The sequence below is a fragment of the Pseudomonas sp. Tn43 genome (genome assembly GCF_014192635.1).
Classification (GTDB): Bacteria; Pseudomonadota; Gammaproteobacteria; order Pseudomonadales; family Pseudomonadaceae; genus Aquipseudomonas.
On sequence record NZ_JACHYG010000015.1, the window covers coordinates 1 to 56,356 of the forward strand.

General features: G+C 58.5%; 56 protein-coding genes and 2 pseudogenes (1 of these 58 cut by a window edge). 24 read left to right on the forward strand and 34 right to left on the reverse strand.

Annotated features, from left to right (window positions below; translation table 11 throughout):
* Positions 1-103: 103 nt before the first annotated feature.
* Together FHW68_RS24565 and FHW68_RS24570 are read right to left on the reverse strand one after the other, a co-directional pair.
* Entirely contained in the window at positions 104-565 is a 462-nt protein-coding gene (locus tag FHW68_RS24565; RefSeq protein ID WP_095634730.1) for a MarR family winged helix-turn-helix transcriptional regulator, read from the reverse strand.
* Positions 566-634: 69 nt separating this feature from the next.
* Positions 635-1,591: a LysR family transcriptional regulator gene (locus FHW68_RS24570; protein WP_183683532.1), complete on the reverse strand. Its 957-nt coding sequence runs from the start codon at positions 1,589-1,591 to the stop codon at positions 635-637.
* Between the two features lie 111 nt (positions 1,592-1,702).
* On the opposite strand from FHW68_RS24570, the gene FHW68_RS24575 reads away from it, so the two are divergent.
* Entirely contained in the window at positions 1,703-2,452 is a 750-nt protein-coding gene (locus FHW68_RS24575; RefSeq protein WP_095634695.1) for a sulfite exporter TauE/SafE family protein, read from the forward strand.
* Here FHW68_RS24575 and FHW68_RS24580 read toward each other — a convergent pair.
* Positions 2,442-3,296: a LysR substrate-binding domain-containing protein gene (locus FHW68_RS24580; protein ID WP_183683534.1), complete on the reverse strand. Its 855-nt coding sequence runs from the start codon at positions 3,294-3,296 to the stop codon at positions 2,442-2,444. The genes FHW68_RS24575 and FHW68_RS24580 overlap by 11 nt on opposite strands.
* A 96-nt stretch (positions 3,297-3,392) precedes the next feature.
* Between FHW68_RS24580 and FHW68_RS24585 the strand changes: the two genes are divergently transcribed.
* Positions 3,393-3,608, forward strand: a complete 216-nt coding sequence (locus FHW68_RS24585) for a DUF1127 domain-containing protein (RefSeq protein ID WP_095634693.1) — start codon at positions 3,393-3,395, stop codon at positions 3,606-3,608.
* Positions 3,609-3,672: 64 nt separating this feature from the next.
* Positions 3,673-3,969, forward strand: a pseudogene (locus FHW68_RS24590) (DNA glycosylase AlkZ-like family protein); the annotation flags it as partial.
* 58 nt (positions 3,970-4,027) lie between these two features.
* Here the strand turns inward: FHW68_RS24590 and FHW68_RS24595 are convergent.
* Positions 4,028-5,374 carry a class II 3-deoxy-7-phosphoheptulonate synthase gene (locus FHW68_RS24595; protein WP_007899909.1) on the reverse strand — a complete coding sequence of 449 codons (1,347 nt, stop codon included), beginning with the start codon at positions 5,372-5,374 and terminating at the stop codon, positions 4,028-4,030.
* A 148-nt stretch (positions 5,375-5,522) separates the two neighbouring features.
* Here FHW68_RS24595 and FHW68_RS24600 point away from each other — a divergent pair, with 148 nt between their 5' ends.
* Positions 5,523-6,278, forward strand: a complete 756-nt coding sequence (locus tag FHW68_RS24600; RefSeq protein WP_183683536.1) for a spermidine synthase — start codon at positions 5,523-5,525, stop codon at positions 6,276-6,278.
* A 165-nt stretch (positions 6,279-6,443) separates the two neighbouring features.
* Here the strand turns inward: FHW68_RS24600 and FHW68_RS24605 are convergent, their stop codons facing one another.
* Positions 6,444-7,235: a crotonase/enoyl-CoA hydratase family protein gene (locus tag FHW68_RS24605; protein WP_095634691.1), complete on the reverse strand. Its 792-nt coding sequence runs from the start codon at positions 7,233-7,235 to the stop codon at positions 6,444-6,446.
* A gap of 422 nt (positions 7,236-7,657) precedes the next feature.
* Here FHW68_RS24605 and FHW68_RS24610 point away from each other — a divergent pair, with 422 nt between their 5' ends.
* On the forward strand, positions 7,658-9,331 hold the full coding sequence (locus tag FHW68_RS24610; RefSeq protein WP_007899905.1) for a DEAD/DEAH box helicase: 1,674 nt from the start codon (positions 7,658-7,660) through the stop codon (positions 9,329-9,331).
* Positions 9,332-9,432: 101 nt separating this feature from the next.
* Here the strand turns inward: FHW68_RS24610 and FHW68_RS24615 are convergent, their stop codons facing one another.
* Positions 9,433-10,200, reverse strand: a complete 768-nt coding sequence (locus FHW68_RS24615) for a class III extradiol ring-cleavage dioxygenase (RefSeq protein ID WP_183683538.1) — start codon at positions 10,198-10,200, stop codon at positions 9,433-9,435.
* A 103-nt stretch (positions 10,201-10,303) separates the two neighbouring features.
* Here FHW68_RS24615 and FHW68_RS24620 point away from each other — a divergent pair, with 103 nt between their 5' ends.
* On the forward strand, positions 10,304-10,960 hold the full coding sequence (locus FHW68_RS24620) for a thiopurine S-methyltransferase (RefSeq protein ID WP_095634689.1): 657 nt from the start codon (positions 10,304-10,306) through the stop codon (positions 10,958-10,960).
* A gap of 198 nt (positions 10,961-11,158) precedes the next feature.
* On the opposite strand, the gene htpX is transcribed toward FHW68_RS24620, so the two are convergent.
* Both htpX and FHW68_RS24630 read right to left on the reverse strand, forming a co-directional pair.
* Positions 11,159-12,046 (reverse strand): protease HtpX, encoded by an 888-nt coding sequence (gene htpX / locus FHW68_RS24625; protein ID WP_095634688.1) that lies wholly within the window; start codon positions 12,044-12,046, stop codon positions 11,159-11,161.
* A 317-nt stretch (positions 12,047-12,363) separates the two neighbouring features.
* The gene (locus FHW68_RS24630) at positions 12,364-13,575 is read right to left on the reverse strand and encodes a pyridoxal phosphate-dependent aminotransferase (RefSeq protein WP_038982221.1); all 1,212 of its coding nucleotides are present in this window, start codon (positions 13,573-13,575) and stop codon (positions 12,364-12,366) included.
* Positions 13,576-13,800: 225 nt separating this feature from the next.
* On the opposite strand from FHW68_RS24630, the gene msrB reads away from it, so the two are divergent.
* The 3 genes from msrB (at position 13,801) to FHW68_RS24645 (ending at position 15,325) form a co-directional block, all read left to right on the forward strand.
* Entirely contained in the window at positions 13,801-14,196 is a 396-nt protein-coding gene (msrB, locus tag FHW68_RS24635) for a peptide-methionine (R)-S-oxide reductase MsrB (RefSeq protein WP_007895036.1), read from the forward strand.
* 185 nt (positions 14,197-14,381) lie between these two features.
* Entirely contained in the window at positions 14,382-14,867 is a 486-nt protein-coding gene (locus FHW68_RS24640; protein WP_008075665.1) for a glutathione peroxidase, read from the forward strand.
* On the forward strand, positions 14,864-15,325 hold the full coding sequence (locus FHW68_RS24645; RefSeq protein WP_183683541.1) for a MarR family winged helix-turn-helix transcriptional regulator: 462 nt from the start codon (positions 14,864-14,866) through the stop codon (positions 15,323-15,325). Before FHW68_RS24640 ends, FHW68_RS24645 begins: the two co-directional genes overlap by 4 nt.
* Here FHW68_RS24645 and FHW68_RS24650 read toward each other — a convergent pair.
* The gene (locus tag FHW68_RS24650; RefSeq protein ID WP_095634685.1) at positions 15,309-17,630 is read right to left on the reverse strand and encodes a response regulator; all 2,322 of its coding nucleotides are present in this window, start codon (positions 17,628-17,630) and stop codon (positions 15,309-15,311) included. The genes FHW68_RS24645 and FHW68_RS24650 overlap by 17 nt on opposite strands.
* 153 nt (positions 17,631-17,783) lie before the next feature.
* Here FHW68_RS24650 and FHW68_RS24655 point away from each other — a divergent pair, with 153 nt between their 5' ends.
* Together FHW68_RS24655 and FHW68_RS24660 are read left to right on the forward strand one after the other, a co-directional pair.
* Positions 17,784-18,674, forward strand: coding sequence for an ATP-binding protein (locus FHW68_RS24655; protein WP_183683544.1), 891 nt, complete (start codon positions 17,784-17,786; stop codon positions 18,672-18,674).
* Positions 18,671-19,153 carry a GAF domain-containing protein gene (locus FHW68_RS24660; RefSeq protein ID WP_008075659.1) on the forward strand — a complete coding sequence of 161 codons (483 nt, stop codon included), beginning with the start codon at positions 18,671-18,673 and terminating at the stop codon, positions 19,151-19,153. The genes FHW68_RS24655 and FHW68_RS24660 overlap by 4 nt, the downstream gene beginning before the upstream one ends.
* Positions 19,154-19,174: 21 nt before the next feature.
* Here the strand turns inward: FHW68_RS24660 and FHW68_RS24665 are convergent, their stop codons facing one another.
* From FHW68_RS24665 to FHW68_RS24700, 8 genes are all read right to left on the reverse strand, one after another.
* On the reverse strand, positions 19,175-22,816 hold the full coding sequence (locus FHW68_RS24665; protein ID WP_183683545.1) for a transporter substrate-binding domain-containing protein: 3,642 nt from the start codon (positions 22,814-22,816) through the stop codon (positions 19,175-19,177).
* 8 nt (positions 22,817-22,824) lie between these two features.
* Positions 22,825-23,451, reverse strand: coding sequence for a response regulator transcription factor (locus FHW68_RS24670; RefSeq protein ID WP_095634681.1), 627 nt, complete (start codon positions 23,449-23,451; stop codon positions 22,825-22,827).
* Positions 23,452-23,707: 256 nt separating this feature from the next.
* Positions 23,708-24,112 carry a response regulator gene (locus FHW68_RS24675; protein WP_095634680.1) on the reverse strand — a complete coding sequence of 135 codons (405 nt, stop codon included), beginning with the start codon at positions 24,110-24,112 and terminating at the stop codon, positions 23,708-23,710.
* Positions 24,113-24,281: 169 nt separating this feature from the next.
* On the reverse strand, positions 24,282-25,613 hold the full coding sequence (locus FHW68_RS24680) for a deoxyguanosinetriphosphate triphosphohydrolase (RefSeq protein ID WP_095634679.1): 1,332 nt from the start codon (positions 25,611-25,613) through the stop codon (positions 24,282-24,284).
* Between the two features lie 67 nt (positions 25,614-25,680).
* A complete protein-coding gene (locus FHW68_RS24685) occupies positions 25,681-26,844 on the reverse strand; it encodes an EAL domain-containing protein (RefSeq protein ID WP_183683547.1) in 1,164 nt (387 codons plus the stop codon).
* 123 nt (positions 26,845-26,967) lie between these two features.
* On the reverse strand, positions 26,968-27,306 hold the full coding sequence (locus FHW68_RS24690; protein ID WP_095634677.1) for a hypothetical protein: 339 nt from the start codon (positions 27,304-27,306) through the stop codon (positions 26,968-26,970).
* Positions 27,303-27,692: a phage holin family protein gene (locus FHW68_RS24695; RefSeq protein ID WP_095634676.1), complete on the reverse strand. Its 390-nt coding sequence runs from the start codon at positions 27,690-27,692 to the stop codon at positions 27,303-27,305. The genes FHW68_RS24690 and FHW68_RS24695 overlap by 4 nt, the downstream gene beginning before the upstream one ends.
* Position 27,693: 1 nt before the next feature.
* Entirely contained in the window at positions 27,694-28,008 is a 315-nt protein-coding gene (locus FHW68_RS24700) for a YqjD family protein (RefSeq protein ID WP_007895050.1), read from the reverse strand.
* A gap of 306 nt (positions 28,009-28,314) precedes the next feature.
* On the opposite strand from FHW68_RS24700, the gene FHW68_RS24705 reads away from it, so the two are divergent.
* Entirely contained in the window at positions 28,315-29,523 is a 1,209-nt protein-coding gene (locus FHW68_RS24705; RefSeq protein WP_183683549.1) for an ammonium transporter, read from the forward strand.
* A gap of 1 nt (position 29,524) precedes the next feature.
* Here FHW68_RS24705 and FHW68_RS24710 read toward each other — a convergent pair whose 3' ends face one another.
* Positions 29,525-31,237, reverse strand: coding sequence for a monovalent cation:proton antiporter-2 (CPA2) family protein (locus FHW68_RS24710; protein ID WP_183683551.1), 1,713 nt, complete (start codon positions 31,235-31,237; stop codon positions 29,525-29,527).
* A gap of 210 nt (positions 31,238-31,447) precedes the next feature.
* Between FHW68_RS24710 and FHW68_RS24715 the strand changes: the two genes are divergently transcribed.
* The 3 genes from FHW68_RS24715 (at position 31,448) to FHW68_RS24725 (ending at position 33,134) form a co-directional block, all read left to right on the forward strand.
* Positions 31,448-31,684, forward strand: a complete 237-nt coding sequence (locus tag FHW68_RS24715; RefSeq protein WP_095634673.1) for a glutaredoxin family protein — start codon at positions 31,448-31,450, stop codon at positions 31,682-31,684.
* Between the two features lie 166 nt (positions 31,685-31,850).
* Positions 31,851-32,171: a transcriptional regulator gene (locus FHW68_RS24720; RefSeq protein WP_095634672.1), complete on the forward strand. Its 321-nt coding sequence runs from the start codon at positions 31,851-31,853 to the stop codon at positions 32,169-32,171.
* A gap of 72 nt (positions 32,172-32,243) precedes the next feature.
* The gene (locus FHW68_RS24725) at positions 32,244-33,134 is read left to right on the forward strand and encodes a pseudouridine synthase (RefSeq protein ID WP_095634671.1); all 891 of its coding nucleotides are present in this window, start codon (positions 32,244-32,246) and stop codon (positions 33,132-33,134) included.
* Between the two features lie 89 nt (positions 33,135-33,223).
* Here the strand turns inward: FHW68_RS24725 and FHW68_RS24730 are convergent, their stop codons facing one another.
* Together FHW68_RS24730 and mobA are read right to left on the reverse strand one after the other, a co-directional pair.
* Positions 33,224-33,445 carry a YgdI/YgdR family lipoprotein gene (locus tag FHW68_RS24730; RefSeq protein WP_007895056.1) on the reverse strand — a complete coding sequence of 74 codons (222 nt, stop codon included), beginning with the start codon at positions 33,443-33,445 and terminating at the stop codon, positions 33,224-33,226.
* A gap of 75 nt (positions 33,446-33,520) precedes the next feature.
* Entirely contained in the window at positions 33,521-34,123 is a 603-nt protein-coding gene (gene mobA / locus FHW68_RS24735; protein ID WP_095634670.1) for a molybdenum cofactor guanylyltransferase MobA, read from the reverse strand.
* A gap of 81 nt (positions 34,124-34,204) precedes the next feature.
* Between mobA and moaB the strand changes: the two genes are divergently transcribed.
* A complete protein-coding gene (moaB, locus tag FHW68_RS24740; RefSeq protein WP_008075630.1) occupies positions 34,205-34,744 on the forward strand; it encodes a molybdenum cofactor biosynthesis protein B in 540 nt (179 codons plus the stop codon).
* Entirely contained in the window at positions 34,728-35,954 is a 1,227-nt protein-coding gene (glp, locus tag FHW68_RS24745; RefSeq protein ID WP_183683553.1) for a gephyrin-like molybdotransferase Glp, read from the forward strand. The genes moaB and glp overlap by 17 nt, the downstream gene beginning before the upstream one ends.
* Before the next feature lie 65 nt (positions 35,955-36,019).
* Here the strand turns inward: glp and FHW68_RS24750 are convergent, their stop codons facing one another.
* Positions 36,020-36,328, reverse strand: coding sequence for a hypothetical protein (locus tag FHW68_RS24750; protein ID WP_095634668.1), 309 nt, complete (start codon positions 36,326-36,328; stop codon positions 36,020-36,022).
* A 324-nt stretch (positions 36,329-36,652) separates the two neighbouring features.
* On the opposite strand from FHW68_RS24750, the gene yegS reads away from it, so the two are divergent.
* Positions 36,653-37,570 carry a lipid kinase YegS gene (gene yegS / locus FHW68_RS24755; RefSeq protein WP_095634667.1) on the forward strand — a complete coding sequence of 306 codons (918 nt, stop codon included), beginning with the start codon at positions 36,653-36,655 and terminating at the stop codon, positions 37,568-37,570.
* Here yegS and FHW68_RS24760 read toward each other — a convergent pair.
* From FHW68_RS24760 to FHW68_RS24770, 3 genes are all read right to left on the reverse strand, one after another.
* Complete coding sequence (locus FHW68_RS24760; protein WP_095634666.1) at positions 37,554-38,213, reverse strand: response regulator transcription factor; 660 nt, start codon at positions 38,211-38,213, stop codon at positions 37,554-37,556. The genes yegS and FHW68_RS24760 overlap by 17 nt on opposite strands.
* A complete protein-coding gene (locus FHW68_RS24765) occupies positions 38,210-39,103 on the reverse strand; it encodes a sensor histidine kinase (protein WP_095634665.1) in 894 nt (297 codons plus the stop codon). Before FHW68_RS24765 ends, FHW68_RS24760 begins: the two co-directional genes overlap by 4 nt.
* 399 nt (positions 39,104-39,502) lie before the next feature.
* Positions 39,503-39,973, reverse strand: coding sequence for a hypothetical protein (locus FHW68_RS24770; RefSeq protein WP_095634664.1), 471 nt, complete (start codon positions 39,971-39,973; stop codon positions 39,503-39,505).
* 463 nt (positions 39,974-40,436) lie between these two features.
* Here FHW68_RS24770 and FHW68_RS24775 point away from each other — a divergent pair, with 463 nt between their 5' ends.
* A complete protein-coding gene (locus tag FHW68_RS24775) occupies positions 40,437-41,375 on the forward strand; it encodes a chemotaxis protein CheV (RefSeq protein ID WP_095634663.1) in 939 nt (312 codons plus the stop codon).
* A 263-nt stretch (positions 41,376-41,638) separates the two neighbouring features.
* On the forward strand, positions 41,639-42,442 hold the full coding sequence (locus FHW68_RS24780; protein WP_095634662.1) for an MOSC domain-containing protein: 804 nt from the start codon (positions 41,639-41,641) through the stop codon (positions 42,440-42,442).
* Positions 42,443-42,512: 70 nt separating this feature from the next.
* Here the strand turns inward: FHW68_RS24780 and FHW68_RS24785 are convergent, their stop codons facing one another.
* From FHW68_RS24785 to FHW68_RS24820, 9 genes and pseudogenes are all read right to left on the reverse strand, one after another.
* A complete protein-coding gene (locus tag FHW68_RS24785) occupies positions 42,513-42,797 on the reverse strand; it encodes a pyrimidine/purine nucleoside phosphorylase (RefSeq protein WP_008009347.1) in 285 nt (94 codons plus the stop codon).
* A gap of 74 nt (positions 42,798-42,871) precedes the next feature.
* Positions 42,872-43,420, reverse strand: coding sequence for an exonuclease domain-containing protein (locus tag FHW68_RS24790; protein ID WP_183683555.1), 549 nt, complete (start codon positions 43,418-43,420; stop codon positions 42,872-42,874).
* A gap of 71 nt (positions 43,421-43,491) precedes the next feature.
* A complete protein-coding gene (locus tag FHW68_RS27600) occupies positions 43,492-43,749 on the reverse strand; it encodes an acetyl-CoA carboxylase biotin carboxyl carrier protein subunit (RefSeq protein ID WP_371916228.1) in 258 nt (85 codons plus the stop codon).
* A 236-nt stretch (positions 43,750-43,985) separates the two neighbouring features.
* Positions 43,986-45,453 (reverse strand): annotated as a pseudogene (locus FHW68_RS24795) (acetyl/propionyl/methylcrotonyl-CoA carboxylase subunit alpha); the annotation flags it as partial.
* A 105-nt stretch (positions 45,454-45,558) separates the two neighbouring features.
* Positions 45,559-46,356, reverse strand: a complete 798-nt coding sequence (locus FHW68_RS24800; RefSeq protein ID WP_183683559.1) for an enoyl-CoA hydratase/isomerase family protein — start codon at positions 46,354-46,356, stop codon at positions 45,559-45,561.
* Positions 46,353-47,510, reverse strand: coding sequence for a citronellyl-CoA dehydrogenase (gene atuD, locus FHW68_RS24805; protein WP_183683561.1), 1,158 nt, complete (start codon positions 47,508-47,510; stop codon positions 46,353-46,355). The genes FHW68_RS24800 and atuD overlap by 4 nt, the downstream gene beginning before the upstream one ends.
* A gap of 68 nt (positions 47,511-47,578) precedes the next feature.
* On the reverse strand, positions 47,579-49,195 hold the full coding sequence (gene atuC, locus FHW68_RS24810) for a geranyl-CoA carboxylase subunit beta (protein WP_183683564.1): 1,617 nt from the start codon (positions 49,193-49,195) through the stop codon (positions 47,579-47,581).
* Positions 49,196-49,197: 2 nt separating this feature from the next.
* The gene (locus tag FHW68_RS24815; RefSeq protein WP_183683566.1) at positions 49,198-50,112 is read right to left on the reverse strand and encodes an SDR family oxidoreductase; all 915 of its coding nucleotides are present in this window, start codon (positions 50,110-50,112) and stop codon (positions 49,198-49,200) included.
* A gap of 13 nt (positions 50,113-50,125) precedes the next feature.
* Positions 50,126-51,928: an acyclic terpene utilization AtuA family protein gene (locus FHW68_RS24820; RefSeq protein WP_183683568.1), complete on the reverse strand. Its 1,803-nt coding sequence runs from the start codon at positions 51,926-51,928 to the stop codon at positions 50,126-50,128.
* Positions 51,929-52,105: 177 nt separating this feature from the next.
* Here FHW68_RS24820 and FHW68_RS24825 point away from each other — a divergent pair, with 177 nt between their 5' ends.
* From FHW68_RS24825 to FHW68_RS24835, 3 genes are all read left to right on the forward strand, one after another.
* Entirely contained in the window at positions 52,106-52,732 is a 627-nt protein-coding gene (locus FHW68_RS24825) for a TetR/AcrR family transcriptional regulator (RefSeq protein ID WP_095634654.1), read from the forward strand.
* A gap of 93 nt (positions 52,733-52,825) precedes the next feature.
* Complete coding sequence (locus FHW68_RS24830) at positions 52,826-53,620, forward strand: ABC transporter substrate-binding protein (RefSeq protein WP_095634653.1); 795 nt, start codon at positions 52,826-52,828, stop codon at positions 53,618-53,620.
* A 99-nt stretch (positions 53,621-53,719) separates the two neighbouring features.
* Entirely contained in the window at positions 53,720-54,733 is a 1,014-nt protein-coding gene (locus FHW68_RS24835; RefSeq protein WP_183683570.1) for a GNAT family N-acetyltransferase, read from the forward strand.
* 132 nt (positions 54,734-54,865) lie between these two features.
* On the opposite strand, the gene FHW68_RS24840 is transcribed toward FHW68_RS24835, so the two are convergent.
* Complete coding sequence (locus FHW68_RS24840) at positions 54,866-55,414, reverse strand: RNA polymerase factor sigma-70 (protein WP_095634651.1); 549 nt, start codon at positions 55,412-55,414, stop codon at positions 54,866-54,868.
* Positions 55,415-55,794: 380 nt separating this feature from the next.
* Here FHW68_RS24840 and FHW68_RS24845 point away from each other — a divergent pair, with 380 nt between their 5' ends.
* Positions 55,795-56,356, forward strand: partial view of a non-ribosomal peptide synthetase gene (locus FHW68_RS24845; RefSeq protein ID WP_183683572.1) — the beginning only. It continues 12,422 nt past the right edge of the window; 562 of the gene's 12,984 nt are visible here — the first part of the coding sequence; it begins with the start codon at positions 55,795-55,797; its stop codon lies off the right edge, out of view.

Consider the following 56,356-nt stretch of genomic DNA (forward strand, 5'->3'; position numbering starts at 1 on the left):
ATAGATGAAAGCAAGCCAAACACGCATCAAAAACAGTATTGCAGAAAAGGGGGTAACCATAGATGTAGGAGCGAGGCTTGCCCGCGAAGAACGATTACGCGGTCTAAAGGCTGTCTTGCAGATGACTACGCAGCGCTTGAAGATCCGCTTGCAGCTTCTTCAGCTGCTCCAGCGTTTGTCCGCTGGCGCCGAGGATGCACTGGGGAATGCCCCGCGCCTTGTCGCGCAGGGCACGGCCTTGCTCGGTCAATTCGACGATCACTACTCGCTCGTCTTCACGGCTGCGGGTGCGGCTCAGCAGGCCTTCGGCTTCCAGGCGCTTGAGCAGCGGGGTGAGGGAACCGGGATCGGTCAGCAGGCGGGTGCTGATTTCGCCGACCGTCAACCCATCCTTTTCCCACAACACCATCATTGCCAGATACTGCGGATAGGTCAGGCCCAGCGCTTGCAGCAGCGGCTTGTAGACCTTGGTCATCAGCAGCGAGGTGGAATGCAGGGCGAAGCAGACCTGATTGTCCAGCAGCAGGTCTTCGCAGTTGTCCGGTTTGTTGCGCTCGGTGTTCATTTCAAAGCCTTGATCAGTGATCGTCATGAATCTAGCGGGCGAATCTTTAATGCGCCAGATAATTCTGGACTAGTGGCGATCCAGATTGGTTTGCAGCGCCAGATCCCACGGCGGAATGGGGCTGAAACGGGTCTTCAGGTACTCCAGCAACAAGCGGCTGCGCGAACTGGGTTGTTGCTCCAGGCGCAATGCGTAAATGCCGGTGCTTTCCGGTTTTGGCAGACCGTTTTCGCAGAACAGCGGCAGCAGTTCGCCGCGTAATAAATATTCGCTGGCCAGCCACGTCGGTAAATGCGCGATGCCCAACCCGGCCAATGCACCGCAGACCAGTGCCTCGGCATTGTTGGCGCTCATGCGGATTCGCGCAGGCCGGTGCAAATGCATCTGCCCATTCTGCTCGAAGCGCCAGGCGAAGGGCGGAGCCAGGCCCTCCCAGTCGAGGCCATCATGGTCGCCCAGCTGCGCTGGGTCGGTGGGCACGCCACGGCGTTGCAGGTAATCGGGGCTGGCGCAGGCGATGCGCACCATGCTCGCCAGCGGCGTCGCCACCAGTCGAGTATCGGCCATCTGCCCGGCACGCAGTACCAGATCGACTTTGCCCAGGTTCAAGCCCTGCATGTCGACAAAGCTGTCGATCAGGTGCAATTGCACGTCCAGGCCAGGGTAAAGGGTCAGGAAATCGGCAATCGCCGGCGCCAGATGGCGTCGTCCGAACGCTGCCGGCGCATCCACCCGAATCAAGCCTTCCGGCGCACTGCTAAGAGACACCGCTTCCGCTCGGGCCAGGCGCAGTTCAGCGACGATCCGCCGCGCACGTTCAGCAAAAGCCAGACCGGCCGGGGTCGCGCGCACCGCGTGGGTGCTGCGAATGAACAACTGGCTGCCAACGGCGTTTTCCAAGCTATCAATGCGTCGCGCCACGGCCGAAGGTGTCAAGGGATGGCGGCGGGACGCGGCGGAAAAACTGCCACTTTCCAGCACATCGAGAAACAGGCCAAGTTGTTCGGTCAATTGATTGGGGTTCATGGTTCGTCGGCGCTTATGCGAAATTGGCACAGCCATTGTGCGTTGCTGTGCGTTTCCCCGCCAGAGCCGACTGCGTAGGATGAACAGCCTCACAAAAAGGAAAAACGCCCCGTGATTGAATTCATGTTGTATCTGGTTTTTGGCGCGGCCTTGGGGACCCTTGGCGGCCTGTTCGGCATCGGTGGCGGTTTGGTCGCAATTCCGCTGCTGGGCGTGTGGTTCGGGCTCGATCAGCAGATCGCCCAAGGCACGGCGCTGGTGATGGTGGTGCCGAACGTGATGCTGGCGCTGTGGCGCTATCACCAGCGCAATCGCATCGAATTGCAGCATGCGCTGCCACTGGCCTTGATGGGGTTCTGTTTTGCCTGGATCGGTTCGATCTGGGCGGTGGGTATCGATGCGCAGACCATGCGCTTGGGCTTCGTCGCTTTCCTGATCGCGCTGTCGGCCTACAACCTGATGCGAATGTTCACCACCAACGCACCGGCCTCTACGCAGATGCGTTATTCCTGGCCGTGGCTGGGCGTGCTCGGCGCGGCTTCCGGCACAATGGGTGGACTATTTGGAGTGGGCGGGGCAGTGGTGGCAACACCGGTATTGACCAGCCTGTTCGGTACCACTCAAGTGGTTGCCCAGGGGCTGGCGCTGGCGTTGGCGTTGCCAAGTACCGGCGTCACTCTGGCAACTTATGCGGTGCATCATCAGGTGGACTGGGCGATTGGCGTGCCATTGGCGGTCGGTGGATTGATGAGCATCAGCTGGGGCGTGAGAATTGCCCACGCCTTACCGGAGCGGCTTCTGCGCGGGCTGTTCTGTGGTTTTCTGGTGGTTTGTGCGGTGATGCTCGCGTTTAAAGCTTGAAACCTTCGACGATGTGCTCGGCCAGGCATTCGGTGATCGGCGAAGGGTTGTTCAGGTTGCGGATCAGCATGATGCTGGCTTCCGGCAACAGCGGCAGGTCTTCGTTGGCGCCAAGGATACGCATGTCCGGTGTAATCAGGCTTTCCAGCTGCGCGGTGATCGCCAGACCCGCGCTGACCACGGCCATCAACGCCGACAGGCTGGAGCTGTTGTAGGCAATCCGGTAGTCGCGGCCCATGGCGTCCAGGGCATTGCATGCCCAGAGGCGGCAGAAACAATCACTGTTGAACATCGCCAGCGGCAACGGTGTTTGCTCATGGGCGCTGAAGCACTGGGCTTCGGCCCAGACAAACCGCTCCTTGCGCAACAATTGGCCGATCTCGTTGCCCGGCTCGCGGGTGACGATGGACAAGTCCAGGTCCTGGCGCTGCAACAGTTGCCGGGTCGATTCGCAGTGAACTTCGATCTGGATCAGCGGGTAGAACTGCGCGAAGCGCGACAGGATGCCCGGCAAAAAACGCATGACGTAATCATCGGGCGTGCCGATGCGCACCGTGCCGACCATGTGCGGCTCACGCAGGGTATTGAAGACTTCGCTGTGGAGTTTGAGGATGCGCCGCGCATAGCCCAGCAAAACCTGGCCTTCGGCGGTCAGCTTGACCTGGCGCCCGTCGCGTTCGAACAGCTGGCGCTGCAGCACGTCTTCTTCCAGGCGTTTCATCTGCATGCTCACCGCCGACTGGGTGCGGTTGACCATTTCACCGGCGCGGGTAAAACCGCCCTGATCGGCAATCGCGACAAAGGTGCGCAGTACATCGGTGTCGATACTGGGGTAGGTGGACACTCATCAATCTCCGAGATGTATGCCATCAGAAACATTCGTTGGATTGATCTTAGCGCTGGCGCGAGACTTGGGCCATCCCTAAAGGAGGGCTACACGATGAAAGGTCACAACGAGCATGTAACGGAACAAAAACTTTCAATCCACGCGGTATCCGATCTGCTGCACAAGTTTAGTCGCTGGTACGAACTTCACCGTGAACGTGAAATGTTGGCGGGCTTGAGCGACGAAGCACTGAAGGATATCGGCGTGAGCCGTGCGGATGTGGAGCATGAGACGGTAAGACCGTTCTGGGATGATCCGATGCATAAATGATGATGCCATCGCTACACAAACCACTTTCGGGTGAGGCAGGTTGCGAGCAGACAAGGAGATGCTCATGCCCGCCACGCTGTCCTTTTTCCTCAAACAGGCTCGGTGTCTGGCGCTGGCTGCCCAAGGGTTCAACGGGCGCCAGCCGCCAGCGGCGATCAAAGCGGTTCAGCTCAACCGGCTGATCGAGCGCCTGGGCATTCTGCAGATCGATTCGGTCAATGCGTTGGTGCGATCGCACTACCTTCCCTTGTTTTCCCGTCTTGGCAACTATTCATCCGACTTGCTTGATCAGGCTGCCTGGAGGCATTGGCACAGATTGAGGGTGATTGAGCTGACGCCTTCGCGGGCGAGCCTCGCTCCTGCAAGGGATCGTGAATTCCTGTAGGAGCGAGGCTTGCCCGTGAAGGCGGCGACGCGATTTAGCGCCGAACCTGCTTCAGGGTTTCAGCAATCAAGAACGCCAATTCCAGCGACTGATCGGCATTCATCCGTGGGTCACAGTGGGTGTGGTAACGATCCGACAATCCATCCTCGGTAATCGGCCGCGCGCCGCCGATGCATTCGGTGACGTTCTGCCCGGTCATTTCGATGTGGATGCCGCCGGCATAACTGCCTTCCGCCTCGTGAACCTGGAAGAACTGTTTCACCTCGCCAAGAATCTGCGCGAAGTCGCGGGTCTTGTAGCCACTGCTGGCCTTGATGGTATTGCCGTGCATCGGGTCGGAACTCCAAAGCACCTGCTTGCCCTCGCGCTGCACCGCGCGGATCAGCTGCGGCAGGTGATCGCCGACCTTGTTCGCGCCCATCCGTGCAATCAGGTTCAGGCGACCCGGATCGTTATCCGGGTTGAGTACGTCGATCAGGCGAATCAGGTCTTCGGGGTTCATGCTCGGGCCGACCTTCACGCCGATCGGATTGTGCACCCCGCGCAGGAATTCGACATGCGCGCCGTCCAGTTGACGGGTCCGGTCGCCGATCCACAGCATGTGGGCCGAGCAATCGTAGTAGTCGTTGGTCAGGCTGTCGCGACGCACGAAGGCTTCTTCGTAGTTCAGTAGCAGCGCTTCATGGGCAGTGAAGAAACTGGTTTCGCGCAGTTGCGGCGAACTGTCCATGCCGCAGGCGCGCATGAAGGCCAGGGTTTCATCGATGCGATCGGCCAGGTGGCTGTACTTCTCGGCCAGCGCCGAGTTGGCGATGAAATCCAGGTTCCATTTGTGCACCTGATGCAGGTCGGCAAAGCCGCCCTGGGCAAAGGCACGCAGCAGGTTCAGGGTTGCGGTGGACTGGTGATAAGACTGCAGCAGACGGTCCGGATCCGGCACGCGGCTTTTTTCGTCGAAACCGATGCCGTTGACGATGTCGCCACGGTAGGCCGGCAGCGTCACGCCGTTGATGGTTTCATCGTTGGCCGAACGGGGTTTGGCGAACTGGCCGGCCATGCGTCCGACTTTGACCACCGGGCAACCGGCGGCGAAGGTCATGACGATCGCCATTTGCAGCAGCACTTTAAACGTGTCACGAATTTTCGCCGCGGAGAATTCGGCGAAGCTTTCGGCGCAGTCGCCGCCCTGCAACAGAAACGCCCGGCCCTGGGTCACTTCGGCGAACTGACGACGCAACTCCCGGGCTTCACCGGCAAACACCAGCGGTGGATAGCTCGCCAGGGTTTGCTCGACGTGCAGCAAATGCGCCGCGTCGGGGTATTGAGGTTGTTGCTGGATCGGCAGGGCGCGCCAGCTGTCAGGGCTCCAGGGTTGGCTCATTGCAGTCTCTAGTGTTTTCCGCTCGGACGGTTATGTTATCAGCAATTAGTGCGTGACCTGTTCCCGTCGCTTCGCGGACAATCGCGCTTTTGCCGTTTTATGTTGCGATTTATCGCGTTGCCGGGGCCGGTAACGATCAGGAGACGAAATGACTGAGGAGCGCGTCGAGCATCTGCTCGCCGAGGTACAGGATGAGTTCGGCGTGATTCGCGTGCTGGAAGTGGCCGATTACCGTTTCCTGGAGTTCGGTGATGCCATCGAACAGAGCTGTGTGTTCACCGCTGATCCGAGTTGGCTCGAGTACGATTACACCCGGGCGATGCTGATTGGCGCGCTGTGCCACGAACAGCCGGAAAGCGCGCTGTTTCTAGGGCTCGGCGCCGGCACGCTGACTCAAGCCTGTCTCAAGTTCCTGCCGCTGGAAGACGTCGAAGCCATCGAGCTGCGCCCGGATGTACCGCGCCTGGCCATCGAATACCTCGGGCTGGATGATGATCCGCGACTGTACATTCGCATCGGCGATGCCCTGGAGTTGCTCGAAACGGCTGAACCGGCGGATCTGATTTTCGTCGACCTCTATACCGATGTCGGGCCGGGTGTCGGGCATCTGGCCTGGGGGTTTCTGGAAAACTGTCAGAAGCGGTTGAATCCGGGGGGCTGGCTGGTGATCAACCAGTGGGCCACCGACGATGGTCGGCCGCTGGGCGCCGCGTTGTTGCGCGGCCTCTATCACCGGCATTACTGGGAGTTGCCGGTGAAGGAGGGCAACGTGATTCTGCTCGTGCCGTCTGAGCTGGATCAGGAACTGGACAGGGATGGGCTGATCGCGCGCGCTGAAAGCCTGGCACCGCGATTGGGGTATTCGTTGCAGTCGTTGATCAAGGCGATTCGGCCGGCGACGTGAATGGACGCATGAATTCATTGTGGCGAGGGGGCTTGCCCCCGTTCGGCGGCGAAGCCGTCGTAAAACCAGCAATCGCGGCGTGCCTGACACACCCGTTGAATGGTTTTGGGGTTGCTGCGCAACCCAACGGGGGCAAGCCCCCTCGCCACAAATTGATGTTGAATGTCAGCAGCCTTTGAAAACCCCCGGCCGCTTTTCGATCATCGACCGCACACCCTCTTTGGCATCCTCGCTGTTCAGCAGTTTTTTCACCAGTGCCGGCAAAGCCTGAGCTGCCACCATTTCACCCTCATAGCGCGCCTGCCGGGCCGACATCAACGTCGCCTGAACCCCCAGCGGTGCCTGGCGGGCAATCCGCTCGGCCAATTCAATGGCCCGCGGTAACAAATCCTCACTGGCCATGACCTCTTGCACCAACCCCAGATGCAAGGCGTCATGAGCATCGAATTCATCGCCGGTGAGTAGCCAGCGCATGGCATTGCCCCAGCCGGCAACCTGATGCAGGCGCAAAGTGGCGCCGCCGAACGGGAAAATCCCGCGCTGCACTTCCTTCTGGGCAAAACGGGTATTGCTGGCGCACAGGTTGATGTCGGCGGCCAGCATCAGTTCGATGCCAACGGTCAGGCAGTAGCCTTGCGCCGCGACTATCACCGGTTTGCTGACCCGGGGGCCTGCGAGGACGCCCCATGGGTCGCAGCCACCGGGTGGCGCTTGCCAGCCTTCGGCCAGGGCCGCGCCGGCGCTGACCAGATCGAGCCCGGCCGTAAAATGCTCGCCATGACCGAACACCACCGCTACCCGCGCCTCGCTGTCGGCCTCGAACTCGCCATAGGCCAGGCTGAGTTCGTTGAGCAGGTCAAGGTCGAAGGCATTACGTTTGGCCACCCGATCCAGGCCGATCATCAGGACATGACCGTGTCGTTCACGGGTTACACGACTGGGGCTGGGCTGATTCATGGCGCATTTCCTCGGATGGGGAAGGGGGTGTCAGACCGAAGGTCTGCGTCGCTAGAGTGAACCGTTTTAGCGTCATCGTCAGCAGGGCCGGGCGTTTGCAAAATAGAGCGTCGCACCATTATCCGCAAAGCCCCTGACACAACGGTATGCGCCGGTTTTTTCCGATAAAAAAAGCTCCCTTTTCGGGCGAATTCCGGTATAGTGCGCGCCGGCCTTTAACCGGGCCGCGTTTAGGTAGCGCAATTCCCCGAAGCCAGCTTCGGCTGCACGTCCGCACAGCGGACTCTTCCTTGACGAATCTTTTTCATTCATTCGTTTTCGCAAATCCCCGCCGACAAAGCAGCCAGGGCGACTCTTGAGTCTTACACGGCATGCGCAGCTTTGGAGCATGGGTCTTTGCGGATGCACTTAGAGGCAGACCCATGACCCAGGAAACCGGCGGCTTCGCCGCTTTTAATCTTAATCCGAATATTCTTGCAGCTGTCATTGCGACCGGCTACGAAGAACCTTCGGCTATTCAGCAGCAATCGATCCCGATCATCATGGCCGGTCACGACATGATTGGTCAGGCGCAAACCGGTACGGGTAAAACCGCCGCGTTCGCCCTGCCGATCCTGCACCGCATCGATCCTGCTAAGCGCGAGCCGCAAGCCCTGATCCTGGCGCCAACCCGTGAGTTGGCGCTGCAAGTAGCAACCGCTTTCGAAACCTACGCCAAGCAAATGCCGGGCGTTACCGTTGTGGCCGTTTACGGCGGCGCGCCTATGGGCCCACAACTGAAAGCAATCCGTAATGGCGCGCAGATCGTTGTCGCCACACCGGGCCGTCTGTGCGACCACCTGCGTCGTGACGAAAAAGTTCTGGCAACCGTGAACCACCTGGTTCTCGACGAAGCCGATGAAATGCTCAAACTGGGTTTCATGGACGACCTCGAAGTTATCTTCAAGGCCCTGCCAGCCACCCGTCAGACCGTATTGTTCTCGGCCACCCTGCCGCAGTCGATCCGTGCCATTGCCGAACGCCATCTGCGCGATCCGCAACACGTGAAGATCCAGACCAAGACTCAGACCGTTACCGCGATCGAACAGGCTCACCTGTTGGTTCACGCTGACCAGAAGACCTCGGCTGTATTGAGCCTGCTGGAAGTGGAAGATTTCGACGCCCTGATCATGTTCGTGCGCACCAAGCAAGCGACCCTGGACCTGGCCAGTGCCCTGGAAGCCAAAGGCTACAAAGCCGCTGCGCTGAACGGTGACATTGCTCAGAACCAGCGTGAGCGCGTGATCGAATCCCTCAAGGATGGCCGTCTGGACATCGTTGTGGCAACCGACGTTGCCGCTCGTGGTCTGGACGTTCCGCGCATCACTCACGTGTTCAACGTTGATATGCCGTACGATCCTGAGTCCTACGTTCACCGTATCGGCCGTACCGGCCGTGCCGGTCGCGAAGGTCGTGCACTGCTGCTGGTGACTCCTCGTGAGCGCCGCATGCTGCAAGTGATCGAGCGTGTAACCGGTCAGAAGGTTGCCGAAGTTCGTCTGCCGGACGCCCAGGCCGTTCTCGATGCCCGCATCAAGAAACTGACCAACAGCCTGTCGCCGCTGGTCGCTGATGCCGAATCGACTCACGGTGATCTGCTGGATCGCCTGACCGCCGACATCGGTTGCACCCCGCGTGCACTGGCCGCTGCTCTGCTGCGCAAGGCAACCAACGCTCAGGCGCTGACCCTGGCCGCCATCGAGAAAGAGCGTCCACTGGTGCCGAACAACGCACCGCGTGGCGATCGTCCAGAGCGTTCCGGTGATCGTCCGGACCGTGGTGATCGCGAGCGTCGCGCTCCGGTTCCATTGGCCGAAGGTCGTGCTCGTTGCCGTACCGCGCTGGGTGCGCGTGATGGTATCGCTGCCAAGAACCTGCTGGGCGCCATCCTGAATGAAGGTGGCCTGGCCCGTGAAGCCATCGGTCGCATCCAGGTGCGTGACAGCTTCAGCCTCGTCGAGCTGCCGGAAGATGGTCTGGAGAAACTCCTGACCAAGCTGAAAGACACTCGCGTTGCCGGTAAGCAGTTGAAGCTGCGTCGCTACCGCGAAGATTGATCCGCTCTCGAGCTGATTGATCGCCCATAAAAAATCCCCGACTGGTTCGGGGATTTTTTTTGCCTGATCGTTCCCACGCAGAGCGTGGGAACGATCAAGTGTCAGCCAAAGCGATAAATGTCCATCCCTAATGCCCCCATGGTGAAACCCTGGTGCGTAACGCTGAACTCACCCCCAGCCGCACGGGCGAAGTACAGCGGCAGCAGATGTTCATCGCTCGGATGGTTGCGCACAGCATTCGGCGCTTGCTGACGATAGTCGTGCAATGCGGCTTCGTCGTTCGTTTCGAGTTTCTCGATCATCCAGTCGCGAAATGCCTTGGCCCAGGGTTCGACGCTTTCCGGGCCGGCGTGCCAGTCCAGTTCGCGCAGATTGTGGGTGATGCTGCCGGAGCCGATCAACAGCACGCCATGCTCGCGCAGACTGGCCAAGGCATGGCCGACGCGGGTTTGCAGGGCCGGGCCGCCACGGGTGGGGAGCGAAACCTGCACCACCGGAATATCAGCCTGCGGATACATCAACGACAAGGGTACCCAAACGCCATGGTCGAACGGTCGCTGGGTGTCGATGCGCGCCGGCAGGCCATCGGCCTTCAGCAGCTCGACCACCTCCGCCGCCAGTTGCGGATTGCCAGGGGCCGGGTATTGCACTGCAAACAAGGCTTGAGGAAAGCCACCGAAATCATGCCAGGTTTCAGGCCGGGGGTTGCCGCTCACCAACAGTTCGCTGCTTTCCCAGTGCGCGGAAACTATCACAATGGCTTCAGGTTTCGGCAATTCGGCGGCCAGGCGCGCGAGGGCCGACCCGCTGGCACCCGGTTCCAGGGCTAGCATCGGGGAGCCATGAGAGATATACAGGCTGGGGAACATGAATGAGCTCCTGAGAGTAAGATGTCACCATCTTCAGTCAGATCATTGATCTAAATCTAATATAAGTTTTAGGGTCTTTTGATCGAATTTTTCGGGGTTAATTATGCAGCCGGAGTTTTGGCACAAACGATGGGCGTCGAATCAGATCGGTTTTCATCTGCCGGAAGTGAATCCACATCTGCAACGGTTCTGGCCAGCGTTGGGCCTGGAAGAGGGCGCTCGTGTGCTGGTGCCGCTGTGTGGGAAAAGTCTGGATCTGTTGTGGCTGGCGCACCAAGGTCATGAGGTCTTGGGGATTGAGCTGTCGGAAAAAGCCGTGGAGGACTTCTTCGCTGAACATCAATTTGACCCGGACGTCAGTGAGCAGGGGCCCTTCAAGGTCTACCGTGCCGGTTCAATCGAATTGTGGTGTGGCGATTTCTTCGAGTTGACGGCAGGCGATGTGGCCGACTGCAGTGGTTTGTACGACCGCGCGGCTTTGATTGCACTGCCGCCAGCGATGCGTGAGCGGTACGCGGCTCATCTGATCCGGATTCTGCCGAAGGATTCTCTGGGGCTGTTGATTACCCTGGATTACGACCAGGCGCAGATGGACGGGCCGCCGTTTGCCGTGCTGGATGATGAAGTGCAGCGGTTGTTCGGCGATGTGTGGGCGCTGAAGATTCTGGAAGACCAGGATGTCCTGGGTGAGAGCTGGAAGTTTCTCGAGGCAGGCGTCACGCGGCTGGAGGAGCGAGTCTATCGGGTTGCCAGCCGATAGGTATGTGGCGGTTGTACCGGCCCCTTCGCGGGCAAGCTTGCTCCTACAGGCTTTGTGTTATTCGCCGATTATGTGAACGACACAAGATCTGTAGGAGCGAGGCTTGCCCGCGATGAGGCCCTGATGAACTCCACACCAACCAGAAGACAAAAAAAGGCCCGCATTCACTGCGGGCCTTTTCTTTTGGTGCTGAGCCTGTCAGCCCCGACGACGCAATGCGTCGATACGCTCTTCCAGCGGCGGGTGGCTCATGAACATACGGGCGAACCCTTGTTTGAGGCCACCGTTGATGCCAAAGGCAGTCAGGGTGTCCGGCATGTGCACCGGCAGCCCTTGTTCTGCACGCAGACGCTGCAAGGCACCAATCATTGCACTGGTACCCGCCAGGCGTGCACCGGCATCATCAGCCCGGAATTCACGTTTACGCGAGAACCACATGACGATGGCGCTGGCCAGGATGCCCAGGACCAGTTCAGCGAAGATGGTCGCTACGTAGTAGGCGATACCTTGGCCTTCTTCGTTCTTGAAGATCACCTTGTCGACAAAGTTACCGATGATCCGGGCGAAGAACATCACGAAGGTGTTCACCACGCCCTGGATCAACGCCAGGGTGACCATGTCGCCATTGGCCACGTGGCCGATTTCGTGGGCCAGAACGGCTTTCACTTCATCCGGCGAGAAACGTTCGAGCAAGCCCTGGCTGACCGCGACCAGTGCATCGTTCTTGTTCCAGCCGGTGGCGAAGGCGTTGGCTTCATAAGCCGGGAAAATCCCGACCTCGGGCATCTTGATCCCGGCTTCGCGGGACAATTGCTCGACGGTTTGCAGCAGCCATTGCTCGTGCCGGGTGCGCGGCTGGCTGATGATCTGGGTGCTGGTGCTCATTTTCGCCATCCACTTGGAGATGAACAGCGAGAACAGGGAACCGGCGAAACCAAAGACCGCACAGAAAATCAGCAGCTGATTGAGGTTCAGATCAACCCCATTGGCCGCCATGAACCCGTTGAAGCCGAAAAGGCTCAGGGTGATGCTGGCAATCAGCACGACCGCCAGGTTAGTGGCCAAAAACAGCAAAATGCGCATCATGGTTGTAGAAATCTCCTCGTGCTAAATATGTAGCGTGATGCGGGGTATATAAGGTGCTGCACCGGGCTATTCAACCAAGTGACTATTTCAAACTGTGTCCTACAGCAACAGTCTAGCTGCTTGAAGGGTATTTCCGACGTCGACATGGGAAACGGTTGTCAGCCAATTAGCGTCGCAGGGCCCCGCCGTTGTTAGGCGCGGGCATGAAACGTGTCGTCCGTCAGCGCTTGAAACGACGATGCAGGGCAGGATGCAAAGATATGTTGCTGAATTAATCACCGTGCGACGTTAATTGGCGTCGCACGGTGACTGGCCACTTACTGGCGATAGGATTTGAGGAAGTTGCCGATCCGGCCGATCGCCTGATCCAGGTCGTCGAGTCGTGGCAAGGTGACCACACGGAAATGATCCGGCCATGGCCAGTTGAAGGCCGTGCCTTGTACCACCAGCAGCTTTTCGGAAAGTAGCAGGTCGAGCACGAATTTCTCGTCGTTGTGGATCGGACAGACTTTCGGGTCGATCCGCGGGAATGCATACAGCGCGCCCATCGGCTTGACACAGCTTACGCCCGGAATGTCGTTCAGCAGTTCCCAGGTACGATTGCGCTGTTCCAGCAAACGCCCTTGTGGCAGCACCAGATCGTTGATGCTTTGATAGCCGCCCAGTGCGGTCTGGATGGCGTGCTGGCTCGGCACGTTGGCACACAGACGCATGTTGGCCAGCATGTCGATGCCTTCGATGTAGCTCTGGGCGTGGTGTTTCGGGCCGGAAATGGCGATCCAGCCGGAACGGAAACCGGCCACGCGATAGGACTTGGACAGACCGTTGAAGGTCAGGCACAACAAGTCCGGCGCCAGAGAGGCGGTGCAGATGTGCACGGCGTCGTCGTAAAGGATCTTGTCGTAGATCTCATCGGAGAACACCACCAGATTGTGCTGACGGGCCAGCTCCAGCATGCCCAGCAGCACTTCCTTCGAGTACACCGCACCGGTCGGGTTATTCGGGTTGATGATCACCAGCGCCTTGGTGTTTGGGGTGATCTTGGCCTTGATGTCGGCCAGATCTGGCCACCAGTTGGCCTGCTCGTCGCACAGATAATGCACCGGGTTACCGCCCGACAGGCTGACTGCGGCGGTCCACAGCGGGTAGTCGGGAGCCGGCACCAGCACTTCGTCGCCGTTGTTGAGCAAGGCCTGCATCGACATCACGATCAGCTCGGAAACGCCGTTGCCCAGGTAGATGTCTTCGATGCCGACGCCTTCCACCTGTTTTTGCTGGTAGTACTGCATCACGGCCTTGCGGGCGCTGAACAGGCCCTTGGAGTCGCTGTAGCCCTGGGCGGTCGGCAGGTTGCGGATCACGTCCTGAAGGATTTCATCCGGCGCTTCGAAACCAAAGGGCGCCGGGTTGCCGATGTTCAGCTTGAGGATGCGATGGCCTTCCTCTTCCAGGCGTTTGGCGTGCTTGAGCACTGGGCCGCGAATGTCGTAGCAGACGTTGGCGAGCTTGTTCGATTTGCTGACCTGCATGGCGATGTGTTCCCGAAAATGAACGATCCAGGCGGCGTATGAACGACCGTACTGGGAATCCTGCGTATTCACACAGGCCTGACGCCTTGAGTGGCGGCATTCATAATCCGTTTGAATGCACGTGGTCTGGCTGCCAGACTGGCGTTTGACGAGGCGCAATCATACGTGCCGCCCGATCCGTGGAAAAGGTACAGATCGGGCTTTTTCAGTTGCTGAGGTGTGATCATGGAAAAGTTGGAAAAAACCCTGGAAGAATGGCGTGAAATGCTCGATCCGGAGCAGTACAACGTTTGCCGCCTCAAGGGCACCGAACGGCCATTCTCCGGCAAATACAACGGCACCAAAACCGACGGTGTCTACCACTGCATCTGCTGCAACGCACCGCTGTTCGACTCCAAGACCAAATTCGATTCCGGTTGCGGCTGGCCGAGCTTCTACGCGCCGATCGGCGATAGCGCGATGGTCGAGATCCGCGATGTCAGCCACGGCATGATTCGCACTGAAGTGGTCTGCGCCAAATGCGACGCACACCTTGGGCATGTGTTCCCGGACGGTCCGCCGCCCACTGGCCTGCGTTACTGCATCAACTCGGTGTGCCTGGACCTGGTTCCCCGCGAGTAAGGCGAGCCCGTAGGAGCGAAGCTTGCTCGCGAAGGCGTCTTGGCATTCAACATTGAGGCTGACTGGCCCGTCGCCTTCGCGAGCAAGCTTCGCTCCTACAGATGACGGCGTTCAATATTTTAAATTGCACACAATTCAATTGCTCGCTATGTTTGGTCTTTGTTCTTCCTCTCGGAGTTCGTGCCATGAGCGACAACCTGCTGAGCATCCCGTGCACCACCATCAAGGGCGAGCAAAAGACCCTGGCCGATTTCGCCGGCAAAGCGGTGCTGGTGGTCAACACCGCCAGTAAATGCGGGTTCACCCCGCAGTACAAAGGTCTTGAAGAGTTGTGGCAGACCTACAAGGATCAAGGCCTGGTGGTGCTCGGTTTTCCCTGCAATCAGTTCGGCAAGCAGGAGCCGGGTAACGAGGGGGCGATTTCCGAGTTCTGCGAGTTGAACTACGGGGTGAGCTTCCCGCTGTTCAAGAAGATTGAAGTCAATGGTGCCGGCGCCCATCCATTGTTCGTTCAGCTGAAAAAACGCGCACCGGGCGTGCTGGGATCCCAGGGCATCAAGTGGAACTTCACCAAGTTCCTGATCGGCAAGGATGGCAAGTTGGTCAAGCGTTTTGCTCCGGCGACCAAGCCGCAGGATCTGAGCCGCGAGATCGAAGCCCTGCTCAAATGAACACGTTGTCAGTCGATTCGCTGAAGCTCGACAGCCAGCTCTGCTTCAAACTGTACGCCGCTTCTCGCGCGGTGATCCGCGCCTACAAGCCGATGCTCGATCAGTTGGGACTGACCTACCCGCAATACCTGGCGATGCTGGTGCTGTGGGAATGGCAGGAGGCGGCGCCGGAGCAACCGACGGTCAAGGCCCTGGGTGAGCGCCTGGCGCTGGATTCCGGCACCTTGACGCCATTGCTCAAGCGCCTTGAGCAACTGCAACTGGTGCAGCGTCGGCGTTCGGCGCGCGATGAGCGAGAGGTGCACTTGAGCCTGTCCTCCGCCGGTCAGGCTTTGCGTGATCAGGTCGGGCCGCTCAAGGCCCGGCTGTTGTGCGATAGCGGTGTCGACCTGGATCGCCTGAACGATCTGCGCGATGGCCTCGATCACCTGTTGGGGCAAATCAAAGCGCTGTCGTAGTGGGTATCCACAAGTCGAGCAAGGCAGCCAGTTCTTCCCTGCGAAAAGGTTTGGCCAGGTAGTCACTCATGCCCGCCGCACGGCAGCGTTCGCGTTCTTCGGACATGGCGTTGGCGGTCAGGGCGACGATGGGCAGCTGCGGCCAGCGCCCGCTGCGACGAATCTGCCGACTGGCTTCATAGCCATCCATGACCGGCATGTTGCAGTCCATCAGCACCAGATCGAATTCGCTCTGCTCAAGCTGATCCAGCGCTTCGCCGCCGTGGGCCGCGACGCTCACCTCGCAACCGAGTTTTCCGAGCATGCCCTTGGCCACCAGTTGATTGACCGGGTTGTCTTCCACCAGCAGGATGCGTCCGCGTCGCTGGGGTGAGATGGCTTCGATCCGTGCCCCGTTAATGGTGGTGAGTTCCGGCTGCAAGATCCGCCGCAATGTCTGGTAAAGCGCATTACGCGCCAGAGGCCGCGCCTGTTGCTGCAAGGGCGCGAGGGCGTTGACCTGGTCGCTGGGCAGGAAACTGCCGTAGGCGGTCACCAGCAGAATCGGCGCGGTGAAAGTCGGGCGCAGGCCGAACAGGCATTCGGGGCAGTCGGTGATCAGCACATCCGGCTTCAGCCCGATCAACCGGTCATCGATGGAACGTTGCTGATAGTCGAGCCCCCAACTGGGCAACAGACTGTTCAGTAATTCCGCCAGACCGCTGCTGGCGGCGGTGATTGCAACGATGTTGCCCTGCAGTGCGGCCGGGGAAATGGCCCGGGTATGGCAGGGCAGGGGCAGGTCGGCGCAGAACTGGCTGCCGAAACCCGCTTCCGAACTGATCGTCAGGCGCCCTTGCATGGCTTCGCAGAGGCTATAAGTCAGCGCCAGGCCCAACCCGGTGCCGCCGAATTGCCGGGTAATGCCGGCACCAGCCTGGGTAAACGGCTGGAATATTTTCACTTGTGCATCCTGGGCGATGCCGATGCCAGTGTCGCAGACTTCGATTCGCACACCGTCTTCGAACGTTGAAAGACGCACATCGACCCGGCCGAAACGGGTGAATTTGAGAGCGTTGGATAACAGGTTGCTGACGATCTGCCGGACCCGGGTCGGATCACCGAGCACCAACGCAGGAAATTGCGGATCAATCAGGCAGGCCAGCTCGACACTGGGCGCGGCGTTCTGGGACAGCAGGTTGGCGGTGTCTTCGATGAGCGAACCAAGGTCGAAGGGAATGTGTTCGAGTTCGAGCTGGCCAGCATCAAATTTCGACAGGTCGAGAATATCGTTGAGCAGTTCCACCAGCACTTTGCCCGAGTCATGGGCGATGGACAGCTGTTGCTGCTGCTCGGCATTGAGCGGGCCGTCCAGCGAGAGCGCGATCATCCCCAGCAGACCGTTGAGGGGCGTGCGGATTTCATGACTCATGTTGGCCAGGAACACCGAACGCGCTTCGGCCATGTCCAGGGCCGTGCTGCGGGCAACCTCCAGTTCCTCGTTCGATTGGCTGAGGCGGGTGTTGATTGCCTTGAGTTCTGCGGTGCGGGCCGAGACGATGTTTTCCAGTTGCGACAGGTAGTCGGTCAGGCGGTTTTCGGCGTTGCGCCGTTGCTGGATTTCGGTGGCGATGTTTTCAAACTGCTGATTGGCGACCTTGACCAAGACCCCGATTTCATCGTTTTCATGCCCCGTCGGACACTCCAGCAACGTCGGTTCCGCGCTGCGTGGATCACGGCCACTGAGCTCGCGGATAACCCGCACCAGCGGTTTGGTCAGCATCACATAAAACAGCGCCAGCAGGATGCCCGTGAGAATCAGGCTGCGCGCGAAGCCGTTGAGCAGGGTCACTTCGGCCCGGCGCAGGAAACGACTGCCAAAGGTGTAGGTATCGACTTCCAGTTGCAAGGTCCCGAGGGATTCGTCGGGCAAGTGGTCGAGGTAAAGGCGGTCTGCGAACTGCCGGTTGGCGCCGAACAGGAAGTCGCTGATCATCCGGTCACTGTTTTCCAGGCCCGGACGTTTGACGCTGGCCAGCACGGTATTGTTGTTGTCGGTCAATTGCGCGCCGATGATTGCCGGGGAGCGCAACAGACCCAGGGCCAGTTCCTGAGCAAGTTCGGCATCGATGTTGTAGGCGATGCGAGAGGCGGGGTTATGACTGATTTCCAGCAACGACAGTATTTCGCGGTTGATGGAGGCATCTTCGCTGGCATAATCGATGCCTATTTGCACCAGGCTGAGCAGCGTGCCCAGAATGAATCCAGCCAGCACCGTAAGCCTGGCTTGTTTGTATGACAGCCGGTGGCTGAACTTGATATCCATGGGATGTTGAACCACTTCCGTTTCCCTTCGCTGCTCAAGCATAGTCGATCATCAATGGATACCGATGTTCTGGCAAAACACTTGTAGGGGTGTCGACGCTGTGTTTCGTCGCTGTATTGCCATCATTACCTTGAACGTGCCCGAGGAGAAGACGTGGATTCCCGATTGAATGCTTTTCTTGAACGCGCCGATGCCGTTTTGGCCCGCATCGAGCCCCTGCTTCCAGCGCCTCGGCAAGCCATCGACTGGACGCACTGCCTGGCCGCACGCTGGCAGCGCGAAGGGCGCAGCGGCTTTCTGTTGCCGCTGCAAGTCAGCCTGGACACGCGTTTGTCCGACTTGATCGGCGTTGACCGGCAAGTGGAGCAACTGGGCCGCAACACCCGACAGTTCCTCGATGGCATGCCGGCCAACCATGCTTTGCTCTGGGGCTCGCGTGGTACCGGTAAATCGTCGCTGGTGCGTGCCTTGCTGTCGGAACACGCCAAAAGTGGCTTGCGACTGATCGAGATCGAACGCGATCACCTGGCGGACTTGCCGCGCGTGGTCGAGCAGATCGCCAAGTTGCCTCAGCGCTTTGTGCTGTTCTGCGATGACCTGTCGTTCGAGTCGGGCGAGGGCGATTACCGCGTGCTCAAGAGCGTGCTCGATGGTTCGCTCGAACAGGCACCAGACAACGTTCTGCTGTACGCCACCTCCAACCGTCGCCATCTGGTGCCGGAAAAGGAAAGCGATAACGAAAACTGGAAAAGGGTCGATGGCGAACTCCATCCCAGTGAGGCGGTGGAAGACAAGATCGCGCTGTCGGACCGTTTTGGCCTGTGGCTGTCGTTCTATCCGTTTACCCAGGAGCATTTCCTCAACGTCGTCGAACACTGGATCGGCCAATTGGCCGGCAAGGCCGGGCTTGAGTGGCAGCGTGATGAAGAACTGGACATCCTCGCCGTGCGCTGGGCCACGGGACGGGGCAATCGCAACGGACGTTGCGCGTATCAATTTGCCCGTTATTGGGTTGGGCTGAAGCTGTTGGAGCACAAGGCATGATCGATTTACAAAAGAGCGGCCAGGGCCTGGAGGGCTACGGCATGCTGTGGGCGCAGCTGGAATCACTATTGGCAGACGAGCGTGATTTTATCGCCAACGCTGCACAGTTTTCGGCGTTTCTGTTCAACCAGCTCGATGACCTGAACTGGGCCGGTTTCTACCTTAATCGCAACGAAGAACTGGTGCTTGGCCCGTTTCAGGGGCAGATCGCCTGTGTACGAATTCCATTCGGTCGCGGTGTGTGCGGGGCGGCGGCGGCCACTTTGCAGACGCAACGAGTCGAAGACGTACACGCGTTTCCCGGGCACATCGCGTGCGACAGTGCCTCGAACAGTGAGCTGGTGGTGCCGTTGGTCAAGGACGGTCGACTGATCGGCGTGCTGGACCTCGACAGCCCGAAACTCGCACGTTTTACCGCTGAAGATCAGGCCGGTATCGAGCAGCTGGCGGCGATTTTCCTGCGTCTGACCGACTGTTGATCAGGCCGTCAAGCCGGCCAGTCAATGCTCCTTCGATGTGCTTTTGTCATGGCGTGCCATCTGTTGCTGCAATGATCGCTCCAGTTCGAGCATGGCGCGCTCCATGGCCTTGCTGCAATCGGCCACCTCATCGTCGTTCAATCTGTCATTACAGGCCTGTTCGAGCGCCTCGCAACGGTCGATCAGTCGGCAGGCCTGGACAATTCGGGCCGCACCCTTGATTTTGTGGGCAATGTCGAGGAGTGATTGGCGGTCCTTGGACTCCGATAGCGCCAGCAGCGCTTTGCGGTCCAGACGGGTGCTGTTCAGCAGTTCGGTCAACAATCGCTGGTTCAGTGTCGGGTTGCCACCGGTCAACAGGTGCAGCCCCTCCAGACTGAAGGCCGGCGCGCGGACCATCGTGGTGATGCCTTCGACCCATTGGCTCAAGGCCGTCAGGCTGAGGGGTTTGAACAGGCAATCGTCCATCCCGGCCAGTTTGCAGCGTTGTCTTTCCTCCGGCTGTGCGTTGGCGGTGAAACCCAGAACGATACAGGGAGGTCGTTTCAAGTGCTGTTCATGTTGGCGAATGGCCCGGACCAGCTCATATCCATTCATGATCGGCATGTTGCAATCGGCAATCACCAGGTCGAATGGCTGATTCTTCCAGGCCTTGAACCCCGCCTCGCCATCCGCTGCGACGTTGAACCGATGCCCCAGAAACTCCAGTTGCTGACACATGAGCAAGCGATTGGCCGGATGATCATCGACCACCAGCACGTTCAAAGGGGCAGTACTTGGATGGATTTGCGGCTCGACAGATGCCGGCATCCGTTCCCTCGGCAAGGTGGCCAGGTTCAGCGAAATGCGGACCTGCGTGCCCACTCCAGACTGACTGGTTAATTGCAGGCTGCCACCCATCATTTCGCACAGATTGCGGCTGATCACCAGGCCCAGCCCCGCACCGCACCGGGCTAACTGGTCGGAGTTATCAGCCTGAACGAAAGGCTCGAACAGGCGCTGTTGATCCTGCTCGCTGATTCCTGCGCCGCTGTCTTCCACCAGTAACTGCAACCGGACCCGGTCGGGTTCGTCGGTCGGCTGCAACTCGACGTTGATCCTGACCTGGCCCTGTTGCGTGAACTTGATGGCATTGCTGATCAGATTGGACAGCACTTGCTTGAAACGCATCGGGTCCAATACGACATCGGTCGCTGGTTTGGCAGGGCTGAAGTGCAGTTGCAGTCCAAGATTTTTCTGCCGCGCCAGCCCGTCGAAAATCCGCACCACCGAGGCTACGGTTTCAGTCAGATTGACGCGTTCCGGGCTCAGGCTCAGACGCCCGGATTCGATGCGCGCAATATCAAGAATGTCCCCGATCAGTTCCAGCAGGTCTTTGGCCGACTGGTACGCGACATCGATGGCGGGGCGATCTGGATGACGGTGATCGATGCGTTTGAGCGTCAGTTCGAGCATGCCGATGATTGCATTCATGGGCGTGCGGATCTCATGGCTCATGGTCGCCAGAAAAGTGCTTTTAGCTCGGTTGGCGGCATCGGCTTGTTCTTTCGCGGCCCGCAGTTCATCGAACAATTGCCGGCGTTCGCTGATGTCGATCCAGCCGCCAATGATGCCCTGCACGTCACCGCTCGAGTCGCGATAAGGAAGAATCCAGTGATAGATCGTCAGCTGGCGGTCTTCGATGTGCAACTGACGGTCGAGAATCAGCGGCGTTCCCTCGGCCATGACGCGCTGGTAGTCCGCCTGATATTCCCGTGCTTCGAAGATGTTGCCCAAGGTGCCCTGTATGACACCTTTACCGATGATGTCTTCGCGTTTCGCGCAGAAAGTTTCCAGATAGCTGTCGTTGCAGCTTTGCAGCAATCCCTGGCGATCACGCACGTAAATGGGATGAGGCGTGCCGTTGACCAGTGATCGCATGAATTCCAGTTGATCGTTCAATGCGCGCTCGGCCGCCTGCCGCTGTTTGATCTGGCGCCTCATATAGGCGTTCCAGGCAACGGATATCAGCAGCAACACGCCGGCGCCTGTAACGATTTGATAGAACAGGCGATGATAGTTGCGCCAGGTACTTTGCGAGGCTGCTGAATAGCCGCGCCAGCGGTTGTTGATGATGCCCAGCTCTTCGGGGGCGATGCTCAGCAGTGCCTTGTCGAGGATGGCATTCAGCTCTTTGGCGTCGCGCCCGGTCGCCAGGGAAAACGCTGCCTGTCGGGTGCCGATGGTGGTACTGATCTGAAGTGTCTGTTCGAAGATCCGCGATGAAATAAAGTAGTTGGCGATCACCAGTGAATTCACCGCACCTTCTGCCTGGCCCTCTGCGAGCAATTCAACGGCACTGAACGTGTCCGGGGTTTCAACCAGGTTGATTCGCGGAAACTCGCTGCGCAAGTAATCCACCAGTGGATTGCCTTGGGCGATGGCCAGGCGTTTGTCGTGCAATTGCGTAAGGTTTGTCGGGCTGTCGGCCGCTTTGCGCGTCAGCAGCACAAAGGAGTTTTCCAGATAGGGGCGGCTGAAGCTCAACGTCGTTTCACGCTCGACGCTGGGGAGCAGGGCGGCGATCAGGTCGGCCTGATGGTTGGCGACCTGCTCGATCATCTTGTCATCGCTTCGGCTGCGCTGGATGTCGAAGCGCAAACCGGTGCGCAATCTGATCAGCTCGAGCAGGTCAGCGGTGACGCCCCGAAAGTTGCCGTCGCTGTCGAAAAACGTCAGTGGCGCAAACGCTTCATTGACCACCACGCGCACGACTGGATGTTGTGCCAGCCAGCGCTCTTCACGGTGGCTGAGTTGCAGTTTGTGATCGGTGAGAAGAATGTCGCTGCCGGCACTCCAGCGTTTGGCGATGTTTTCCCGCTCGCTGGTGGGAATGGCCCTGAGTACTGCGTTGATGATTGCGAGCAGATGCGGATTGTCCTTCTGCACGGCAAAGCTGAAACCATGGGCTTCGTGTTTACCGAAGTTGGCCATGCGGATGTTGTTCAGATACCCCTTGTTGATCATGTAGTGGGTTGAAATGGTGTCGCCAAGAAAGACGTCGGCCTGGTCGAAGGCAACCGCATTGATTGCATTCTGGTAGGACGGATAAGAGGTGATGATTGCCTTGGGATACAGCGCCCTGACTTCGTCCAGAGGCAAATAGTGATAGACCATGCTAAGTCGCATGCCGGCCAGTCCATCGGTCAGCGACCTGGTTTCACCTTCTCGAGTCACCAGTACGGGCTGATCCACCGCATAAGGTGTGGAAAGGGCAATGTCGGCATTGTCGGCCTCGAACCCATTGGCGGTGCCAAGCATGTCGACCTGACCTTTTTCCAGCGCCTCGATCGCGGCCCCTCGGGAGGCGAAGCGCTGAACCTTGACCGGCAATCCTATGGCCTTGCCGAGGATACCTGCGTAATCGGCGGTGAAACCTTCATAGTCGTGGCCGCTGAGGGTCAGGTCGAAGGGAGGATAATCCGGAGCCGATGTACCCAGGATCAATTCGCGTTTGTCCTTGACCCATTGTTGTTGTGAGGGATTCAACTGGACTTCCATATGCCCGACCGTCGAACGACTGAGCAGGGTGTAGTGGCTGGCTGGTTGAGCCGCGAGTATTGAAGTGCTCAGGCATAAACCTGCGGCCATGAGTATCAGACAATCCTTGAAGCGGCTGGGCATCCTGGTTCTCACACTAACGCGTTGCGTTTTGCCATATCGATGAGTTCAACCAGGGATTTGGCCTTGAGTTTCTGCATGAGTCGTTTTTTATAAGTGCTGACTGTCTTGTTGCTGAGAAACATGCCCTTGGCAATTTCCTTGTTAGTACGACCCTGGGCGAAAAGTTGTAATACCATCAGTTCTCGATCATTGACGGATTTGAACAGTTCCAGGTCGGCCCAGCGCACATCGTCACGACGAACAGGATTCAATGCTTGACTGGGGAAGTAGTTGTAACCTGATAAAACTGCCTTGATCGCACTCATCAATTCACTGAGGTCTTCCTGTTTGCATACATAGCCCGATGCACCGGATTGCATGCAGCGAATACCGAAAAGTGTCGGGCACTGTGCAGTTAATACCAGTGTTTTTAACGGTGTGCTCATGGCGTTGAAGCGGGAAAGAACTTCCAGTCCATCCAGTTTGGGAATGCTGATGTCGAGGATGATCAGGTCAGGCATGCATTCGCGAACCATCTGCATTGCATCGACCCCATTGTCAGTTTCGCCGACGACTTTGTAACCTTCATGTTCCAGCAACATTCGAACCGCAAGGCGGATGACAGGGTGATCGTCGACAATAAAAACGGAGTTCATAATCAAATCCCATACGTGCACAAATAATGCGCGCACCTTAGCTCAGATAGTTGTGGAGCCGCATGAACTGAGGGTGCTATAGCGACAATATAGGAAAAGTCCTACAACCGAAGAAGAACGGGACTACGTATCAACTAGGTTTTGCATGAGGAAAGGCAAAGTTTGGCAGGGCGGGTCAAGCGATTGAAAGCATTGAGTTAGAGGTCTGAATCCATGCGCTGATCATTGTTTTAGTGTGTTTGGGTTTTTGTGTTTTTTATACGGAGGCCAGGGTCAATAAGTTTCTGAAGTCTGATTGTTTCAATGGTTTGATCAAATAACCGAGCAGCGGCAATCCATGTTCGTAAGCCATGACTTCAAGTTTGTCCAGTTCGACAGCTGTCAGGCTGCTCAGCAGTATTGCCTGCCTGATCATCCCCCGGTGACTGGCGTATTCGATCAAATCAAGGCCAGCAAGGTCGGGCAGGCATTGGTCGCACAAAAGAATGTCGAACGGTTGCACAGCCTTGAGCATTTGTTGCAAGGCGCTTTTGGCGCTGTCAGCGGCGGTCAGTTGGGTGAAGCCAAAACTCTCGAGCAGGTACTGAGTCGCCCGTAGCTGAAAGGGATGATCTTCTACCAGCAAGATGCGCCAATCATGTTTGAGCACAGGAGTTTTCATGGGTTTTCTGTCGAGCAAAGGGAGTGCAATTATTTCGCGAGATGGCAGAACAATCGATCAGTCCGCTCCGCACAAGGTGTAGGGCGATTCTGTCGACGTTGAAATACAGATGAATGTCGAGAATGCGATCAGCCGCTCAGAACCCTCTGACAGGGCTGATCGTACGTTTTTATCGGTGGCTTGAACGCCCGGTCATTTCCAGCGCCATTTCACCGGCATAGCTGTCGGTCATGCCTGCGATGAAATCAATCATGCGCAAAAAGGAGGTGTGTAAAGGGCCGTGAGGATCGGGCGCATTGTTGCCCAACAAGTCGAGTATGCGGCGGTGCTTGAAGGATGGCGTGCGGCCGTTGTGTTGCTCCAGCGCCGCGCCGCAAAAGGCGTTGAGCAAGATTTCCAGGGTGGTGTAGGCGCCGATTTCGTGGAGTGTCTTGCGTTTGTCCTGGAAGATTTTCTTGCGCGCCATGTCCTTGGCATTCAAGACGCAACGCTTGGCGGGGCCGTGCATGTGTTCCACCAGGTCGCCAGCCAGCGTGCCGGCCAGCAGCGCGTCCTGTTGCTCGACGAATGCTCGGGCCGCTGCGTTGGTCAGGTGTTCGATGGCTTTGCCCCGCAGGATCGCCAGTTTGCGCCGACGCGAATCTTGCGGGCCGAGCTGGCGATAGGTTTCCGGAAGATCGTCGCCCACCAGGTCCAGCAACAGAGACTCGACTTCGGCGTACTCCAACAGCTCCATCTCCAGGCCATCCTCCAGATCGATCAGTGCATAGCAGATGTCGTCGGCGGCCTCCATCAGGTACACCAGCGGATGGCGCGCCCAGCGTTGTTCGTCCAGTTGGGGCAGACCGAGCTTGTGAGCGATCTGTTCCAGCAATGGCAGTTCGCTCTGATAACAGCCGAACTTGTGCTTCTTGTAGCCCAGTGAGTCGGCGTGCCGGGCAGTCCACGGATATTTCAGGTAGGTGCCCAGCGTGGCGTAGGTCAGCCGGGTCCCCCCTTCGAACTGGTGGTACTCAAGTTGGGTAAGCACCCGGAAACCTTGGGCATTGCCTTCGAAATTGAGGAAGTCATTGCGTTCCGCTTCGCTCATCGCATCCAGCCAGCCGCGGCCGGCGGCCTGCTGGAACCAGTGGCGGATCGCGTCTTCACCGGAATGACCGAAGGGCGGATTACCGATGTCATGGGCCAGGCAAGCGGATTGCACCACCATCCCCAGATCACTCGGTTCGCACCAGTCGGGCAGGGCACTACGGATGGTTTCACCGACACGCATACCCAGCGAACGGCCGACGCAGCTGACTTCCAGCGAGTGGGTCAGGCGCGTGTGGATATGATCGTTGCTGGAGACCGGATGAACCTGGGTCTTGCGCCCGAGACGGCGAAACGCGCCCGAGAAAATGATGCGGTCGTGGTCTTTATGGAAAGGGCTGCGGCCGAGTTCTTCCGGGCTGTGCACAGGCTTTCCGAGGCGTTCGCGGGTAAGCAGGGTTTGCCAATCCAAGGCTGGTTTCTCCGTCAGGTGACTGAGCCTCTAGCTTCCCGGTTCGCGCCGGTCGCTGCAAGGAGAACTAGAGCCCCGCCGCATCGATATCGATGAGCAGCAGTCGCTCGCCATTGTCGAAAAATTGCCCGGCGGTAAGGCAGTATTGATTGCTGGTGGCATCGCGGTAGGTGTTGGAAAGTGTCAGCCGACGCTCATCCCATCCTTCGGCCAGCAAGTGATAAAAGTAGGGGCGCCAGGACCAGTTATGGCCCAGATAGCGGTTATCCGCCACCCAGCCGTTGTTGCGCCATTCCAGGTTGGGAGTCAGCTGTGTGCCGTGGCGGTCGCATTGATAAAAACGCAACAGCCAGGGAAACGCTTCCAGTTGCGGCAAGGCGCTCAGGGGCGCGCTGGCTTGAGCCCAGGCTTGCAGAATGGTCATCAGTTCGCTGAGCTGCTGGCGCATGACCATCAGGCGCGCGCGTTCAGCCAGTTTTTGCTGGACATAGCGCTGGCGCAGTTGCGCGAACTGCTCGACAAAGGCATCTGTGGCGAAAAAATCGGCTTGCGCACGGGCGAACAGAAAGCCCTGCACGTAGCGTGAACCACACTCCAGGGCAAAGTTCAGCTGAGCGTCCGTTTCCACGCCCTCGGCGATAATCCAGCAACCGGTTTTCTCTGCCATTTGCGCCAGTGCTTTCACCACGTCGCTGCTGGGGCCACCCAATGCGGCGGCCTGGAACAGCCGCATGTCGAGCTTGAGAATGTCCGGTTGCAGGGCCAGTACGCGATCGAGCTGAGAGTAGCCGGCACCGAAATCATCGATGGCGATCCGCGCTCCGGCTTGTCGATAACGGGCCACGACTTCGGCAAGACGCTGGCTGTCGCCGCCCAGTTCAGTGATCTCAAAGACAATTCGTTGCGCGTCGACGCCATGCCTGCTCAGTTGCCGGAGGCTTGGCAGTGCCTGGTCTCGGCGCAAGCGGCTGATCCAGCGCGGCGATATGTTAAGGCTGAGAAACCAGTCCGGTGGCGCTTCATGCAGGCGGCTCAAAGCATTATCGCGGATTTGGCGATCGAGACGACGCAGGGCGACGGCGGGTGTTCGCGGGTCGGCGAACAGCGGTCCTACGGAGCTCAGTTGACCATCGGCCTGGCGCAGTCGACCCAGCGCTTCGACCCCAGCGATGCGGCCGGTGGCGGTATCGATGAACGGCTGAAAGCAGGCGAGCGGTTGCCCGTCGATCACGAGGCCTCCTTAATGAGGTTTTGTTCCGGATAAACCTGGACATCAGACAGGCACACAGGATCAACCTCTCGATGAAGAGGTTAATCCCGGTGGTATTGCAAGAATGCAGCCAAACAGTACTGATTAGTGTTTGCGCGAGTTCTGCATGATCAGCTTGATCAGCGGCCCCAGCGTGACGCCAAGGCGAGCCAGCCGAGTCAGGCTGCCGATACCGCCACCCTTGGCCTTCTTGCCGGTCAGAAAGCCCAACCCGATCACGGCCGCGATGCCCCAGAGCGGGGCGTGTTTGATGCCGAGACCGTCTTGCAGGTTTTGCGTCATGCCACGCACCCGTTGCAGAGGATTCAGCAGGTGTTGGGATTCGTGGCGGATTTCCTGGCGATGCATTTCCATGCGCAAGCGAATCAGCGCCTTGCGCATTTCCGTGCGCGAGCTGTTGCGGGGAAGTTCAGACAGACTCATGGCAACAGACGCTCCCGATCGTTGGCCAACTCTTCCAGGGTGCCGTGGAAGGGCGAGGACTCATCGAAAATCGCTGCCCTCAAGCGCATCGCACAGAAGAACGCGGCGAGGGTATAGAACACACAGAGCCCGATGATTGCTGCCAGGCGATAGGTGTCCCAAAACAGGATCAACACCAGCGTCGACAAGCCCACCAGCAATAACAAGGCAAAAACCAGCGTCAGGCCTGCAAACAACAACAGGCTTACCGTACGTGCTTTTTGTTCCTGCAATTCAATGCCAAACAGTTCGACATGACTGTGCAGCAGTCCAAGAAACGCGGCACCGAGGCGCCGCGGGGATGAGCCGGTGCCCGTCGCGGACGGGCCGGATTCGCCGATCGCCATATTAGCGCCGAGTGGCCAGCAGGCCGATCAGAAAGCCCACGCCAGCCGCAATGCCGACCGATTGCCATGGGTTGGCCTGGACGTAATCTTCCGTGGCGGTGACAGCGGCTTTGCCGCGCTCGCGCACAGAGTCTTCGGTCAATTTCAGGGTTTCCCGCGCGCGCAGCAGACTGTCATGGATCTGCTGACGCAATTCATCGGCTTGATCGCCAGCCAGGGATTTGGTGTGTTCCAGCAACCTTTCAGTGTCGGTCACCAGGGTCTGAAAATCTTCCATCAGAACTTCTTGAGCAGTCTTTGCTGTGGTGCGTGCCATTGGTGATCTCCGTGAGTGGCTTCTGAAGCGTTCGAGTATGAGCCTTGTGTGAAGGTTCAGTACAAATGACTGGTACAACTTTTGCTGTGTCGTGGTGCGTCAGCCGGCGCCGTTGCGCTGTTGCCGGGCATGATTTCAGGAAAACCTTAACCCAAATAATCAAAACTCGCGCAAAGGTTCCATTCTTGTGCGCCAAAGCGGTTCATCCGGATCAGCGCCTCAGTCCGGATCGGCTGCAACTTGGTGCGCCTGTCTTCTGCGCGAACTGCTTTGGTGCTTTTTTTCAACCTTCAGGTCTGCCAATCCATGGAAAATCTGCAAAGTGCTGTGGACAGTCTGGTCCATAGCTCCAACACGTTGTTCATCCTGATCGGTGCGGTCATGGTCCTGGCCATGCACGCCGGTTTCGCCTTTCTGGAGGTGGGTACGGTTCGGCAAAAAAACCAGGTCAACGCTTTGTCGAAAATACTCAGCGATTTCGCCATTTCGACCCTGGCCTATTTCTTTATAGGCTATTGGATTTCCTACGGCGTCACTTTCATGCAGCCGGCGGCAGTGATCACCGCCGATCATGGCTATGGACTGGTGAAGTTTTTCTTTCTGCTGACCTTTGCTGCGGCGATACCGGCAATCATTTCGGGAGGCATCGCCGAGCGCGCCCGGTTCGTCCCGCAGTTGTGTGCGACGGTGCTGATCGTGGCGTTCATCTATCCCTTCTTCGAAGGCATGATCTGGAATGGCAACTTTGGTCTGCAAGCCTGGTTGCTGGAACGCTTCGGTGCCGGTTTTCATGACTTCGCCGGTTCCGTGGTGGTTCATGCCATGGGCGGTTGGCTGGCACTCGCGGCGGTCTTGTTGCTCGGTCCAAGGCAAGGTCGTTATCGCGATGGGCGACTGGTGGCATTCGCCCCGTCGAGCATTCCCTTTCTGGCGTTGGGTTCCTGGATTCTGATCGTTGGCTGGTTCGGGTTCAACGTAATGAGCGCTCAAACCCTGCAAGGGGTCAGCGGGCTGGTCGCCGTGAATTCGTTGATGGCCATGGTCGGCGGCACCGTGGCAGCGTTGATCGTGGGGCGCAATGACCCGGGCTTCCTGCATAACGGCCCACTGGCGGGGTTGGTGGCGATCTGCGCCGGCTCGGATTTGATGCATCCGGTTGGCGCGTTGGTGACCGGCGCCATCGCCGGGGCACTGTTTGTCTGGTGCTTTACGGCGGCTCAAGGCAAATGGCGTATCGATGATGTTCTGGGCGTCTGGCCTTTGCATGGGTTGTGTGGTGTCTGGGGCGGGATCGCTTGTGGCATTTTCGGTCAAACTGCCTTGGGTGGTTTGGGGGGCGTGAGCCTGATCAGCCAGTTGATCGGCACTGCTCTGGGCGTGATCGTCGCGCTGGTTGGCGGTTTTGCAGTGTATGGCGTTATCAAGGCGCTTTATGGTCTGCGCCTGAGCCAGGAAGAGGAGTATTACGGTGCGGACTTGTCGGTGCACAAGATCGGAGCCGTGAGCCAGGATTGAATCAGCGTTCTTCATCGTCGGCACCGGGGTAAAAACCGTGCAGCAGGCGATAGCGGTCACGCCTTACCTGGTCGACCCGGTCTCGCACCTGCTGGCCGGGTATGCCCAGCATGATCAGTGCGTGGGAGGCGAGCATCAGGCTGGACTCCAGCAACTCGGGTACGACTTCGCTGGCGCCAGCCGCTTTCAACTCGGCCAACTGACTGTCGTCCCGTGTGCGCACCAGGATCGACACGCTCGGGTTGTACCGGCGTGCCTCCTTGAGTATCAACAGGGCGATGTCCGTCTGGTCCACGGCGACCACCAGTAATCTGGCGCGCTCCAGCCCTATCGCTACCAGCAGTTCGCCGCGGCATGAATCGCCGTAATGAACGCAGCTTTCATTGACGGCTGCTTCCTGAACCCGGACCGGGTCGGTATCCAGTGCGATGTACGGTTGGTCTATATTGCGCAGGACGCGGCCAATGGACTGACCTACGCGGCCATATCCACAGATCACTACGTGATTGTGCAAACCGGCGTTTAGCGCGCTGATTTTTTCGAGTTCGGCTTCTTCGTTGGGCTTGTGGTGCAGACGTGTGGCGATGCGGGGAGCGGCGCGCAGCAGTAAAGGTGTCACCAGCATCGAGCAGAACGTGGCGGCCAGCAGCAGGCCACCGAAGTCATCAGGCATCAGTTTGTTCTGCTGCATTTGCGTCATCAGGGCAAAACAGAATTCACCCCCTTGAGCCAATGCCAGGCCACTGCGCCAGGCGGTTTCGACATCGCTGCCGCGCCATTTGACCAGCAGCGCGACCACGGTGCCTTTGATCAATAGTAATCCCAGCGTCAGACCAAGAATCAGCAAACCGTGACTGGCAAACAAGCGCAAATCGATCAACATGCCGATGCTGACGAAGAACACTCCCAGCAGAATGTCGCGAAACGGACGGATATCCGCCTCGATCTGATGTCGGTAGTGGCTTTCACCCAACAGCATGCCAGCGAGAAAGGCGCCCAGGGCAGGGGAGAGGCCGAGTAAATGAGTCAGCCAGGCCGTCAGCAGAACGATCACCAGCGCCAACAGCACGAACAGCTCAGCGGACCGGGACGTGGCGACTTCATGAAACAGCCGTGGCAAAAACCAGCGACTGACCAGCAGCAGACCGACGAACAGCAAGACAGTCTTGCCCAGCGTCAATGGCAGAGCCCAATACCAAACCTGGTCGCTATTACCGGCGAACACCGGGACCAGGGTCAGTAGCAACACAGCGACCACGTCCTGGAATAGCAGCACGGCGATGGCATTCTGGCCGTGGCGGCTGAAAAGCTCACCGAGGCTGCTCAACTCCTTGCTGACAATGGCGGTGGACGACAGCGCCAAACCGGCACCGAGTAACAGTGCAGGCGTGGTTGGCATGCCGAACAGCATCAACAACACCCCCAAAGCGATCCCGGATAGCAGCACTTGCAGGCTGCCCAAGCCAAATACCACTTGGCGCAGGGCGAGCATTTTCGACAGGGAAAATTCAAGCCCGAGAGAAAACAGCAGGAACACCACGCCTAACTCGGCAAGGTCGGGCAACTCTTCGCTTTCATTCACCCAGTCGAACGCTGTCGGCCCGATCATCAGCCCTACGCACAGGTAGCCCAGCACCGGTGGCAAGCGCAGGCGCTGGAACAATGCAATCACCACCAGAGAAGCGGTAAAGATGATCAACAGATTGGCGAACACAAAAAACTCCGGTGAGGGCTCTGGCTACTCAAGCGTAGAAGTAAAAAAGACGCGAGCATCGTGCAAATGGCAGTCAAGGCGAATGATGTGAGTCAGGAGTTTGCCGAAATCTCTTGAAATCAGCCATTGCCAAGGCTGATTGGGGTATCGGCTCGACTGCTTTTGATAGCGGGCCTAGAATGAGCGCTTACTTTACTTGGTCTCGTTGTCATGCCTCCTGAATGTCAGCTTTTCGGCACCCTTGGTTGCCATCTTTGTGAAGTCGCTGAAGCAGAGCTGATGCCTTTGGTCGAACACGGTTTGATGGTGGAGTTGGTGGATATCGCTGACGACGAAACGTGGTTCGAAGCCTACAGTCTGCGTATTCCAGTGTTGCGACGGGTCGATACCGGCGCAGAGCTGAGCTGGCCGTTCAGTGCCGATGAAGTGGTGGCGTTCCTGCGCTGAACTGACACTGTCAGCGATGCCCCACCCGTCGCAGTACTCGTTTCATCCATTGGCGAAAAGTTGGTTATTCGGCTACTGTATGCGCATACAGTTATTCCGATTGCCTGCCATGCTTTTCCCTGATTCGGGTTTGGGCAGGCAATCCCGGAAATCAGAGGGATGAACCTTGGTCAATGTCGAGCAATTGAAGAACAGCGTGAACCGGATGTCGGCAGACGTGGTACGCGAGGCCGTCCTCGAGTTGCGTCTGGATGGACTGGTCACGGAGCGGAAAACGCCCTTCAACAAGTTGCATTTCAATACCTGTTTCGCCGAAATCGAAGCCTTGTTCCAGCGTGCGGGCTACCACCGGCAGCTGGATGTCGTGGGCTATCAGGGTTTGTTGTATGCGCTTTATGATCCGGGACGCTGGGAAGCGGTCGATGTGCTGCGCTGGCTCAAGGAGTTCACTGAAGCGGCTGCTCAAGAACAGTCGATACCGGCCTGAGGATTCTCTTCTAGGTTCGTTCCGGCCACTGTTGGATAATGCCGCCCTGCATTGAGGGTCAGAGCTTTTCGTATGTCCATTTCAGTTTTTTCTGCTGCACATAACCAGGCCAGCACGCTCTACCTGCCGCCGGGGCCATGGCAGACCGTACTCGATTGCCTGTGCGAACACTTCAGCGCCATCGGTCGTGAACAATGGCTGGACAGAATTGCTCGTGGTCGTGTCCTGGATGGACAAGGCCTGCCGATCGCCCTGGACCTGCCTTACAAGGAAGGTCTGCGGATTCATTATTTCCGTGAGGTGCCGGACGAAAAACCGATCCCGGTGGTGGAGGCGATCCTCTACGCCGATGAGCATTTGGTGGTGGCGGACAAACCGCACTTCCTGCCTGTGACTCCGGCTGGGGAATACGTGGAGCAAACATTGCTGCGGCGCTTGATCCGTCGCCTGGATAACCCGCATTTGGTGCCGTTGCATCGAATCGATCGGCATACGGCGGGGCTGGTGCTGTTTTCAGCCAATCCTGCGAGTCGGTCGGCGTACCAGTCGTTGTTTCCTTCACGCCAGATCGAAAAGCGCTATGAAGCAATTGCCCGGGCATTACCTGAGCATTCCTTTCCGCTGGTCCATAAAAGTCGACTTGTTGATGGCGAGCCGTTTTTTCGCATGCAGGAAGGTCCGGGTGTCAGCAATACCGAGACGGCTGTCGAGGTCAGGGAAAAAAACGGTGAGCTCTGGCGTTATGGGCTGTACCCGGTCACGGGTAAAAAACATCAGCTACGTGTTCACATGGCAGCGCTGGGGGCCGGCATCTGCAATGATCCGTTCTATCCTCAGGTGCTCAAGGACGTTGAGGATGACTATGCCAACCCTTTGAAGCTGTTGGCCCAAGGGCTGCGATTTGTCGATCCGGTCACGGGGCAGGAAAGAGAATTCGAAAGCACCATCACCTTGCAGTGGTGATCACAAGGCTAACGATCCTGCTTTTCTTCAGCCACGAAAAAGCCCGCTTCTAAAGCGGGCTTTTCTATATCTGGTTGTCGCCGTAAAGATTACAGATCTTTAACGGTACGGACCTGATCTTTATTGACGCGGGTGTGCTTGCCATCCAGTTGTTCGAATTCGTAAAAGCCCGATTCTTCATCGTACTTAGGCGCGTCGACGGCCTGGATTTCTCGACCGTCATTCAAGGTGATCACTGTAGGCGATGCGCAGCCGGCGAGGGTGGCAAGGCCCAGTGCGAGCATGAAAGTGGCGAGGGTCCGTTGAGTCATGTGTGTGTCTCCGAATGGGAATTCTTTAGTTGCTGATCTTGAGACGTATACAACGCGCGCAAGTTCCTTCGCGTGTCAGTCTGACACAGTGTGGTGTGTGCTTAACAGTTCCGGGGTGTTGAGATTGGCCAGGCGAGCGTCGTTTTCAGGGCATTGCAGGGCAATGGCACCCAGTTTGCGCATAAGGCGACCCGGGCTGCGTTCGCCTTCGTTCCAGGCGGTTTCGAAAGCCACTGAAAGGGCGACGGGGATTATGCACAGCAAGGGTTCCCAATGTTCACCGTGGCGCAACATCAGCGGTTTGTCCGGATGCTGCCCGGCGGTTTCACGCATGCTCTGGAGCAGCGCGGCATCAATGCGTGGCACATCGCAGGGCAGCACGAGTAGGCAGGCGTGACGGGCGGCCTTCAGGCCAGCGCGAATACCCGCCAACGGCCCCGGAAAGTCGCCTTCGTCGTCATGGACCAACTGATCCGCATAAGGCGCATATTTTTCCAGGTTTCTGTTGCAAGAGATGATCAGGTCATCACTCAGCGGGCGTGTCTTGCGGTGCAGATGCGCAATCAGCGGTTCACCATGCCAATCCAGCAATCCCTTGTCCTGACCGCCCATGCGTTGGCCGCGACCGCCGGCCAGGAGCAGAATGGAGCAAGGCGCCAGAGGTGTATTCGTGGTCATCGCACTTCTCCATGAGGGCGGCGAAAAAATGAAGTGCTGTGATATAACACCGGGCTGTTTCTCCTACAACTGGACGAGCCTATGAAAGCCAAGGCTGATGTACCTTTCGCACCACTCAACATTGCGGTGCTGACTGTCAGCGATACCCGTACCCTGGAAACCGATACCTCAGGCCAGGTCTTCGTCGACCGTTTGAGCGCTGCCGGTCATAACCTGGCGGCCCGTGTATTGCTTAAAGATGACCTCTACAAAATACGCGCGCAAGTCGCCAACTGGATTGCCGATGAGGTCGTGCAAGTGGTGCTGATCACGGGCGGTACCGGGTTCACCGGTCGCGACAGCACGCCAGAAGCCGTGAGTTGCCTGCTGGATAAGCAGGTCGATGGTTTTGGTGAATTGTTCCGGCAGATATCGGTAGCGGATATCGGCACCTCGACGGTTCAGTCCCGGGCCCTGGCCGGTCTGGCCAATGGCACGCTGGTCTGCTGTTTGCCGGGCTCGACCAACGCGGTGCGCACCGGTTGGGATGGGATTCTCGCCGAGCAACTGGATTCCCGTCACCGTCCGTGCAATTTCGTGGCCCATCTGAAACAGGCGGCACCCTGTGAAACCCGTGGGTAAGCCAGGCAAGACCGGCAGTCTGATGGCTGTCGAGGTGGCACTGGCGCGTTTACTGGAAATGGCCGACGCCGCGAAGATTCGTGAGCACGAACGCTTGCCATTGGCACAGGTTCAGGGACGCGTACTGGCCGCTGACCTGATTTCGACACTTGATTTACCGCCTTGGCCCAACAGTGCCATGGACGGCTATGCCTTACGCCTGGCCGACTGGACGGGAGAGCCGTTGGTGGTCAGTCAGAAGATCTTTGCAGGTCAGGCCCCGGAACCCTTGAAGCCAGGTACTTGTGCGCGGATCTTCACCGGCGCGCCAGTGCCTGCCGGTGCCGATTGTGTCGAAATGCAGGAGAACGCCGAGGTTCAGGCGGATGAACGAGTACGTTTCATCGAAACCATGCGCCCGGGACAGAACATCCGTCCACAAGGTCAGGAGGCCACCGTCGGTGAGCTGATCCTGCCTGTCGGCACTCGTCTGGGATCTATTGAACAAGGGTTGGCGGCGTCACTGGGATGCGCCGAGCTGGACGTCGTTCGCAAGGTTCGTGTTGCGGTCCTGTCTACCGGTGATGAGTTGATTGAGCCCGGCCAGGCCCTTGGACCAGGACAGATCTACAACAGTAATCGAGTCTTGCTTTGCAGTTGGTTGCAGCGCCTGGGTTGTGAGGTGATCGATGCCGGTATTCTTCCCGATGATTTAGCGACCACTCGTGCCCGCCTCGGTAAGCTGAAGGATGTCGACCTGATTCTCTCCACCGGTGGCGTATCGGTGGGAGAGGCCGATTTTCTGGGTATTGCCTTGCGGGAAGAGGGCGAATTGACGCTGTGGAAGCTTGCCATCAAACCAGGCAAGCCGCTGACATTCGGGCATTTTCGCGGCGTGCCCGTGATCGGTTTACCTGGCAATCCGGCGTCGACCCTGGTGACTTTTGCTTTGTTGGCAAGGCCCTACCTTTTGCGCCGCCAAGGCGTAAAAGAAGTCGAGCCCCTGAAGTTTCAGGTGCCGGCAGGATTCATCTGGCCAAAAGCGGGTAACCGACGTGAGTACTTGCGCGGACGTCTGGAGAATGGCCGGGCGATCATCTACAGGAATCAGAGCTCTGGCGTACTGCGCAGTGCTGCCTGGGCTGACGGTCTGGTTGAAGTGCTGGAAGACCGTACGCTGATCGAGGGTGATTGGGTGAGCTTCATCCCTCTGAATGAAGTCTTGAGCTGATACAGGCACTGGTTTTGCCCCGCAAGCCCGGTTGATCACTTCGGGCTTGCGTGTGTGCTCATTTCTTAATGTGCCAGAAGTGTCACGACCTGATCGAAGCGGCTGTTGGCGATCCAGGCCAGAAGTCCCAGGACCACGGCTGTTGCGCCAGCTGAGTAAGCCAGCCTGTGTTTGATGGATTTGACGTCACCCCGGACTTCATCCATGTCTCTGCGGATGTACTTGAGGTGTGTTTCCAGTTCAATGACGCGAGGTTCCATGTCAGCTTCTCCGGCGTGCTTTGCGCTGTTTTTGAGTTCAGCCTGATGATTGGCGCGATTTTCTGCGAACGGCGCGACCGGGGTTACCGGTAGTCTGAGGTCATGGCTTTGCATGGACTAGCTGGCTCCTTGCGTTAAAACCATTCAAATGATCGATGCCGTTGTTGTTTGCGCTGTTTGAGGCCCTTAAGGGGGTTCCATTCATTGTTTTCACATCCCTGTGTAATAAAACGGGTAATCACAGATAACAGAGACCCAACGGTGTACCAATTGTTCGGGTGGGTCAATTGAGCCGATTCCTCATGTTTTGTACGAAAAAATACCGCTCTGTAGGACCCACGTTTCCTTCCCTTGGAAATAATTGAAATCCAGTCGACTTTTATCAGGCGCTGCGAGGTCAACATATGCTATGGAATTGCGGATAGGGGAGTGGCAAAAATGAGCGAGCGCAAGGCGCTGTTGATTCTGCATGGCAAGCAGGCACTCAATGAGGAGGTCCGCGCAGCTGTCGAAGGCAAACGCCAGCAAGGTTGGGAACTGGCTGTTCGACTGACCTGGGAGGCGGGCGATGCTCAGCGGTTGGTGGAGGAAGCGCTGACGGCAGGTTATACGCAGCTGATTGCCGGCGGCGGTGATGGCACTTTACGTGATATCGCCGAAGCCATGGCGACGCATTCGACACAGGCCAGTCTGGTGCTGTTGCCCTTGGGCACCGCCAACGATTTTGCCCGCGCTGCCGGGGTGCCTCTGGAGCCCGCTCAGGCGTTGGATTTACTGGAGGTGGCCCCGCGAACCATCGATCTGGGAGAAGTCGGCGGGCAGGTTTTCCTGAACATGGCCACCGGCGGTTTTGGCAGTCAGGTCACGGCTAATACCTCCGAGGATTTGAAAAAAATTCTGGGAAGCGCCGCTTATCTCTTCACGGGTTTAACCCGCTTCAGTGAGTTGCATGCGGCCTATGGTGAGTTGCAAGGACCGGATTTTCACTGGCGAGGCGAATTGTTGGCATTGGGCATTGGCAATGGCCGACAGGCTGGCGGCGGGCATATGTTGTGCCCGCAGGCGCTGGCTGACGATGGTCTGCTGGATATCAGCATTTTGCCCGCGCCACAGGAAGTGGTCGGTACTTTGAAAGACCTGCTGACTGATGGTTTCGGAATCGACAATATGTTTGTACGAGCTCGCTTGCCATGGGTCGAGATCAAGGTGTCGGAGGGGCTTTATATCAATCTTGATGGGGAGCCTCTGGAGGGTGACAGTCTGCGTTTCTCGGCGCGCCCGGCGGCATTGCGTGTGCATTTGCCCGAGGACTCACCGCTGCTGAGCGTCTGGAATCCAGCTAATCGTCCAGACTGATGATTTGCTCGCGCACGGCGAATAGCACCAGGCCGGCCACATCGAAGATCTGCAAGCGCTTCATGATTTGCGAGCGGTGAGTTTCGACAGTCTTGATGCTTAGCGCCAGGCCATTGGCGATTTCCCGGGTGGATTTCCCGCGAACAATCAGTCGCAGGATTTCCAGCTGACGTGCTGTCAGGTTGTGCGAGTCCTGGGTTTGCGTCTGATTTTTCTGGGTTCGAATCAGCGCTTGGTTGATGACTGTATGGGCAATGGCCGGGCTCAGATAGCGTTCGTTATTGCGCAAGGCATCCAGTGCTTGTTCGAGTTCGGTGGCGGTGGTGTCCTTGAGCAGGTAGCCATGAGCTCCTGATTCCAGGGCCTGCATGATCAGCTCCGGGTCGGTATGCATCGACAGGATGAGCACTTTGCACTGCGGGCGTACGCGCTTGAGTCGCTGCAAGGCTTCAAGACCACCGGTTTCCTTCATGGAAATATCCAGCAGAATGATGTCCGGGGACAACTGCTCCACCATTTCGACTAACAGCGAGCCGTCATTGGCCTCCCCGATTACCGCATACCCGGGAATATCCAGCACCAAAGCGCGCACGCCAGCCCTGATAAGCGAGTGGTCATCCACCAGAAGTAAGTTACAAGTCAATGCATAACCTTATTCGTACTGGCCCGTTCCAGCGCACGGGGCGCCCAGGGGAAGAGTGCTTCGATTTGAGTGCCTTTGCCCGGCTCGCTGGCCACGGTCAGCGTGCCACCTAACTGATCGATCCGTTCCGACATGCCGGCCATCCCGCGTTGCCCCTCGCGAGCGGGATCTGCCGCTGGCACAAAACCCAGGCCATCGTCGCTGATCAATAACGACAGGCCTTGGGGCAGGCGTTGCAGGCGGACGAGCAGATTTTCGGCCTGGGCGTGCCGCAGCATATTGGTAACCGCCTCCTGGGTAATGCGAAAGGCTGCCACCGCCATTTCTTCCGGTATGCCCGTCAGGCGTTGATGGCATTCCAGGCTCCAGTGCACGGAGGTATTGGCCAGGGTCCTGAGTAGATGTGCACGCAGGCTGGCTTCCAGCCCGAGACTGGCCAGTTGTCGTGGATTCAGGATGGCCGAGACGTCACGAACCTTGGTGAGGGTTTCGTCCAGCGTATCGCACAGTACGGAACATTGCCCCCGCAGTTCTTCGGGTATTCGACGTTTGAGCCACTCACTTTGCAGTTTTGCGGCGGTCAGCAATTGACCAATGTCATCATGCAGTTCCCGACTGAGCCGATGGCGTTCGTTTTCCTGCACTTGGAGCAGACGGTCAGCCAGTTCTTGAGGTTGAAACTTTATCGATTTGCGCGAGAGGCAATGTCCCACCCAGACACAGGCCAGCGCTGCACTATTGAGTACCAGCAAACTCAACGGTAAAGAAATGGACAAGCTGTAGACCAGCAGACTGCCAAGCGCAGAACAGATGCACAGAAAAAGCGTGAACCGGCGCGCGTTTTTTCGGGAAGGTGGCCACAGGGTAATTGACTTGAGGCTGGCGTACATAGCGGATGGAGCCAATGGATGTTCGCTGTGGGCAGACCGGCCACAAGGGTTGACGGGTCTCTGTGTGGAAATCGTTGTGTGAAGTCGCCGTCATGGCTGTGGTGCAGTGCCGGGAATGCAGGCTCATATGCCTGGCTGGGAATCACTGCGCCATTAATTGGCGTCAACTAATGGTCGGCATACTATCACTTAACATACCGTTGGTCGTGTTCGATAGATAACTCAATAGGATCAAATTACATTTTCTGGACGATGGTTCCAGAATGGAAAAACTTTCCGCCAGGCGCACTCCAAAGTTGAGCCATGTATATCTAATTCGAATTGCGCCTCAGCAATGACACATCCAATTGCGACATGAATGCATCAAGTTATAGGGCGGCGGCGTCAAGGCTGATGTTTTTAAGCTTGTCGTTCCGAGAATGAAACCAACCTTAAAGGTCTGGAATGGCTGTGCGGCTGAAACTGACTTTGTCCTACTTGAAACGCAAACGCTTCAATCAGTGAGGTCTGTTCGGTGTCATCAAGACCGAGCTGGCCGGTAGTTTGATCGATGAGTTCAAGTTGCCAGGCCAATAAAGTGAAGCAGTCCTTGAGCGCATCCAGCGCTTGGTCGTGCAGGTTCATGTGATTCTGAGCGCCGCTCAGTAATCCATGAATATGCAGCGAGAACTCCGAAACTGCCGCCAGTGCCAAGGCATCGGCTTTGCTCGACAGTTTGAGAAGGGTACTGAGCATGCAATCGATGGCGTCCTTGTCATTGCTGATCAGTTGCAAATGACTCAGGCATTCCTCGGATTTGGCCAAGAGCGTTTCAGCCTCAACGAGAAATTCTGGAAATCGCTGAGCCCACTCTTTGGTGTCGTTCGGCATGCTTATCTCCACAACGTCGTGTCAGATGAGGGAATGTCGTGTGTGCCGACGAGAACCATAGGTGTCCCCGCGCTGCCCAGCCTTCCTGGTATCGCGCTATGGCAGGTTTGAGCGCCGGCAGGGGAACTCGAGAAGGTGGATGGCCACTGACCTGCGATCACACACAAAAGCCTGACTCCATTCATGCAATGAGAATGGCGTCACATTAATGGCTATTGGATATTGCGAATATCAGGTTGGGCCTGATTGTTACTAGGGGAATCCCTTACGCAGGGGAACCTAACGCGCAAACCGAGGTCGCGCCGCGAGGAATGAAGCCGATGAAAATCACGGAGCCAGTAAAGCATGATGTTAATGTGACATCAATGCTTGGGCGTGGCATTTTGTCTGAGGGTCAAGGTCCGGCAAAAACAGCCGATAAGTCCCTTTAGTGAATTCATCAGAACAAGCCCAGGAGTCATTAATGGCCGGCATTCTCGACACGGTAGACCAACGCACGCAATTAGTGGGTGAGAATCGCCTGGAAATTCTCATGTTTCGGCTAGCCGGGCGGCAATTGTTCGCGATCAACGTGTTCAAGGTTCAGGAAGTGCTGCAACTGCCGAAGCTGACCCTGATGCCCCAACGCCATCCCTTTGTCTGCGGCGTGGTGAACTTGCGTGGCCAGACGCTGCCGGTGATCGACCTGTCCCAGGCCATCGGCATGCGCCCATTGGTGCCAAGCCCCACCAGTACCATCATTGTTACCGAATACAACCGCTCGGTGCAGGCGTTCCTGGTTGGTGGCGTGGACCGCATCGTCAACATGAACTGGGAAGCCATTTTGCCGCCGCCGACCAGCGCCGGTCGTCAGCATTACCTGACGGCCATCAGTAAGGTCGATGATCAACTGGTGGAAATCATCGACGTCGAGAAAGTCCTGGCCGAGATCGTTCCGTACAACGCCAAGGTATCGCGCGACAAGCTCGACGATCCGGTGCTGGAGCGTGCCCGTGGCCGTGAAGTGCTGCTGGTGGATGACTCAAACGTAGCCTTGTCGCAATTGCGCGACACCTTGGGCCAATTGGGCGTCAAGATGCACATCGCCAGCGATGGCTTGAAGGCGCTGAACATGCTCAAAACCTGGGCCGATACCGGCGAAGTCATGACCGACAAGTTGCTGATGATCTTCACCGATGCGGAAATGCCGGAGATGGACGGCTATCGCCTGACCACCGAAATCCGTAACGACCCTCGTTTGCGTGGCCTTTATGTGGTCTTGCACACTTCGCTGTCGGGTAGTTTCAATGATTCCATGGTGAAGAAGGTCGGCTGCGACAACTTCCTTTCCAAATTCCAGCCCGACAAACTCGTCGACGTGGTGCGCCAGCGCCTGATGCTCGATGCAGTGCCGACAAGTTAAGCCCCGGCGCATTCTTTGTAGCAGCTGGCGAAGCCTGCGTTCGGCTGCGAAGCAGTCGTAAAATCAGAAACTACGGTGCATCAGGCGGATCGCGTTAGGTGGAATCACGACTGCTTCGCAGCCGAACGCAGGCTTCGCCAGCTGCTACAGATCGCATTACAGCTTAATTTACCGGCATCAGGACAAGCCCCCTCGCCACGGGGCCTTTGATTCGGCAATCAAGCTCGTATAGGGTGGCGTTTTTACCCATCAGGGAGCTGGCCATGCGTCTGAGCGCGCTTTATCGTTTTCCATTGAAATCCGGCAAGGGCGAGCCCCTCGATCAGGTCCGCCTGGACAAGCTGGGACTGGACGGCGATCGACGCTGGATGCTGGTGGACGAAGCCAGCGGGCGCTTCCTGACCCAACGCGCGGTCGCGAAAATGAGTCAGCTGTCGGCGTTGTGGAATGCCGACGGCGGCTTGACCCTCAGTGCCCCGGGTCATTCACCGATCGATATTGCGTTGCCTGACGGCAATGCCGATCTGCGTGGGGTGACCATCTGGCGCGACACCTTGCGCGTTCCCGATGCCGGCGATGCGGCGGGTGCCTGGGTCAGTGAGTTCATCGGCAAGCCGACGCGCCTGGTGCAAGTGCCGCTCGATCGCGCTCGGACCACCCAGGCCGGCTATGGCAAGGACGATGATCAGGTGGCGTTTGCCGACGGCTTTCCGTTGTTGCTGATTGGTCAGGCATCACTGGAGGACTTGTCGAGCAAGGTCGGGCGGCCGCTGGAGATGTTGCGTTTCCGCCCCAATCTGGTCATCGAGGGCAGCGAGGCGTATGCCGAAGATGGCTGGAAACGCATCCGCATTGGCGATGTCGAGTTTCGCGTGGTCAAGTCCTGCTCACGCTGCATTCTGACCACCATCGACCCGCAGACCGGCGAACGCAGCGATGATCGTGAACCGCTGGCAACCTTGCAGAAATACCGCACCGAAGCCGACGGTGCAATGTTCGGACAGAACCTGGTCAACGACGGCAATGGCTGGCTGGAAGTCGGCATGCCGGTGACGATCCTCGAATAAAAACCCTTCAAATAGAAATGCCCGCGTCCAAGGACACGGGCATTTTTTTGTCGCTGTGAAAACCCGTGGGTTAGCCGCGGTATTCGCACAGGTAAGCGGTGTCGACGGCCACTTTCAGCTGGAACTTGCTGTTGGCGGGTACGTTGAACTGGCTGCCGGCGGCGAAGGTTTCCCAAGCATCGCTGTCAGGCAGTTTGACGGTCAGGGCGCCGGACACCACGTGCATGATTTCACGCTGGCTGGTGCCGAATTCGTATTCGCCCGGTGCCATGACGCCGATGGTCGCTGGACCTTCAGCGGTGCCAAAGGCGATCGACTTGACGGTGCCGTCGAAGTACTCGTTGACTTTAAACATGGGCGGTTCCTCGAAAAGGGCTAAAAAGGGCCGGCCAGTATGCACAAGGTGTCGATAGGCGTCACCTCCTGCACTCAAGGATTAGCGGGGAAAACCAACGGTAACAAACGCGCCGTATTGCGCGCATCTTCCAGTGCCCGATGCTGCTGACCGTTGAACTGCAGGCCCGCCAGTTGCAGGGCTCCATTGAGCCCCAGCGGGCGCTCGAGCCGACGAGCTTTGGCGAAGCGTTGCTTGAGGTTCATGTGCGGGACCCGGCTCAAGGCGCTGTCGAGCTGCAGGCGCTGCCAGTCCTGAAGCAGTTGTTTGCGGTCGTAATCGCCCCAACTGGCCCAGCCTTCCAGACGCGCATGATGTTGGCCAAGCCAGCGTTCGAACAACGGCCATACGGCGGTGAGCGGCTGTGCGGCGTCGATATTGGCTTGGGTGATGTGGGTCAGCTCCCGGCAAAACGGCGTCAACAAGGGCCGGCGCAACGGGCGCACGAAGCACTGGAAGTAATCCAGTTCCTGGCCTTTGCGGTCCACGAGGGTGGCACCGATTTCGATGATTTCCATTTCTGTTACTGGCCAGCCGCCCTCATCGGTGGTGGCTTCCAGATCAATGACCAACCAGTGAGGCATCGCAGGGTTCCTGGTATCCGCGTCCTGATAGGGCTTGAGCGTAGCCAAACCCGGCGGATCCGCCTAGCGGCTTATTCGACCTCTAACAAAATCTGACGATTTTTCACCTGATCCCCAACCCTGACCTGCAAGCGTTTAAGTACTCCATCGATCCCGGATTTGAGCGGATGCTCCATTTTCATTGCTTCGAGTACCACCAATAGCTGACCTTTGCTGACCCGGCTGCCCTCACTGACCAGTACATCGACGATCGCCCCGTCCATCGGCGCCTTGAGCGTGCCGGAACTGACACTGGCCTGGCTGCTGACCAGCGCCTGGGTCCGATCCATCAGCCGCAGGCTGCCGGGGCGCGTGAACAACCACAGTTGCCCGGCCTCGAGGCGGTAGGCATGGCGTTGGCGAATACCGTCGATCTCCAGGGTGGCCCAGTGTTCGTCGCCTCCGATGACCCTCAGTTCGAGGGCGCGAGCGCCGATCTGAACACGGTAGGGTTTACCAGGTTCAGCGTTCAATTCCACCGGCCAGTCCTGGTCCTGCCGGCCGATTCGGTAGTGCAAAGGCACGCTGGCGTTGTTGCGCCAACCGGCCAGCGGGGCGCGGTGAGCCTGCGCTGAAGCCTGGTAAAACAGCGCTGCGGCGATGGCCAGTTGTTCGGCGCTCGGCACCTGGGGATGCAGGCAAGGATGATCGGCGAAGTACATAGGGATGAACCCGGTGCTGAACTCGCCGCTGATGAAGTGCGGATGTTGCAGCAGGCTTGCGAGCAAGCGCTGATTGCTTTGCACGCCCAGCAGCACGCTGTCCTGCACTGACCGCAACAACTTGCGCCGGGCTTCTTCGCGGGTGGCGCCGTGGGCGATGAGCTTGCCCAGCATCGGGTCATAAAACGCACTGACAGACTGATTTTCGATCAGGCCATGGTCGATCCGCACACCGCCCGGCAACGCAGGTTCCCAGGCCACGATTCGCCCGGTTTGCGGCAGAAATCCCTGGGCCGGGTCTTCGGCATACAGGCGCACTTCCATGGCATGGCCATTGAGCTGCACCTGCTCCTGTTGCAGCGGCAGTGGCAGTCCTTCGGCCACGTGAAACTGCCAGGCCACCAGATCGAGGCCGGTGATCAGCTCTGTCACCGGATGTTCCACTTGCAGCCGGGTGTTCATCTCCAGAAAGTAGAACTGCCCGCGAGCATCCAGCAGAAACTCCACAGTGCCGGCGCCGACGTAATTCACCGCGCGCCCCGCCTTGAGTGCCGCTTCGCCCATGGCCTGGCGCAACTCGGCAGTCATGACCGGGCAGGGCGCTTCCTCGATGATTTTCTGGTGACGGCGCTGGATCGAACAATCGCGCTCACCGAGGTAGATCAGGTTGCCGTGTTGATCGCCGAACAGCTGGACTTCGACGTGGCGCGGGTCGATCAGGGCTTGTTCGAGGATCAGTTCGTCGCTGCCAAACCCATGCTGCGCTTCGGAACGCGCGGTACGGAGTTGTTCCAGCAATTCTCCAGCGTTGTGCACCAGGCGCATGCCACGACCGCCGCCGCCGGCACTGGCCTTGATCATCAGCGGATAGCCGATGCGTTCGGCTTCACGGCCGAGGGTCGCGTCGTCCTGTTCGCTGCCCTGATAGCCTTCGATGCAGGGCACACCCGCCTGGATCATGGCGAGTTTCGACAGGCGTTTGCTGCCCATCAGTTCGATGGCTTCGGGGCTGGGGCCGATGAAGATGATGCCGGCCTGTTGGCAGGCGCGGGCGAATGCTGCGTTTTCCGAAAGGAAGCCGTAACCGGGGTGAGTCGCATCGGCACCGGTACGCCGGGCGGCGTCGAGGATTGCCGGGATGTTCAGGTAAGACTGTTGTACCGTGGCCGGGCCGATGTTCACGGCTTCATCGGCCATCTGCACATGCAAGGCATCGGCGTCGACATCGCTGAACACGGCGACGGTGCGGTAGCCCAGCGCTTGCGCGGTGCGCTGGATGCGGCAGGCGATTTCACCGCGGTTGGCGATCAGGATTTTGCTGAAGGCGGGCATGGGTTGTTCCCTTGGTTTTTGCGGTGAAGGTGAGGGCCTCTTCGCGGGCAAGCCTCGCTCCTACGGACTGCGTGATACCAGGAGCGAGGCTTGCCCGCGAAGCTCTTAAATTGCCCAACCCGGTTTTCGCTTTTGCACAAAAGCCATCGTCCCCTCGACCCCTTCATCCCCGGTCACCGCTTCGCTGAACCACTCGGCCGCCTGATCCAGCAGGCCCTCCGAGGGTTGTCCGGCACTCGCCAGCAAGAGTTTTTTGGTCGCTGCATTCGCCCCCGGGGCGCAGCACATCACATGAACCAGCACTTCATCGAGGCGTTCGGCCAAGGCTTGCGGGTCATGCTCGACAAAATGCACAAGTCCCATGCGCCGTGCCTGGGTGCCATCGAACCGTGCGGCGGTCAGGGCCAGTCGGCGGGCCTGGGTCAGGCCGATGCGCTGCACCACGAACGGTGCGATCTGCGCTGGCAACAGGCCGAGGCTGGTTTCCGGCAGGCCGAATTGCGCCTGATGATCGGCCATCGCGATATCGCTGACGCAGGCCAGACCGAAACCACCACCAAGCACCGCGCCTTGCAACACGGTGATGACCACTTGCGGCGCGTGCTGGGTTTCTTCCAGCAAGGCGCCGAACGCACGGTTCAAATCACGGTAGGCCGTCTGACCCTGAGCCCGGGCGTTGGTCATGTCCTTGATATCGGCACCGGCACAAAAATGCCCGCCGGCACCGCCGATCACCAACGCGCGAACCTGCCGGTCATCGCGCACCGCCGCCAGCACCGCGCGTAGCTCGGCGACCATTTGCAGGCTCATGGCGTTGCGACTGTCGGGGCGATTGAGGGTGATGTGCAGGACGCCGTTATGCTGTTCGAGCAACAGGGTCTGGCAAACGGGAAGGGTGTTCATTTGTTTTTCCCCGGCAGGATGCCCATGAGTTTGCAGATGATCCCCAGCATGATTTCGTCGGCACCGCCGCCGATCGACACCAATCGCACGTCGCGGTAAGCCCGCGCCACCGGGTTGTCCCACATGAAACCCATGCCGCCCCAATATTGCAGGCAACTGTCACTGACTTCCCGCCCCAGTCGCCCGGCCTTGAGTTTGGCCATGGACGCCAGGCGGGTGACGTCCTGGCCTTTGATGTATTGCTCGGTGGCTTGATAGACCAGCGCCCGCAGGCATTCGATTTCGGTTTGCAGCTCGGCCAGACGGAAATGAATGACCTGATTGTCGATCAGCGCATTGCCGAAGGTCTTGCGTGTCTTGCAGTACTCGATGGTGCTGTCGACGCAATACTCCAGGCCTTTGATCATGTTCGCCGCGCCAAACAATCGTTCTTCCTGGAACTGCAGCATTTGCATCATGAACCCCGCGCCTTCATGGCCGATGCGGTTGCGTTGCGGCACGCGCACGTTGTCGAAAAATACCTGGGCAGTTTCCGAGCTGCGCATGCCGAGTTTGTCCAGGTGCGGGCTGAGACTGATGCCGGGGCTGTTCATCGGCACCATGATCAGCGACTTGTTGATGTGGGGTTTATCGTCCGAGGTGTTGGCCAGCAGGCAGATGAAGTCGGCGCTCGGCGAGTTGGTGATCCACATCTTGCTGCCGTTGATCACGTAGTCGTCGCCGTCCTTGCGGGCGCTGGTTTTCAACCCTGCTACGTCGGAGCCGGCACCGACTTCGGACACACCGATACAGCCGACCTGCTCGCCGGTGATCGCGGGGCGGAGGAATTCTTCGCGCAGTTCATCGGAGCCGAATCGCGCCAGGGCCGGGGTGCACATGTCGGTCTGCACGCCGATGGACATCGGAATGCCGCCGCAATGAATGGTGCCGAATTCTTCGGCGGCCACAATCGAATAGCTGTAATCGAGCCCCATGCCGCCGAATTTTTCCGGTTTGGAAATCCCCAGCAGACCGAGGTCGCCCGCCTTGCGAAAGATCTCATGGATCGGAAAACGCCCGGCCTTTTCCCATTCATCGACGTGAGGATTGATCTCGTGATCGACGAATTGGCGGACGGTGCGGCGCAGTGCTTCGTGTTCCTGGGTGAAGATCATTTTTTATTGTTCTCCTGTGATCGTTCCCACGTTCTGCGTGGGAATGCAGCCTTAGACGCTCCGCGTCATCAAAAACGGGCTACGCCGAAACTGTTAGGTTGCAGCGAACGAACCTCGGCTTCATGGCAGATATCCAGCAAATACCCGAGCAACGTGCGGGTATCCCGCGGATCGATCAGCCCGTCGTCCCATAGATTGGCGCTGCCATACAACGCGGTGGCCTGGCTGTCGAGCTTCTGCGCAGTGACTTGTTCGAGCATGTCGAGCATTTTCGGGTCGGGCACCAACCCGTCCTTGAGCTGTTTGGCTTCGGTGACGATCCGCATCACTTTGCCGGCCTGAGCGCCGCCCATCACCGCGGTGCGGCTGTTGGGCCAGGCAAAGATGAAGCGCGGATCGAGGCCGCGACCGCACATTGCGTAGTTGCCAGCGCCGTAGGAACCGCCGACGACGATCGTCAGTTTGGGCACTCGGGCATTGGCCACCGCTTGAATCATTTTCGCGCCGTGCTTGATCACACCTTGTTGTTCCGACTCGGTGCCGACCATGAAACCGGTGGTGTTGTGGAAAAACAGCAGGGGCGTCTGGCTCTGGTCACAGAGCTGAATGAATTGCGCGGCCTTGCTCGCACCTTTGGGCGTAATCGGGCCGTTGTTGCCGATGAAGCCACAGGCTCGACCCTGAATCTGCAAATGCCCGCAGATTGTTTGCTGATCGAACTCGCCCTTGAATTCGAGGAAGTTCGACGCGTCGGCAACCCGGGCGATGATATCGCGCACGTCGTAGGGTTTTTTCGGATCATCCGGGATCAGACCCAGCAGTTCGTCGATGGGGTAGAGCGGTTCTTCCCATCGACGTTCGGGTAACCATGGCAACTGATCGTTCCACGGCAACAGGCTCATGATCTCGCGCACCTGGCGCACGCCATCGGCATCGTTCTCGGCCAGGTATTCGGCGGTGCCGGCGGTTTGCGCGTGCATCTGGGCGCCGCCCAGTTCTTCATCGGTAGCGATTTCACCGGTGGCGGCCTTGAGCAGCGGCGGTCCGGCAAGAAACAGCTTGGCCTTGCCGCGCACCACCACCACGTAATCCGACAACCCCGGCTGATAAGCACCGCCCGCCGTGGCCGAGCCATGGACGACGGTGATTTGCGGCAAGCCCATGGCCGACATTCGCGCCTGATTGGCAAAGCTGCGCGCGCCTTCGACGAAAATCTGCGCCGCGTAATTGAGGTTGGCGCCTCCGCTTTCCGCGAGGGTGATGACCGGCAATTTGTTTTCCATGGCGATCTGTTGCAGGCGCAAGGACTTTTTCAAACCGCTGGGGGAAATGGTTCCGCCCTTGATCGCGCTGTTGTTCGCCACCACCAATACCCGTGCGCCGGACACATAACCGATCCCGGCAATCAAACCGCCGCCGGCTGCGCTGCCGTCCTTGTCGTCGTGCAGCTTGTAGCCGGCCAGGCTCGCCAGTTCGAGGAACGGCGCGCCGGGGTCGAGCAGCAGGTTGAGCCGCTCCCTTGGCAGCAGTTGCCCGCGCTTGTCGAACCTGGGCTTGGCTTCGGCGGCTTTGCTCAGCAGGTTCTGTTCGAGCTGGCGGACCTGCTCGATGCCGGCCAGCATGGCCGCCCGGTTGCGAGCGAACGCTTCGCTGAACGGGTCTACCTGGGACTGGATGACCGGCATGGTTATTCCTTGTCCTTGGGTTCATCTGGTTTGGAGACGTCTGGTTTGGACGCGTCGGGTCTGAGTACTTCGGGTAAATAGGCGCGATGAAAGCCGTTGTACGAATGACTGTTCTGCGCCTTGTGCATTGGCCAGGCCCGCCCGCCGAGGCTGGCGGCGCCGTCGATGCGCAACGTGCTGCCGCTGACAAAAGCGGCTGCCGGGCTGAGCAGGAAAACAATCGCCGCGCTGATTTCCGATTCGGTGCCGATGCGCTTGAGCGGCACGTGTTCGCACAGGGTCGGGATGACGGCCCGGAACGCACCTTCGTAGGTGTCCATGCCGCTGGAGGCGACCCAGCCCGGCGCGACGGCGTTGACCCGCACGCCGGCATAGCCCCACTCAAACGCGGCGGTCTTGGTCAAGTTGTCCATGCCCGAGCGGGCTGCGCCTGAGTGCCCCATGCCGGGCATGCCGCCCCACATGTCGGCGAGCATGTTGACGATGGCGCCGCCGTGCTTGCTCATGGACTGATTGAACACCTCGCGGGCCATCAGAAAACCACCCACCAGGTTGGTGCGCAGGATGGTTTCGAAACCTTTCTGATTGATCGATGCCAGCGGCGCGGGGTACTGCCCGCCGGCATTGTTGACCAACCCATGAATCGGCCCGTGTTTGCGGATCAATTCGCTGACCAATTGCGTGACGGCATCTTCATCGCGGATATCGCAGACCTGCCAACTGGCTTTGCCCCCGTCTTCGGTGATTTCAGCGGCGACCTTTTTCAGTTTCTCGGCATTACGTCCCACCAGCAGCACCTGCGCGCCGAGGGCTGCGAGCTCGTGGGCGGTGCAACGGCCGATGCCGCTGCCGCCCCCGGTGACGATGATGTTCTGGCCGGCGAACAAGTCGGGTTTGAAAATCGAGTCATAAGCCATGGGCGACGGTCCTCTAGTTGACCTGATCAGCAATATGCTGCGGCACCGGAATCTGGATCTCCAGCAGTTGTTGAGCGAACGCCTTGCCTTGCGGATCGATCCGCAGGCTGGCCACGCCACCGCCGCCGAGCGCGTTCTCGAGAAGAAAATTAAAGCTTTGAGTGCCGGGTAAATACCAGCGTTCGACGCGCCCGTGGATCGGGTCGAGGACATGGCTCATCCAGTCGACCATCACCTCAGGTGTCAATGCTTCGGCGATCCATGGCAGGTAGTCGGGATGGCGGGCCATGACGCCGATATTGCTGTGATTGCCCTTGTCGCCGGAACGCGCCACGGCGAGTTTGATCAGGGCCACGCTCGCATCGGCGCGCTCGCTGGGTTGGGGCGGATCGAACGGTAGCGGCAAGTCAGCCGGGTCGAGTGCATCCAGGGCGGGCAGGGTGCACGGGTGGCGCTCACCGGCGAGGTCGATTTGCAGGGTGCAGGCGGTTTTGTCGATCAGGAATGAAAACAGCCGGATCAGCGGGTACACCGTCGGCCGCCCGCCGACGATCCCGGTCAACCCCGGCGCCATGCCGGTGGCGGCCTGGGCGATTTCCCGGGAAAACAGAATCAAGGCCTGTTTGGCTGGGTGGCGCACAGCGAGTTTGATCACCACTTCGCGGCTGTCCTGGCGCTGGCCGTGGGGGCCATACGTGGCTTCGCTGCCCAGCAGTTCGATGTTCACTTCGCTGTAGGGCGCCCAGCCGCGCTGGCTGAACATTTCCGAGGTCTTGTTGATGATCGCCTGGCTGACCCGTCGGGCCTTGGCCACGGCATCGATCCCGGCGATCAGGCAACTGGCGGTGCAGCGGAAACCGTCCGGATACGTGGCGCTGACCTTGTACTGATCGGTCGGCGGCAAACCTTTTGCGCCATGCACCTGCACCGCATTCTTGCCTTGCTGTACAAGTTTGACCTGACTGAAATCGCATACCACGTCGGGCAGCAAATAGGCTTGTGGGTCGCCGATTTCATAGAGCATCTGCTCGCCCACCGTCAGCGGCGTGACCAGACCGCCGGAACCATCGGGTTTGCTGACGATAAACTGGCCGTCGACGCCGACTTCGACGATCGGAAAACCGATGTGTTCGTAGTCGGGCACGTCGCGCCAATCGGTGAAATTGCCGCCGGTGCACTGGGCGCCACATTCAATCAGGTGCCCGGCCAATGCAGCCTGGGCGAGTTTGTCATAGTCGTGCCACGACCAGCCGAACTCGTGCACCAGCGCGGCGCTGACTACGGCGCTGTCGACCACGCGTCCGGTAATCACAATGTCGGCCCCCAGGCGCAGGGCTTCGACGATGCCCGGTGCGCCGAGGTAGGCGTTGGTCGATACGCACATCGGCGGCAGCGGCGCACCACTGAACATTTCATGCAGGCCAAGGTTGCTCAGGTGTTTGAACCGCGGTTGCAGATCATCACCCGACAACACGGCAATTTTCAGCGTTACCTGGGCCTTGTCGCACGCCGCTTGCAGGGCCGCGGCGCAAGCGTGTGGATTGATGCCGCCGGCATTGCTGATGACGCGGATCTTCTGTTCCGAGAGCTGGTTTAGGAGGGGGCTGAGCACTTCGATGAAGTCGCTGGCGTAGCCGGCCCCCGGATCTTTCATCCGTGCCCCGGCCATGATCGACATTGTGATCTCGGCCAGATAATCGAACACCAGGTAGTCCAGTCGCCCGCCTTCCACCAACTGCGCGGCGGCGGTCGAGGTGTCGCCCCAGAATGCGCTGGCGCAACCGATGCGGATTGTTTTGGGCGCAGCCAATTCCATAACCACCTCCGACAGAAGTGCTTGGAGACTACCAAGCAAGCGCTTGGTTTGTAAACGACTGAAATATCTTCTGCCCAAGCGCTTGCTTGGTTGCCCCCGCCAGCTTAAATTGCCCGCGCATCCCGCTGTATTAACGGGCAGCGGCGCACTTGATTGATCGACTGTAGGAGAGAACGGGTGGACGAGCAAAAAGCCCTGAGGGTGATGCGCGAATTGGTCGACAGCGGCCAATTGACCGACCCGGACAGTGCTCGCGGCAAATTGCTGCAAGTGGCTGCTCACCTGTTTCGTAATAAAGGTTATGAACGTACCACCGTGCGTGATCTGGCCGGTGCGGTAGGTATTCAGTCGGGCAGTATTTTTCATCACTTCAAAAGCAAGGATGAGATCCTGCGGGCGGTGATGGAGGAGACTATTCGCTACAACACCGCGTTGATGCGTGCGGCCCTGGCTGATGCCGGCAGTGTGCGCGAACGGGTTCTGGCGCTGATTCGCTGCGAATTGCAGTCGATCATGGGCGGCAGCGGCGAGGCCATGGCGGTGCTGGTGTATGAGTGGCGTTCGCTATCAGCGGAAGGCCAGGCGCAGGTTCTGGCGCTGCGTGATATCTATGAAGACATCTGGCTGCAAGTGCTGGGCGAAGCCAAGGAGGCCGGTTTTATCCGGGGCGATGTGTTCATCACCCGCCGTTTCCTGACGGGCGCGTTGTCCTGGACCACCACCTGGTTTCGTGCCGATGGCAGCATGAGCCTCGATCAATTGGCCGATGAGGCGTTGATTCTGGTACTTGAAGAACGGCAGTGAGCTGTCTATCTCGGCAAGAAACTGGCTAAGTTGGCGAAACCGCCTAGCTTGAATGCAGTGATGGGTATTTTTTTCGGGGAGTAGGCTGTTTTGATGTCTTCACCAATTCGGACCGCGTCTCGGCTTTTGCTGGCGGCGCTTGCAGTGTGCTGCGTGTTGCCATCTCAGGCCGCACAGTTGGTGCGGGTCGGTGCCGCGCATTTTCCACCCTACACTGTGCGTCCGGAGTCCGGTGCCGATACCGGTCTGTTGCCGCAACTGGTGGAAGCGCTGAATCAGGTGCAAACCGACTATCGGTTCGAGCTGGTGCCCACCTCCATTCCCCGGCGTTTTGGTGATTTCAAACAAGGCCGGGTGGACATGGCGATTTTCGAGAACCCGGATTGGGGCTGGAAGGACATCCCGCATACCCTCGTCGACATGGGCCTGGAAGATGCAGAAATCTTCGTCGCGCAAAAGAAACCCGATCGCGATGAGAGCTACTTCAAAGACCTGACGGGCAAGCGCCTGGCGCTGTACAGCGGCTACCACTACGAGTTTGCCAATTTTAATGCCGATCCCAAGTATCTGGCCGACACCTACAACGCCACGCTGACTTATTCCCATGACAGCAATCTGTTGATAGTGCTGCGCGGGCGTGCCGACATTGCCTTGGTGACGCGCTCCTACCTGAGCGATTATCTGCTGCGTAACGAGAAAGTCGGCGAGCAGTTGCTGGTGTCGCAACGCATCGATCAGGTCTATCACCATTACGCGCTGATTCGCCCGCAGGCGCCGATTACCGGGGAAGCATTTGGCAAGTTGCTGCAAGACCTGCGAAACAACGGCCAGATGTTGAAGATTTTCGACCCCTACAAAATTGCCCTAGTGCCGGTGGGCAAACCCTGAGTCGTGGCTCAGGTCGCGTATTTGGCGACGGCGCTTAAATTTCCTGCCCTGGCTCACGTCACCTCGTTGAACTGTCGACGATTACCGTGAGCCCCACCCATGTCCAATCCGAATGACCTGACCACCCTGGCCTTGCCGTCAGGCAACTGTCTTGTAGCCGATGAAACCGCCAGTCGCCTGAGCCTCAGCCTGCAAGGGCAACCGTTGATCGAGCTGCGGCTGACCCGCGGGCCGGAGTTGCATCTGCGGCTGGAGGAACGCTTCGCTCGTCCTGACGGTCAGGCATTCTGGGCGGCCTGTTATTGGCTGTTTGCCCGTGATGCGGCGTGTCAGCATCTGACCTGGCACCTCGATGACGTACCCACCGAAGCCTTGCTCAGCGGATTGCTGATCGCGACCGAAATCACTGGCCAGTATCGCTGCGAACGCACGCTGTTCTGGCAATTGCCCCAACCTTGGTTGGGTGAGTCGCGCACCGGCAGCTATCCGCAGCAAATGGTCATCAGCAGCGGCAAGCGCCATCCATTACGTGCGGTGAAACCCCGTGGTGAGGTCTATCGACGTTTCGATGCGCGGCTCGGTGCGTGGGTTTCCCTGCGCACGGTAGAAATCGAGCATGACCTGGCGCGTTTCAACCGCTGGCAGAACAGCCCGCGGGTGGCGAGTTTCTGGCAGGAGAAGGGCAGCATCGAAAAGCATCGCGAATACCTGAGCAAACTCGAAGCCGACCCGCACACCTTGACGCTGATCGGCTGCTTCGATGATCAGCCGTTTGCCTATTTCGAAGCCTACTGGGCCAAGGAGGATCGCATTGCGCCGTTCTATGATGCCGGTGATTACGACCGTGGCATTCACATGCTGGTCGGCGAAGAACATCACCGCGGCCCGCATAAGGTGGCGAGCTGGCTATCGGCGCTGGTGCATTACCTGTTTCTCGATGATCCACGCACGCAACGGGTGGTGGCCGAGCCTCGCGCCGATAACGCGAAGATGATCGGGCATCTGCACAATCAGTGTTTCCACTGCGAAAAAGAGTTCGACTTCCCGCACAAGCGCGCGGCGCTGATGGTGTTGGGGCGTGAGCGGTTTTTTGATCGGTGTTCGTTGGCTTGATGCGTAAGGCTCAAGGTCTGTTGCGGTCTTGAGTCAGTCTTCGCGGGCAAGCCTCGCTCCTACAGTGTTGTGTCGTTCACAAATAATGTAATCGACACAACACCGTAGGAGCGAGGCTTGCCCGCGAAGCTTTTAACGACGAGCAAAGGTATCCGCACGATTGCCCGACACCTTGCGGCAATGCACCAGCGCGTCACGAATCATGAAGTTCACCAGGGTTGGCGAGACGCCAAGTTCCTTGGCGATGTCTTTTTGCGGCACGCCGTGCAGGCGGTACATCTCGAAGGCGTAACGGGTGCGGCTGGGCAGCTCCGTCAGCGCATCGGCGATGTTTTCCAGGGTCGAGAAATTCATGTGCGAGGTTTCCGGCGAAGCGCCCTGAACCACCACGTTCAGACCTTCCTCTTCCGGGCCCGAATACTTCTGCTCCAGCGCCTGCTTGCGGTAATGATCGATCGCCAGGTTGCGCACGATCTGAAACAGATAACTGAGCTGCGCCTTGATTGACGACGTGATTTGCGGCGCCGATTGCAGCCGGAAGAACGCATCCTGCACCACGTCTTCGGCCCGTGATCGGCAACCGGTGATGCGGGCGGCAATCTTGACCAGAATCAGTCGATTGTCGACGAAGGCCTGAAGTAGCGGTGAATCGCACCTGCTTGTGGATACTTGTTCCGTCATTGGAAATCACCTTGCTGCAAATAGGGTCATGGGACGACAGGGGGCGGCGTCGTCCTGCATATCGAGCGACAAATTAGGTTGAATGATAATGATTGTCAATTGAGAAAGAGAATTAATGCCGCAGAAAAAAAGAAGAATGAGAACGGCGACACGCTGACTCACCTACTGACTAAACGCCTGCTGGCGCTCAAGCCTGGCGACTAATTATTTCAAGACCTCATCCGTTCTCATTGGTGAATGGCTGCGCACGCAAGCCCCGGCCAAACCAGCATTCCCAAGCCTTGCGCGGTCGGCGAAGACCGCGTCCCGCATACCCGATGAATGGGTGTGGCGTACGAAAACCGATTCCACTTGCAAGCCGAATTCAGGCAGGAAACCTCATGACCGACGCGTTCGAACTTCCCAGCACTCTGGTCCAAGCCCTTCAGCGCCGCGCGGCCCTGACGCCGGACCGGGTGGCCTTGCGTTTTCTCGCCCAAACCCAGGATCAGGCTGTGGTGCTCAGTTATCGTGAGCTCGATCAGCGGGCGCGAACCATTGCCGGCGCGTTGCAGGCCCAGACGTCGTTTGGTGATCGTGCGGTGTTGTTGTTTCCCAGTGGCCCGGATTACGTCGCGGCGTTTTTTGGCTGTCTGTACGCAGGCGTTATCGCGGTGCCTGCCTATCCACCTGAATCGACCCGTCGTCATCATCAGGAACGTCTGCTGTCGATCATCAGCGATGCCGAACCGCGCTTGCTGCTGACCTGCGCCGACCAGCGCGACGCCTTGCTGCAAATCAACGAGGCGCCGCCACTGCTGTGTGTCGACACCCTCGACAGCGCCCTGGCCGAACATTGGGTCGCGCCGGACTTGCACGGCGATCACATTGCCTTCCTGCAATACACCTCCGGCTCCACGGCGTTGCCTAAAGGCGTGCAAGTCAGCCACGGCAACCTGGTGG

Coding starts and splice junctions, on each gene's coding strand:
- FHW68_RS24570 (WP_183683532.1), bottom strand. CDS start 1,591: ATGAACCCCAATCAATTGACCGAACAACTTGGCCTGTTTCTCGATGTG.
- FHW68_RS24715 (WP_095634673.1), top strand. CDS start 31,448: ATGCCTCCTGAATGTCAGCTTTTCGGCACCCTTGGTTGCCATCTTTGT.
- FHW68_RS24670 (WP_095634681.1), bottom strand. CDS start 23,451: ATGAACTCCGTTTTTATTGTCGACGATCACCCTGTCATCCGCCTTGCG.
- atuD (WP_183683561.1), bottom strand. CDS start 47,510: ATGATCTTCACCCAGGAACACGAAGCACTGCGCCGCACCGTCCGCCAA.
- FHW68_RS24645 (WP_183683541.1), top strand. CDS start 14,864: ATGAACACGTTGTCAGTCGATTCGCTGAAGCTCGACAGCCAGCTCTGC.
- FHW68_RS24750 (WP_095634668.1), bottom strand. CDS start 36,328: ATGCAAAGCCATGACCTCAGACTACCGGTAACCCCGGTCGCGCCGTTC.
- FHW68_RS24730 (WP_007895056.1), bottom strand. CDS start 33,445: ATGACTCAACGGACCCTCGCCACTTTCATGCTCGCACTGGGCCTTGCC.
- FHW68_RS24660 (WP_008075659.1), top strand. CDS start 18,671: ATGATCGATTTACAAAAGAGCGGCCAGGGCCTGGAGGGCTACGGCATG.
- FHW68_RS24815 (WP_183683566.1), bottom strand. CDS start 50,112: ATGGCTTATGACTCGATTTTCAAACCCGACTTGTTCGCCGGCCAGAAC.
- yegS (WP_095634667.1), top strand. CDS start 36,653: ATGAGCGAGCGCAAGGCGCTGTTGATTCTGCATGGCAAGCAGGCACTC.
- FHW68_RS24650 (WP_095634685.1), bottom strand. CDS start 17,630: ATGGATATCAAGTTCAGCCACCGGCTGTCATACAAACAAGCCAGGCTT.
- FHW68_RS24610 (WP_007899905.1), top strand. CDS start 7,658: ATGACCCAGGAAACCGGCGGCTTCGCCGCTTTTAATCTTAATCCGAAT.
- FHW68_RS24640 (WP_008075665.1), top strand. CDS start 14,382: ATGAGCGACAACCTGCTGAGCATCCCGTGCACCACCATCAAGGGCGAG.
- FHW68_RS24780 (WP_095634662.1), top strand. CDS start 41,639: ATGCGTCTGAGCGCGCTTTATCGTTTTCCATTGAAATCCGGCAAGGGC.
- FHW68_RS24705 (WP_183683549.1), top strand. CDS start 28,315: ATGGAAAATCTGCAAAGTGCTGTGGACAGTCTGGTCCATAGCTCCAAC.
- FHW68_RS24790 (WP_183683555.1), bottom strand. CDS start 43,420: ATGCCTCACTGGTTGGTCATTGATCTGGAAGCCACCACCGATGAGGGC.
- FHW68_RS24630 (WP_038982221.1), bottom strand. CDS start 13,575: ATGCAGGTCAGCAAATCGAACAAGCTCGCCAACGTCTGCTACGACATT.
- FHW68_RS24600 (WP_183683536.1), top strand. CDS start 5,523: ATGACTGAGGAGCGCGTCGAGCATCTGCTCGCCGAGGTACAGGATGAG.
- FHW68_RS24695 (WP_095634676.1), bottom strand. CDS start 27,692: ATGGCGATCGGCGAATCCGGCCCGTCCGCGACGGGCACCGGCTCATCC.
- FHW68_RS24615 (WP_183683538.1), bottom strand. CDS start 10,200: ATGTTCCCCAGCCTGTATATCTCTCATGGCTCCCCGATGCTAGCCCTG.
- FHW68_RS24605 (WP_095634691.1), bottom strand. CDS start 7,235: ATGAATCAGCCCAGCCCCAGTCGTGTAACCCGTGAACGACACGGTCAT.
- mobA (WP_095634670.1), bottom strand. CDS start 34,123: ATGACCACGAATACACCTCTGGCGCCTTGCTCCATTCTGCTCCTGGCC.
- FHW68_RS24585 (WP_095634693.1), top strand. CDS start 3,393: ATGAAAGGTCACAACGAGCATGTAACGGAACAAAAACTTTCAATCCAC.
- FHW68_RS24775 (WP_095634663.1), top strand. CDS start 40,437: ATGGCCGGCATTCTCGACACGGTAGACCAACGCACGCAATTAGTGGGT.
- FHW68_RS27600 (WP_371916228.1), bottom strand. CDS start 43,749: ATGGATCGGACCCAGGCGCTGGTCAGCAGCCAGGCCAGTGTCAGTTCC.
- htpX (WP_095634688.1), bottom strand. CDS start 12,046: ATGATGCGCATTTTGCTGTTTTTGGCCACTAACCTGGCGGTCGTGCTG.
- FHW68_RS24595 (WP_007899909.1), bottom strand. CDS start 5,374: ATGAGCCAACCCTGGAGCCCTGACAGCTGGCGCGCCCTGCCGATCCAG.
- atuC (WP_183683564.1), bottom strand. CDS start 49,195: ATGCCGGTCATCCAGTCCCAGGTAGACCCGTTCAGCGAAGCGTTCGCT.
- FHW68_RS24565 (WP_095634730.1), bottom strand. CDS start 565: ATGAACACCGAGCGCAACAAACCGGACAACTGCGAAGACCTGCTGCTG.
- FHW68_RS24620 (WP_095634689.1), top strand. CDS start 10,304: ATGCAGCCGGAGTTTTGGCACAAACGATGGGCGTCGAATCAGATCGGT.
- FHW68_RS24835 (WP_183683570.1), top strand. CDS start 53,720: ATGTCCAATCCGAATGACCTGACCACCCTGGCCTTGCCGTCAGGCAAC.
- FHW68_RS24820 (WP_183683568.1), bottom strand. CDS start 51,928: ATGGAATTGGCTGCGCCCAAAACAATCCGCATCGGTTGCGCCAGCGCA.
- FHW68_RS24665 (WP_183683545.1), bottom strand. CDS start 22,816: ATGCCCAGCCGCTTCAAGGATTGTCTGATACTCATGGCCGCAGGTTTA.
- FHW68_RS24725 (WP_095634671.1), top strand. CDS start 32,244: ATGTCCATTTCAGTTTTTTCTGCTGCACATAACCAGGCCAGCACGCTC.
- FHW68_RS24700 (WP_007895050.1), bottom strand. CDS start 28,008: ATGGCACGCACCACAGCAAAGACTGCTCAAGAAGTTCTGATGGAAGAT.
- FHW68_RS24675 (WP_095634680.1), bottom strand. CDS start 24,112: ATGAAAACTCCTGTGCTCAAACATGATTGGCGCATCTTGCTGGTAGAA.
- FHW68_RS24840 (WP_095634651.1), bottom strand. CDS start 55,414: ATGACGGAACAAGTATCCACAAGCAGGTGCGATTCACCGCTACTTCAG.
- moaB (WP_008075630.1), top strand. CDS start 34,205: ATGAAAGCCAAGGCTGATGTACCTTTCGCACCACTCAACATTGCGGTG.
- FHW68_RS24830 (WP_095634653.1), top strand. CDS start 52,826: ATGTCTTCACCAATTCGGACCGCGTCTCGGCTTTTGCTGGCGGCGCTT.
- FHW68_RS24765 (WP_095634665.1), bottom strand. CDS start 39,103: ATGTACGCCAGCCTCAAGTCAATTACCCTGTGGCCACCTTCCCGAAAA.
- FHW68_RS24785 (WP_008009347.1), bottom strand. CDS start 42,797: ATGTTTAAAGTCAACGAGTACTTCGACGGCACCGTCAAGTCGATCGCC.
- msrB (WP_007895036.1), top strand. CDS start 13,801: ATGGAAAAGTTGGAAAAAACCCTGGAAGAATGGCGTGAAATGCTCGAT.
- FHW68_RS24690 (WP_095634677.1), bottom strand. CDS start 27,306: ATGAGTCTGTCTGAACTTCCCCGCAACAGCTCGCGCACGGAAATGCGC.
- FHW68_RS24800 (WP_183683559.1), bottom strand. CDS start 46,356: ATGAACACCCTTCCCGTTTGCCAGACCCTGTTGCTCGAACAGCATAAC.
- FHW68_RS24770 (WP_095634664.1), bottom strand. CDS start 39,973: ATGCCGAACGACACCAAAGAGTGGGCTCAGCGATTTCCAGAATTTCTC.